Raw genomic sequence first — 56,046 nt, forward strand, 5'->3', positions numbered from 1 at the left:
CTGGGACGTCACGGCCGTCCCCGCCCTGGTGCGGGAGGTGCTGGGCGCGGAGCTGCCCGAGGCGGTCGCGGTCCTGGAGTTCGCCTGCCGGGAGGTCGTGCCGCGGCTGGCCCGGACGACGGACGAGATCGGGCACATCCTGCGGGCCCTGGACGGCGGTTACGTCCCGGCCGGACCGTCCGGTTCGCCGACCCGCGGACTGGTCAACGTGCTGCCGACCGGCCGGAACTTCTACTCCGTCGACCCGAAGGCGATCCCGTCCCGGCTGAGCTGGGAGGTCGGCCAGTCCCTCGCGGACTCCCTGATCCAGCGCTATCTCCAGGACACGGGTGAGTACCCGAAGTCCGTCGGCCTCACGGTGTGGGGCACGTCGGCGATGCGCACCCAGGGCGACGACATCGCCGAGATCCTCGCGCTGCTGGGCTGCCGTCCCGTCTGGGACGACGCCTCGCGCCGGGTGACCGGCTTCGAGATCGTGCCCCCGGCCGAACTGGGCCGGCCGCGCGTCGACGTCACCGTGCGCATCTCCGGTTTCTTCCGGGACGCGTTCCCGCACGTCGTGGGGTTGATCGACGACGCGGTGCGGGCGGTGGCGGAGCTGGACGAGCCCGCCGACCAGAACTACGTCCGCGCCCACGCCGACGCGGACACCGCCGAGCACGGCGACCGGCGCCGGGCCACCGCACGCATCTTCGGCTCCAAGCCGGGTGCGTACGGGGCCGGCCTGCTGCCGCTGATCGACGCCCGCAACTGGCGCTCCGACGCGGACCTCGCCGAGGTGTACGCGGTGTGGGGCGGCTACGCCTACGGGCGCGGGCTCGACGGGCGTGCGGCGCGCGGGGACATGGAGACGGCGTTCCGGCGGATCGCGGTGGCCGCGAAGAACGTGGACACCCGCGAGCACGACCTCGTGGACGCCGACGACTACTTCCAGTACCACGGCGGCATGGTCGCCATGGTGCGGCACCTGACGGGCACGAGCCCGGAGGCGTACGTCGGTGACTCCGCCACCCCCGACCAGGTGAAGACGCGGACGCTGGGCGAGGAGACGCACCGCGTCTTCCGCGCCCGCGTGGTCAACCCGCGCTGGATGGCGGCGATGCGGCGCCACGGCTACAAGGGCGCCTTCGAGATGGCGGCCACCGTGGACTACCTCTTCGGGTACGACGCCACGGCCGGGGTCGTGGACGACTGGATGTACGAGAAGCTCAGCGCCGAGTACGTCTTCGACCCGGAGAACCGGGACTTCATGAAGAAGTCCAACCCCTGGGCGCTGCGGGGCATCACCGAGCGGCTGCTGGAGGCCGCCGAGCGCGGTCTGTGGGCCGAGCCGGACGCGGAGACGCTGGAGCGGCTGCGCGCCACCTATCTGGAACTCGAAGGCGATCTCGAAGGCGACTCGGAGGGCGACGACCAGTGAGTACCCCGTTCCCGTTCACGGCCGTCGTCGGCCAGGACGACCTGCGGCTCGCGCTGCTGCTGAACGCCGTCTCCCCGGCGGTCGGCGGGGTGCTGGTGCGCGGCGAGAAGGGCACCGCCAAGTCCACGGCCGTGCGGGCGCTGTCGGCGCTGATGCCGCAGGTGGACGTCGTCTCCGGGTGCCGCTTCTCCTGCGACCCGGACGCCCCCGACCCCGCCTGCCCGGACGGCCCGCACGAGCCGGGCGCCCGCGTCTCGCGCCCGGCGCGGATGGTGGAGCTCCCCGTCGGCGCCTCCGAGGACCGGCTGGTGGGCGCCCTCGACATCGAGCGGGCGCTCGCGGAGGGCGTGAAGGCCTTCGAGCCGGGCCTGCTGGCCGACGCGCACCGCGGGATCCTCTACGTCGACGAGGTCAACCTGCTCCACGACCACCTGGTGGACCTGCTGCTGGACGCCGCCGCGATGGGCGCCTCCTACGTCGAGCGCGAGGGCGTGTCGGTGCGGCACGCCTCGAAGTTCCTGCTCGTCGGGACCATGAACCCGGAAGAGGGCGAGCTGCGGCCGCAGTTGCTCGACCGGTTCGGACTGACCGTCGAGGTCGCGGCCTCGCGCGAGCCCGACCAGCGGGTGGAGGTCGTCCGGCGCCGGCTGGCGTACGACGACGACCCGGCCGCCTTCGCCGCGCGCTGGGCCGACGAGGAGGCCGCCGTGCGGGCGCGGATCACGGCGGCGCGGGAACTGCTGCCGTCGGTGCGGCTCGGCGACGGGGCGCTCCGGCAGATCGCGGCGACCTGTGCCGCCTTCGAGGTGGACGGCATGCGGGCCGACATCGTGATGGCGCGGACGGCGACCGCGCTGGCGGCCTGGGCCGGGCGGACCGACGTGCTCGCCGAGGACGTACGGCAGGCCGCGCTGCTGGCCCTTCCGCACCGGCGGCGGCGCAACCCGTTCGACGCGCCGGGTCTCGACGAGGACAAGCTCGACGAGACGCTGGAGGAGTTCGGTGGGCCGGGCGAGAGCGACGGGGACGGCGACGACGATCCGGACCCGGGTCCGGACGGTCCCGGCGGCCCCGGAGGGCAGCCGGAGCCCGACGACGCCCCGCAGGGCGACGGCGACACCGCCGCGCGCCCCGAGGCGGGGGAGGACGGGGAACCGCAGCCCCGCGGTGGAGGCGCCGGCGAGCAGTCCCCGGCGCGTGCCGCCGAGCCCTTCCGTACGAAGGTGCTGAGCGTGCCGGGGCTGGGTGAGGGTGCCGCCGGGCGGCGTTCGCGGGCGCGGACCGAGCACGGGCGGACCACCGGGGCGCGGCGGCCCCGGGGAGCGCTGACCAAGCTGCACCTGGCGGCCACCGTGCGGGCGGCCGCCCCGCACCAGCGGGCGCGGGGCCGGAGCGGGCCCGGGCTGGTGGTGCGCCGGGACGACCTGCGGCAGGCGACCCGGGAGGGACGCGAGGGCAATCTCGTGCTGTTCGTCGTGGACGCCTCCGGGTCGATGGCGGCGCGGCAGCGGATGAGCGCCGTGAAGGGTGCCGTGCTGTCGCTGCTGCTCGACGCCTACCAGCGGCGGGACAAGGTGGGGCTGGTGACCTTCCGGGGTTCGGCCGCCGATGTCGCGCTGCCCCCGACCTCGTCGGTGGACGCGGCGGCGGCCCGGCTGGAGTCGCTGCCGACGGGCGGCCGTACGCCGCTGGCGGCCGGGCTGCTCAGGGCCCACGAGGTGCTGCGGGTCGAGCGGCTGCGGGACCCCGCGCGGCGGGCGCTGGTCGTGGTGGTGACGGACGGACGGGCCACCGGCGGTCCGGAGCCGGTCTCGCTCGCCTCGCGTGCGGCGCGGCTGTTCGCGGCCGACGGGGTCGCCTCCGTCGTCGTGGACTGCGAGTCGGGGCCGGTGCGGCTGGGGCTGGCCGGGCGGCTGGCGGGTGAGCTGGGCGGTACGGCGGTGACGCTCGACGAGCTGCGGGCGGACTCGATCGCCGGTCTGGTGAAGGACGTTCAGGGCAGCAGGAGGGCCGCGTAATGCCGCAGGGACAGCCGAGTGTGATCCCCGACGACGGACTGACGACCCGTCAGCGGCGCAATCGCCCGCTGGTCGTCGTGCACACGGGCATCGGCAAGGGCAAGTCCACCGCCGCCTTCGGGCTGGCGCTGCGCGCCTGGAACCAGGGATGGCCGATCGGGGTGTTCCAGTTCGTCAAGTCGGCCAAGTGGAAGGTCGGCGAGGAGAACGCCCTGCGCGTGCTGGGCGCCAGCGGCGAGGGCGGGACCGTCGACTGGCACAAGATGGGCGAGGGCTGGTCCTGGGTCCAGCGCGACGCGCAGATGGACAACGAGGAGAAGGCCCGGGAGGGCTGGGAGCAGGTCAAGCGGGACCTGGCGGCCGAGACGTACAGGCTGTACGTGCTGGACGAGTTCGCCTACCCCATGCACTGGGGGTGGGTCGACACCGACGAGGTGGTGTCGGTGCTGCGCGACCGGCCCGGGACCCAGCACGTCGTGATCACCGGGCGGAACGCGCCGGAGAGGCTGGTGGACCTCGCCGACCTCGTCACCGACATGTCCAAGGTCAAGCATCCGATGGACGCGGGGCAGAAGGGGCAGAGGGGCATCGAGTGGTGACCTCGTCCTCGTCCGCTTCGTCGTCCGTGCCCCGGCTGGTCATCGCCGCGCCCTCCTCGGGCAGCGGCAAGACCACCGTCGCCACCGGGCTGATGGCCGCGCTCACGGCGCGGGGGCTCGCCGTGTCGCCGCACAAGGTCGGGCCCGACTACATCGACCCCGGGTACCACTCCCTGGCCACCGGCCGGGCGGGGCGCAACCTCGACGCCTACCTGTGCGGGCCCGAGCTGGTCGGGCCGCTGTTCCTGCACGGGGCGCGCGGGTGCGACATCGCCGTGGTCGAGGGCGTGATGGGGCTGTACGACGGGGCCGCGGGCGAAGGCGAGCTGGCGTCCACCGCGCAGATCGCGAAGGTGCTGCGGGCGCCGGTCGTGCTGGTCGTGGACGCGTCGTCGCAGTCGCGGTCGGTGGCGGCCCTGGTGCACGGGTTCGCGTCCTGGGACCCGGAGGTGCGGATCGGGGGCGTGATCCTGAACAAGGTGGGGTCGGACCGGCACGAGGCGTTGCTGCGGGAGGCGCTCGACGCCGTCGGGGTGCCGGTGCTGGGGGTGCTGCGGCGGGCGCCGCAGGTCTCCACCCCGTCGCGGCATCTGGGACTGGTGCCGGTCGCCGAGCGGGGGGCGGAGGCGGTCGACGCCGTGGCGGCGATGGCGGCGCAGGTCTCCGACGGTTGTGATCTGGAGGCGTTGGTCGCGTTGGCGCGGGCTGCCGGGCCGTTGCCGGGGGGCGTGGCCCCCTGGACCCCCGAGCCCACCCACGGCCCGGCTCGGTCGGACCGGAAGTCACCACCGCGCGTCGCGATCGCCGGTGGTGCGGCCTTCACGTTCTCCTACGCCGAGCACGCCGAACTGCTCGCCGCCGCCGGGGCCGAGGTCGTCACCTTCGACCCGCTGCGGGACGAGGAACTCCCCGAGGCGACCGCCGGGCTGGTCGTCGGCGGCGGGTTCCCCGAGGTGTACGCCGCCGAGCTGTCGGCCAACGAGCCGCTGCGCAGGGCCGTCGCCGCACTCGCGCTGAGCGGCGCCCCCGTCGCCGCCGAGTGCGCGGGGCTGCTGTACCTGTGCCGGGAGCTGGACGGGGCGCCCATGTGCGGGGTGCTGGACGCCTCCGCGCGGATGTCCGGGCGGCTGACGCTGGGCTACCGGGACGCCGTGGCCGTCAGCGACAGCGCGCTGGCCGTCGCGGGGACGCGGATGCGGGGCCACGAGTTCCACCGGACGGTCGTGGAGCCGGGGGCCGGGGCGGCCGCGGCGTGGGGGATGCGGGCGCCCGAGCGGCGCGTCGAGGGATTCGTGGAACGCGGTGTGCACGCGAGCTATCTGCACACGCACTGGGCGTCCGAGCCCGGTGTCGCCCGTCGGTTCGTGGAGAGGTGCCGGACGTCATGAGCAGCAGGCTGGTCGGAGTGGGGGTCGGGCCCGGGGACCCCGAGCTGGTGACCGTCAAGGGCGTCAACGCGCTGCGCGCCGCAGACGTCGTCGTCGTCCCCGTCATGGACACCGGGGAGCGGGGGCGGGCCGAGGCGACCGTGCTGCACTACGCACCCGCCGAGAAGGTCGTCCGCGTCGTGTTCGCGCTGAACGAGCGCACCGACCGGGCCCGCCGCGAGGCGGCCTGGGACGCGGCCGGGCAGCGGGTGGCCGGGCTCCTGCGGGCGCACGGCACCGTGGCCTTCGCGACCATCGGCGACCCCAACGTGTACTCGACCTTCACGTACCTTGCGCAGACCGTCGGCGAGCTGGTGCCCGGCACCCTCGTGGAGACCGTGCCGGGCATCACCGCCATGCAGGACCTCGCGGCCCGGTCGGGTGCCGTGCTGACCGAGGGCACCGAGCCGCTGACGCTGGTGCCGGTGACCGCGGGGGCCGCCGTGCTCAAGGACGCGCTGAACGGGCCCGGCACGGTCGTCGCCTACAAGTTCGGCCGGCAGGCCGCCGAGGTCGCCGAGGCGCTGCGGGAGACCGGGCGGCTGGACGACGCGGTGTGGGGGTCGGCGCTGGGACTGCCGGAGGAGTCCGTGCGGGCGGCGGCGGAACTGGACGGCGCCCCGCTGCCCTACCTGTCGACGCTCATCGCTCCCGCCCGGCGCGAGGGCGGCCGGGGCGGGAAGCTGTGAGCCATTCCGGCGGGGGCGCCTCATTCGGCGACGCCCACCACCAGCCAGATGAACGCCGCGCCCGCGACCGTGCACAGCAGGGTCGAGCGGGCGGGGTGCTCGTGATGGGCCTCGGGGAGGATCTCGGCCGCGGCGAGGTAGAGCAGTACGCCGCCGAAGAGGCCGAGGTAGGCGCCCAGGGCCTGCTCCGGGATGGTGAACAGCAGGGTCGAGGCCGCGCCGAGCACGGGGGCGCAGGCGTCGGCGAACAGCATGGCCACGGCCCGGCGGCGGGCGTTCCCGTACAGGCTGGTCAGCGTGTAGGTGTTGAAGCCGTCCGCGAAGTCGTGGGCGATCACGGCCATCGCGACCGCCGCACCCATGCCGCCGCCGACCTGGAAGGCCGCGCCGATCGCCACGCCGTCCATCGCGCTGTGCCCGACCATCGCGGCGGCGGCCGTCAGGCCCACCTGGGGCGAACGGTGCCCGTGCTCGTCGGCGCCGTGCGCCGCGCGGCGGGCCGCCAGCAGGCGCTCCACCAGATGTGCGAACAGGAACCCGGCGACGAAGAGCAGCAGCGCCGCCGGCACGCCGAACACCTCGTCGCCCGCCGCCTCCAGGGCTTCGGGCAGCAGGTCGAGGCCGACCACGCCCAGCATCAGGCCACCGGCCAGCCCCAGGACCAGGTGACGCCGGTCGGTCACGCGCTGTGCCGTCCAGCCACCGGCCAGGGTCATCAGGAACGCGCCCAGCGCGACGAAGACCGCCATGGGCCCTTGCTATCCGATCAGGGCGCGCATCCGTGCGCACGACAGCAGCAACCGCAGTAAGTATGCGTAGTAGGAGAGGACCTGTCCCCATGGCTTCCGAGGCCTCCGTGACTCCCGAGGTGTCCCCCGCTTCCCCGGCCGGGGAGCCCACCGGCAAGGTGACCTTCGTCGGTGCCGGCCCCGGCGCCGCCGACCTGCTGACGTTCCGCGCCGCGCGGGCCATCGCCGAGGCCGACGTCGTGATCTGGGCGGCCAGCCTGGTCCAGGAGGAGGTGCTCCGGCACGCGCGTCAGGACGCGGAGATCCTGGACTCGGCGACGATGTCGCTGGAGGACGTCGTCGCCGTCTACCGGCGGGCCCGTGCGGAAGGGCTGCGGGTCGCCCGCATCCACTCCGGCGACCCTGCCCTGTGGGGCGGGACGCAGGAGCAGCTCGACCGGTGCGCGGAGATCGGCATCGCGACCGAGGTCGTGCCCGGCGTCTCCGCGTTCTCCGCGGTGGCCGCGCTCGCGCAGCGGGAGCTGACCATTCCGGAGGTCGCGCAGTCCGTCGTCCTGACGCGGCTCGGCGGCGGCAAGACGCCCATGCCGCCCGGGGAGGAGGTCCGCGAGTTCGCCAAGCACGGCACCACCATGGCGGTCTTCCTGTCGGCGGCCCGCAGCGGCCAGCTGGTGCGCGAGCTGCTGGAGGGCGGCTACCCGACCGAGACGCCGGTCGTCGTCGCCTACCAGGCCACCTGGCCGGAGGAGCTGGTCGTGCGGTGCACGATCGGCACGCTGGAGGAGACGGTCAAGGAGCACAAGCTCTGGAAGCACACCCTGTTCCTGGTCGGCCCGGCCCTGGACGCGCACGGCACCCGCTCGCACCTGTACCACCCGGGGCACTTCCACGGCTATCGCAAGGCCGACCCCGAGGCGCGCAGGGAGCTGCGCAGGCGGGGTGCCGGCACGTGATCACGGTGGTGGGCATGGGGGCCGGCGAGCCACCCGCCGACGCCGTCGGCGCCGACGCCGCGCTGGTGGTCGGCGGGCGGCGCCATCTGGACGCCGTACGGCTGCCGCGGGGGGCCGAGCGGGTCGTCCTCGGGGCGCTGGCGCCGGCCCTCGACACGGTCGCGGAGTACGTCGCGGCGGGGCGGCCGGTGACCGTACTGGCCTCCGGTGACCCGGGGTTCTTCGGCATCGTGCGGGCGCTGGCCGAGCGGTTCGGGCCCGAGCGGCTCGACGTCCGGCCCGGTGTCCCGTCCGTCGCCGCCGCGTTCGCGCGGGCCGGACTGCCGTGGGACGACGCCGTGGTGGCCAGCGCGCACGGGCGGGACCTGCGGACGGCGGTCAACGTGTGCCGGGCGCACCCGAAGGTCGCCGTGCTGACCGGGCCCGGGGCGGGTCCGGCGGAGCTGGGCGCCGCGCTGGGGGGCGACGAGCGGGTCCTGGTCGTCGCCACCGCGCTGGGCTCCGCCCGGGAGCGCGTGGAGCGGGTGACGCCCGCCGAGGCCGCCGGCCGGGACTGGGGGGCGGCGGTGAGCGTGGTGCTGTGCCTGGACGAGGCGCGGGCGCTGGGGCCGGTGCGGACCATCGCCGGGGCGCGGCCGGGGACCACGGGACGGGTACGGACCGTTCCGGTGGGACCGGACGTACCCGCCGGACCGGTCCGCGGGGCCGCGCCGGACGGGTGGGCCGGCTGGGCACTGGACGAGACGGACTTCGCCCACCGCGACTCGATGATCACCAAGTTCGAGGTGCGGGCGCTGGCGCTGGCCCGGCTCGGGCCGCGCCCCGGTGACCTGGTGTGGGACGTCGGGGCCGGCTCGGGGTCCGTGGCCGTGGAGTGCGCGCGGCTGGGCGCCGCCGTCGACGCCGTGGAGAAGACGCCGGACGGTGTCGAGCGGATCCGCGCCAACGCCGCCGCACACGGCGTCGACGTCCGCGTGGTGCACGGCACGGCGCCCGGGGCGCTGTCGGACCTGGAGGACCCCGACGCCGTGTTCGTCGGCGGTGGCGGGCGCGAACTGCCCGCGATCGTCGCGGCGTGCGCCCGGCGCACCCGGCGCGCCGTGGTCGTCGCCCTGGCCGCGCTGGACCGGGTGCCGGCGGCGCGCCGGGCACTGCTCGACGCCGGGCTGGAGTGCGACGGGGTGCTGTTGCAGTCGTCCCGGCTCGCCCCGCTGCCGGGGGACGTGACCCGGCTCGCGGCGGCCAATCCCGTGTTCCTGCTGTGGGGCGTCAGGCCGCACAGCCGTACCGAAGGAGTTGCCCCTTGATCGGCCTCATCTCCGCCACCGCGGCGGGAGCGGCCGCGCGGGACCGGCTGGCCGCGGCCTGGCCGGACCGCACGCGCGTGTACGAGGGTCCCGTCGCGGACGCCGTCCGGACCGCGTTCGCCGAGTGCGAGCGGCTGGTGTGCTTCCTGGCCACGGGGGCCGTCGTCCGGCTCGTGGCGCCGCTGCTGGACGACAAGCGGACCGACCCGGGGGTCGTGTGCGTGGACGAGGGCGGGCGGTTCGCCGTGTCGCTGGTCGGCGGCCACGGGGGCGGCGCCAACGACCTCGCCGTCGCGGTCGCCGGGGTACTGGGCGCCGAACCGGTGGTGACGACGGCTACGGACGCCGTGGGACTGCCGGGGCTGGACACCCTCGGGATGCCCGTCGAGGGCGATGTCGCCGGTGTCTCGCGGGCCCTGCTCGACGGTGAGCCGGTCGCCCTGCGGGCGGAGGTGCGGTGGCCCCTGCCGCCGCTGCCCGTCACCGACCAGGGTGCGTACACGGTCCGGCTGACCGACCGTCTGGTGGAACCCGCCGAGCGGGAGGCCGTCCTGCGTCCGCCGTCCCTGGTCGTCGGCGTCGGCGCCTCCAAGGGGGCCCCGGTCGACGAGGTGCTCGGGCTGGTCGAGGAGGCGCTGCGGGACGCCGGACTCTCCGCCGCGTCGGTCGCCGAACTGGCCACCGTGGACGCCAAGGCGGAGGAGCCCGGGATCGTCGGGGCCGCCGAGCGGCTGGGCGTGCCGCTGGTGACGTACGCCGCCGGCGAACTGGCGGAGGTCGAGGTGCCCAACCCCTCCGACGCCCCGCTCGCGGCGGTCGGCACGCCGTCGGTCGCGGAGGCGGCGGCGTTGGTGCGGGGCGGCGAACTGCTCGTCCCCAAGCGCAAGTCGGCGTCCAGTCCGGCGATGGCCACCTGCGCCGTCGTACGGCGGCCGGGGCGCGGGCGGCTCGCGGTGGTCGGGCTCGGGCCGGGCGCCCGGGACCTGGTCACGCCGCGGGCGCAGGCCGAGCTGCGGCGGGCCTCGGTGCTGGTCGGTCTCGACCAGTACGTCGACCAGATCCGCGACCTGCTGCGGCCCGGCACCCGGGTCCTGGAGTCGGGGCTCGGCGCCGAGGAGGAGCGGGCCCGGACCGCGGTCGAACAGGCCCGGCGCGGACACGCCGTCGCCCTGATCGGCAGCGGGGACGCCGGGGTGTACGCCATGGCGTCACCGGCGCTCGCGGAGGCGTCCGACGACATCGACGTGGTCGGGGTGCCCGGGGTGACGGCGGCGCTGGCGGCCGGGGCGATCCTGGGCGCGCCGCTCGGCCACGACCACGTGTCGATCAGCCTGTCCGACCTGCACACCCCGTGGGAGGTCATCGAACGGCGGGTGCGGGCGGCGGCCGAGGCGGACATCGTCGTGACGTTCTACAACCCGCGCAGCCGGGGCCGGGACTGGCAGCTGCCCAAGGCGCTGGCGATCCTCGCGGAGCACCGGGAGCCGACGACGCCGGTCGGGGTCGTGCGCAACGCGTCGCGCGCCGACGAGTCCAGCCGCCTGACCACACTCGCCGGCCTCGACCCGGCGACGGTCGACATGATGACGGTCGTGACGGTGGGCAACACCGCGACCCGGGAGATCGCCGGGCGCATGGTGACGCCGCGCGGCTACCGCTGGCAGGAGGGATCCGAGTGAGCCGGGTCGTGCACCCCATCGAGCAGGAGTCCTTCCGGCGGTTGCGCGCCCGGCTGGACACCTCGCCCTTCCCGCCCCTGACCCGGGCGGTCGTCGAGCGGGTCATCCACTCCGCGGCCGACCTGGAGTACGCCTCTGACCTCGTCCTCGACGAGAGCACGCTGACGAGGGCCCACGCGGCGCTGCACGCCGGGGCGCCGGTCGTCGTGGACGTGGAGATGGTCGCGGCCGGGATCACCCGGCGGGAGACCGTGTGCCGGCTGAAGGACGCCGTCGCCGGTCCCGGGCTGACCCGTTCGGCGCACGCGATGCGGCTGGCGTACGAGCAGGTCGGGCCCGGCGCGCTCTGGGTGATCGGCTGTGCGCCGACCGCGCTGGAGGAACTGCTCACCCTCGACGCCTCCCCCGCGCTCGTCATCGGGCTGCCCGTCGGTTTCGTCGGGGCGGCCGAGTCCAAGGCGGCACTGCGGGAGAGCGGGCTGCCCGCCGTGAGCAACGTGTCCGAGAAGGGCGGTTCGGCGGTCGCCGCGGCCGCGCTGAACGCCCTGCTGTACCACCCCCTTCCGTCCGAGGAACCCGAGGAGAAACTGTGACGACCCCGCCCGCCCTGCTCATCGCCGGACACGGCACCCGGGACGAGGCCGGAGCCGAGGCGTTCCGCGACTTCGTGCGCGAGCTGGGCCGCCGCCACCCCGAACTGCCCGTCGCGGGCGGCTTCATCGAGCTGTCGCCGCCACCGCTGGGCGAGGCGGTGGCCGAGCTGGTCGAGCGCGGGGTGCGCCGGTTCGCCGCGGTGCCGCTGATGCTGGTGTCCGCGGGGCACGCCAAGGGCGACATCCCGGCGGCGCTGTCCCGCGAGAAGGAACGCCACCCCGGCATCTCGTACACCTACGGGCGTCCGCTGGGCCCGCACCCCGCGCTGCTGCGGGTGCTGGAGCGGCGCCTGGAGGAGGCCGTCGATCCCTCCTGGGACCGCTCGGAGGTGACCGTGCTGCTGGTGGGGCGCGGTTCCACGGACCCGGACGCCAACGCCGAGGTGTTCAAGGCGGCGCGGCTGCTGTGGGAGGGGCGCGGGTGGGGGGCCGTGGAGACGGCGTTCGTGTCGCTGGCGAAGCCGGACGTGCCGGGCGGCCTGGACCGGTGTGTGCGGCTGGGGGCGCGGCGGATCGTGGTCCTGCCGTACTTCCTGTTCACCGGCATCCTCCCGGACCGGGTCCGGCACCAGACCGAGGAGTGGGCCGCGGCGCGCCCGGAGGCCGAGGTACGCTCGGCGGACGTCATCGGGCCGGAGCCGGAGCTGCTGGACCTGGTGTGGGAGCGGTACGAGGAGGCCGTCAAGGGCGACCTGCGGATGAACTGCGACTCCTGTGTGTACCGGATCGCGCTGCCCGGGTTCGAGGACAAGGTGGGGCTGCCGCAGCAGCCGCACTTCCACCCCGACGACGACGGCCATCACCACCACGGGCACCATCACGGGCATGGACACGCACACTCCCCCGCGCACTGAGGGTCCGGCCGTGGATCTCGACCTGCGGCACCACGGGGACGCCGAGGTCCGCGACGACGGCTCGACGCTGGTGGACCTCGCGGTGAACGTCCGCGCGGACACGCCCCCGGCCTGGCTGCGCGAGCACGTCGCCGCCTCGCTCGGCTCCCTCGCGGCCTACCCGGACGGGCGGGCCGCGCGGGCTGCGGTGGCGGCGCGGCACGGGCTGCCGGTGGAACGGGTGCTGCTGACGGCGGGCGCGGCGGAGGCGTTCGTGCTGCTGGCGCGCGCGCTGAAGGTGAGCCGGCCGGTCGTGGTGCATCCCCAGTTCACGGAGCCGGAGGCGGCCCTGCGGGACGCGGGGCACACGGTCGGCCGGGTGCTGCTGCGGGAGGCGGACGGCTTCCGGCTGGAGGCGGCCGTGGTGCCCGAGGAGGCCGACCTGGTGGTGATCGGCAACCCGACGAACCCGACGTCGGTGCTGCATCCGGCGGCCACGATCACGGAACTGGCCCGCCCCGGGCGGACACTGGTCGTGGACGAGGCCTTCATGGACGCGGTGCCGGGTGAGCGGGAGGCGCTGGCCGGGCGCACCGACGTGCCCGGGCTGGTCGTCCTGCGCAGCCTCACCAAGACGTGGGGGTTGGCCGGGCTGCGCATCGGGTACGTCCTGGCGGCCCCGGAGACGATCGCGGAGCTGGAACGCGCCCAGCCGCTGTGGCCCGTGTCCACGCCGGCGCTGGCGGCCGCCGAGGCGTGCGTGGCGCCGCGGGCCCGGGCGGAGGCCGCCCACGCCGCGCACCGCATCGCCGCGGACCGGGCGCATCTCGTCGCCGGGCTCGCGGAGTTCGCCGCCCACGGCCTGCGGGTCGCCGGGCCGGCCGCGGGCCCCTTCGTCCTCGTCCGGCTCCCGCACGCCACCGCCGTACGCCACCGGCTGCGCGGTCTCGGGTACGCGGTGCGGCGGGGTGACACGTTCCCGGGCCTGGGCGCGGAGTGGCTGCGCCTGGCGGTACGGGACCGGGCGACGACGGACGGCTTCCTGCGGGCGCTGGGGCGAGCGGCGGCGGAACCGGCCTGAGCCGTGCGGCAGGCGGGGGCGCGCAGCCCGGCCCCGGCCGTACGGAGAGGGCAGGCAACACAGCCCGGCCTCAGCCGTACGGGAGGGGGCGGGGGCCTACGGCCCGGTCTGAGCCGTACGAGGGCGGGGGGCCACAGCCCGGTCTGAGCCGTGCGGGAGGGGGCGGGGGCCTACGGCCCGGTCTGAGCCGTACGAGGGCGGGGGGCCACAGCCCGGTCTGAGACGTGCGGGAGGGGGGCGCACAGCTCAGCCTCAGCCGTACGGGAGACGGCAGGGCACACAGCCCGGCCGCAGTCACACGGGGGGCGCACAGCCCGGTCTGAGCGTGCGGGAGGTGGGGCGCACAACTCAGGCTCAGCCGTACGGAGATGGCAGGGCACACAGCCCGGCCCCGGCCGTACAGGAGACGGCAGGGCACACAGCCCGGCCTCTGCCCGTACGGGAGGCGGCGCGTACGGACCGGGCGGCGTGCGGGGGCTTACCTCGCCGGCCCCGGAGGGCGGCACCGTCGCGCCCCACGTGCGCGGCGGTGCCGCCCGGCTCGGCACGGGCGGCCCGCGCGGCACAGGAGGACGGCCGCCGCCGTACGGCCCGGCGCGCCCTCCACCGCCCGGCCCGCGCGGTCGCCCTCACCCCCGCCGGCGGTCGACCGCCCGGCAGGTCACCCCCGTCGGCGCCGGGCCAGCAGCAGCGAGCCGCCGCCCGCCAGGACCAGGGCCGCGGCCCCGGCGGCGAGATACGGGGTCGCCGAACTGCCGCCCGTCTCGGCGAGGTCCGCCTCGGCGCGGGCGCCCTGGGGCTGCACGTCGGCGGCCGGTTCGGTTTCCTGCTCGGCGGGGGGCTCGTCGGCCTTCGCCGGGGGCTGCTCCGCTTCGGGGGCCGCCGGGGACTCGCAGGTCGCCTTCGCCAGGGTCAGGGTGCCGTCGACCTCCGCGACGTTCAGGTCGAGGGGGTCGACGGACACCTTGAGTTCGAGCGCGGTGGCCGCCGCCGTACGGGAGGTGGTCTCCGTCCGGGACAGGTCGAGCCGCACCTCGCCGACACCGGGCACCCGCACTTGCGTCGTCCCGCCGGTGGTCAGGGTGACCTTCTTGCCGAGGACCGTCACCGCGCCCAGCAGGTTCGCGTCGGCGACCGGCTTCTTCCCGGCCTCGCACGTCGCGGTGGAGGTGACCTGCTCGACCTCGACCACCGACAGCAGCGGCAGGCCCGGGACGTGGAGCCGCGCGCGGGCGAGGTTCGTGCGGCCCTCGCTCCCGGCGGCGGTCGCCGTCGCGCTGGACTCGGCCACGTCGGCCCGCAGCACGCTGAAGGCCTTGCCGCCGTCGACGCCGTCGAGCTGTGCGGTCAGCGCGGTCTTCCGGGCCGTCTCGGGCGCGTGGACCTCGTTGAGGGTGACCTCGAGCGGGACGTTCACGGTCTTGTTGAGCAGGGACACGTCCAGCGCGGTGCGCAGGACGGTGGCGCTCGCGCTGCCGTGGTCACCGGTCGCCTGTGCGGTGCCCGCGCCGGCCAGGACCGCGGGACCGGCGGCCAGGGCCGTGGCCGCCGCGACGGTGACGAGACGGCGTGCGGGCATGCGGAAGGTGTTGCCGTTCAAGGTGGTGGGACCCCCAGTGAGACATGCGTGCGGGACACGCATGAGCGACGTGCTTGGGACCCGGACAGAATGTCCTCGCGCCCGCCCGACCGTCAGCGATCCGGGGGCACTTCACCCCTTCGTGGGGTTTCCGTCCGCGCTTTCGAATCTCCCGGCACGGGTGTTCCCCGACGTCACCCCGGACGGCTAACCGACCACCCGCCCGTTCAGCACCACCCGGCGCGGAGCGGCGAGCACGCGCACGTCCGCGCGCGGGTCCTCGTCGAACACCACCAGGTCCGCCGGCGCGCCCTCCTCCAGGCCGGGGCGTCCGAGCCAGCGCCGGGCGGCCCAGGTCGTCGCGGCGAGGGCCTCGACGGGCGGGATGCCGGCGGTCACCAGTTCGGCGACCTCCGCCGCGGCCAGGCCGTGGGCCAGGGAGCCTCCCGCGTCGGTGCCGACGAAGACCGGGATGCCGGCGTCGTAGGCGCTCCGCACGGTGTCGTAGCGGCGTTCGTGGAGCCGGCGCATGTGGGCGGACCAGCGGGGGAACCTGGACTCGCCGCCGTCCGCGAGCGCGGGGAAGGTGGCGATGTTGACCAGGGTCGGCACGATGGCAACGCCCCGCTCGGCGAAGAGGGGGATCGTGTCGTCGGTCAGGCCCGTGGCGTGCTCGACGCAGTCGATGCCGGCCTCGACCAGGTCCCGCAGCGAGTCCTCGGCGAAGCAGTGGGCGGTGACGCGGGCGCCCAGGCGGTGGGCCTCCGCGATCGCCGCCTCGACGGCGCCGCGCGGCCAGCAGGCGGACAGGTCGCCGAGGTCGCGGTCGATCCAGTCGCCGACCAGCTTCACCCAGCCGTCGCCCCGCCGGACCTCCTGGGCGACGTACGCGACGAGGTCCTCGGGCTCGACCTCCCAGGCGTAGTTGCGGATGTAGCGCCGGGTGCGGGCGATGTGCCGGCCGGCCCGGATGATCTTCGGGAGGTCCTCGCGGTCGTCGATCCAGCGGGTGTCGGAGGGCGAACCCGCGTCGCGGATGAGGAGGGTGCCCGCCTCCCGGTCGGTCAGCGCCTGCTTCTCGGCGACGTCCTCGGGGACGGCCCCGTGCCGGTCGAGGCCGACATGGCAGTGGGCGTCGACCAGGCCGGGCAGCGCCCAGCCCGTGACGGTGCGGACGTCGGCCGCGCCCGCGGGACGGTCGTAGGAGATCCGGCCGTCGACCACCCACACCTCGTCGCGGACCTCCTCCGGTCCGACCAGCACCCGACCCTTCACGTGCAGCACCGTGCGATCGCTCATGTCCCGCACCCTAGACCGGTGCGGCGGGGTGTTCGAAGGGCCGGTCACCGGACGGCCTTCCGGGCGCTCGCGCGGGCACGCCGCCCGGTCGCCCACCCAGCGGCCACGGCGCCCGCGACGGCGGTCAGGGCGAGCACGGCGGCCCCGGGTCCGGCGTAGCCGGGGACCTCGGCGGAGTCGTAGCCGCCGCCGTCGGTGGTCTCGCAGCGAAAGCGCGGCGGCAGGAGCGAGGCCTCGTAGTCGATCACCCGTCCGGCCTGTTCCGGGGAGACTCCGGAACGGCACGGGGGCATGGGCGAGGAGCCCGTGCCGCCGTCCTCGGCCTGCATCACCGCGAAGCCCACGCACAGCGCGCCCCAGGCGTACAGCAGGACGGCACCCGCGCCGGCGACCGCTGCGACCGCACGGAAGGGCGCCCCCGCCCTGGGCGGCCTGCGAGCCGCCGCGGCCGCGGGACCGGCCGCGAGGTAGGGGCGGCGCCCGTACGTGCCGGCACCCCGGCCGAGGACGACGGCCGTGACCACGGCGACCAGGACGAGCAGCAGGAGAACGGACACGAGGCCGAGTCCATCAGGCCGACGATCGGCGTGGCTGTGGCGGAAGCCACAATTCCGGGCGTGAGGGTGTCGCAACGGAAACCCTCCGCGCGAGTGACGGCAGGGGCCATGGTTACTCTCGACTCCGTACGCGCCGTACACCTGCCCGTTACTGAAGAGAGCACCGCCGTGAGCCACCCCTTCCTGGACCTCGCCCCGCTGAGCGCCGGCCGTTTCGCCGCGATCGAGGACCGGGTGGCGCGCCTGCTCGGCACCGGACAGGACGTCGTGATCATGCAGGGCGAGGCGCTGCTGCCGCTGGAGGGCGCGATCCGCGCCGCCGCCGGGCCGGGCACCGTCGCGCTGAACATCGTCACGGGGCCGTACGGGCAGACGTTCGGGAACTGGCTGCGGGACTGCGGTGCGACCGTGCACGACCTCGCCGTGCCGTTCCACACGGCCGTCTCCGCCGAGCAGGTCCGCCAGGCCTTCGCCGAGCACCCGGAGATCGACTTCGTCTCCCTGGTGCACGCGGAGGCGGCGACCGGGAACACCAACCCGGTCGCGGAGATCGGCGAGGCGGTGCGGGCGCACGGCGCACTGTTCTACCTGGACGCCGTGGCCTCCGTGGGCGCCGAGCCGGTGCTGCCGGACGCGTGGGGCGTGGACCTGTGCGTGATCGGCGCGCAGAAGGCGATGGGCGGTCCGGCCGGTGTGTCGGCGGTGTCGGTGAGCGAGCGGGCCTGGGCGCGGATGGCGGCCAACCCGCACGCTCCGCGCCGGTCGTACCTCTCCCTGCTGGACTGGAAGGAGCGCTGGATCGACGGCGGGCGCAAGGCGCTGCTGCACGCGCCGGCGCAGCTGGAGATGCTCGCCCTGGAGGCATGCGTGGAGCGCATCGAGGCGGAGGGCCCCGAGACGGTGATGGCGCGGCACGCCTCGGCCGCCGCGGCCACCCGTGCCGGTGCGCTCGCGCTGGGCGGCGGTCTGGAGCCGTACGTGTACGAGGCGAAGGACGCGGCGCCGGTGGCGACGACGCTGCGGGTGCCGTCGGGCACCGACGCGTCGGAGCTGGTGGCCCGGGCCCTGGAGTCCGACCCCGCGCTGCCGCTGGCCGCGGGCGGGGGCGCGCTGGCGCGGGAGATGATCCGGGTCAACCACTACGGCCCGGACGCGACGCCCGGAGCCGTGCAGAGCTGCTTGGCGGCACTGGGTGCCGCACTGGCCGAGACCGGGGCCCGGACGGACCTCGGGGCGGCCCGGCACGCCGCCGAGTCCGCCTGGGAGGCGCAGACCGGCACGGGCCTTTCCGGAGCGTGAATTCTTGGAATTTGCCGAAGCCATCAAAAGCGAATTCGGCAATTCTTCGGAGTACAGCCATCCGTGTTCTTCTTCCCGCTTTCCCCGGACCTAAACTCTAAGATTTCGATAAGTTCGAGACCGGCATTTCGGACACGCGTCGCGCAGGTTACATGATTGTGACCCGTTACACATGCTGACCGATTCGCGCCCTTCATCCAGGTCAAATCATCCCAAAGTGACGACGTTTCGCGCGGTGGCACGCGCCCGCGTGATATCACACGACACGTTCACACGTAACCCCTTCCGGCGATGCAATTTTGATTTTCGCTGGGTAATTTCATTTGCATGACTGCCGCGCAAGCAGACCTGCAAATCGATCGTCCGAGAGTGGCCGACGGGGCCGCCCTCTGGCGGATAGCCAAGGACTCGAAGGTCCTCGACGTGAACTCGTCCTACAGCTATCTGCTCTGGTGCCGTGACTTCGCCGCCACCTCGGCCGTCGCCCGCGACGGGCACGGGGTGCCGGTCGGCTTCGTGACCGGCTACGTGCGGCCCGACCAGCCGGACACGCTGCTCGTGTGGCAGGTGGCGGTGGACGAGGCGTACCGTGGTCGAAAGCTCGCGGCTTCGATGCTCGACGGGCTCGCCGCCCGGACCCTCGCGGAGTGCGGGACGACGACCGTGGAGACCACCATCTCCCCCGACAACACCGCTTCCCAGCGGCTGTTCACCTCGTTCGCCGAGCGCCACGGCGCCACGCTGGAGCGCGAAGTCCTCTTCGACACGGACGAGTTCCCCGACGGGCCGCACGAGCCCGAGGTCCTGTACCGCATAGGCCCCCTCGGCGGCTGACCGCCCGGCGCCCCTCGCCGCCCGGCCCCCAGACTTCCCGGCCGGGACCGCACCGGTCCCACCGGATCCGTACGACCTTCCTCTCCCACCCTCACCCCACGAGGAGCGATTCGTCGTGACCATCACCCAGCCCGACCTCAGTGTCTTCGAGACCGTAGAGTCCGAGGTGCGCAGCTACTGCCGCGGCTGGCCCACCATCTTCGACCGTGCGGTCGGCAGCCGCATGTACGACGAGGACGGGCACGAGTACCTGGACTTCTTCGCCGGAGCGGGCTCGCTCAACTACGGGCACAACAACGCCGTACTGAAACGCGCTCTCATCGACTACCTGGAGCGGGACGGCGTCACGCACGGTCTCGACATGTCGACGACCGCCAAGCGCCGCTTCCTGGAGACGTTCCAGAACACGATCCTGCGCCCGCGCGACCTGCCGTACAAGGTCATGTTCCCGGGCCCGACGGGCACCAACGCCGTGGAAGCCGCGCTGAAGCTGGCGCGCAAGGTGAAGGGGCGCGAGTCGATCGTGTCGTTCACCAACGCCTTCCACGGCATGTCCCTGGGCTCGCTCGCCGTGACCGGCAACGCCTTCAAGCGGGCCGGTGCCGGTATCCCGCTGGTGCACGGCACGCCCATGCCGTTCGACAACTACTTCGACGGCACGGTCGAGGACTTCCTGTGGTTCGAGCGGCTCCTGGAGGACCAGGGCTCCGGGCTCAACAAGCCGGCCGCCGTGATCGTGGAGACCGTGCAGGGCGAGGGCGGCATCAACGTCGCCCGGCCCGAGTGGCTGCGCGCCCTGTCCGAGCTGTGCGAACGCCAGGACATGCTGCTCATCGTCGACGACATCCAGATGGGCTGCGGCCGTACCGGCGCCTTCTTCTCCTTCGAGGAGGCGGGCATCACACCGGACATCGTCACCGTCTCCAAGTCGATCAGCGGCTACGGCCTGCCCATGTCGCTCTGCCTGTTCAAGCCGGAGCTGGACGTCTGGGAGCCGGGCGAGCACAACGGCACCTTCCGCGGCAACAACCCGGCCTTCGTGACGGCGACCGCCACGCTGGAGGCGTACTGGGCCGACGGGTCGGCGATGGAGAAGCAGACCCGCACCCGCGGTGAGCAGGTCGAACAGCACATGATCGCCATCACCGAGGAGAACCTCGCCGACGTCAAGGAGTACCGGGGCCGCGGCCTGGTCTGGGGCCTGGAGTTCCACGACAAGGACCGTGCGGGCCGGGTCGCCAAGCGCGCCTTCGAGCTCGGGCTGCTCATCGAGACGTCCGGTCCCGAGAGCGAGGTCGTCAAGCTGCTGCCGGCGCTCACCATCACCCCCGACGAGCTGGACGAGGGCATGAAGACCCTCGCCCGCGCCGTGCGCGAGACCGCCTGACACCCCCACCGCTTCCGGCGCCTTCGACCGCGCGGCCGAAGGCGCCGGGGACCCTCGCACACCCTTCACCTAGGAGGCATCGCAACACCGTGATCGTCCGTTCGTTCAAGGAGATCGAAGGCACCGACCGGCACGTGAAGTCGGCGTCCGGCACCTGGGAGAGCAAGCGCATCGTCCTCGCCAAGGAGAAGGTCGGCTTCTCCGTCCACGAGACGATCCTGTACGCGGGCACGGAGACCTCCATGTGGTACGCGAACCACATCGAGGCCGTCGTCTGCACCCAGGGCGACGCCGAGTTGACCGACCGCGAGACGGGGAAGACGTACCACATCACTCCGGGCACGATGTACCTCCTCAACGGCCACGAGCGGCACACGCTCAAGGTCAAGGAGGACTTCCACTGCATCTGTGTCTTCAACCCGCCCGTGACCGGACGGGAGGATCACGACGAGAACGGCGTCTACCCGCTGCTCACCGAGGAGGTGTGAGTCACCGTGACCATCACGACCACGAACATCACCGATCTCTATCCCACCCGCGGCGCCACCGAGGTGGCCACCCCCCGGCGGGACCCGGTCGTCTGGGGCTCCCCGGACACCCCCGGTCCCGTCTCGGCCGGTGACCTGCAGTCCCTGGACCGCGACGGCTTCCTCGCCATCGACCAGCTCATCGGGCCGGACGAGGTCGACGTCTACCGGCGGGAACTGGAGCGGCTCACCTCCGATCCGGCGATCCGCGCGGACGAGCGCTCGATCGTGGAGCCGCAGTCCAAGGAGATCCGGTCCGTCTTCGAGGTGCACAAGATCAGCGAGGTCTTCGCGAACCTGGTGCGCGACGAGCGGGTGGTCGGGCGGGCCCGGCAGATCCTCGGCTCGGACGTCTACGTCCACCAGTCCCGGATCAACGTGAAGCCCGGCTTCGGGGCCAGCGGTTTCTACTGGCACTCGGACTTCGAGACCTGGCACGCCGAGGACGGCCTGCCGAACATGCGGACGATCTCGGTCTCGATCGCGCTCACCGAGAACTACGACACCAACGGCGGTCTGATGATCATGCCGGGGTCGCACAAGACGTTCCTCGGGTGCGCGGGGGCCACGCCGAAGGACAACTACAAGAAGTCCCTGCAGATGCAGGACGCGGGCACGCCGTCCGACGAGGCGCTGACCAAGATGGCGTCGGAGTACGGCATCAAGCTGTTCACCGGCAAGGCCGGCTCGGCGACCTGGTTCGACTGCAACTGCATGCACGGCTCGGGCGACAACATCACGCCCTTCCCGCGCAGCAACGTGTTCATCGTGTTCAACAGCGTGGAGAACACGGCCGTCGAGCCCTTCGCGGCGCCGATCCGGCGACCGGACTTCATCGGCGCGCGGGACTTCACTCCGGTGAGGTGACCCGCATCTGATCCCGGGCAGGAGCCTCTTCGTGTGGGACGGGAGGCTCCTGCCCGATGCTGTCCGGGGTCCGTGCCCGCGCCGGCCCGGTCGGCTGCCCCGGGCCCCTTGCGGTGCCGGCCCGGTCGCTGCCTCAGTCCGCCAGCACGTTCAGCAGCCGGTCGACGTCCGCCGGGGTGTTGTACGCGTGGAAGGCGGCCCGCAGATTGCCCGCCCGGTCCGAGACCTGCACGTCGGCCCGGCCCAACTCGCCCTGCCGGTGGCCGAGTGCGGGTACGGACACGATCGCGGAACCCGGCGCGGGCACCGGCCCGTGGCCCAGGGAGGCCAGCCCCTCGCGGAACCGGTCGGCGAGGGCCGTGTCGTGGGCGTGCACGGCGTCCACGCCGAGGTCCGCGATCAGGGAGAGGGAGTGCCGGGCGCCCGCGTACGAGAACAGGGCGGGGCTCTCGTCGAAGCGCCGTGCGGAGTGCGCGAGTTCCCCGACGGGGCCGTAGCAGCTGTCCCAGGGGCGCTCCCCGGACGCCCACCCGGCGAACAGCGGCGTCAGTCCGGCGGCCGCTCCCAGGTCCTCCGGTACGACGAGGAAGGCGACACCGCGCGGGCAGAGCAGCCACTTGAAGGCGACCGCGGTCACGAAGTCGAACTCCCCCGCGGCCAGGGGCAGCCACCCGCTGGACTGCGAGGCGTCGATCAGCGTCCGCGCCCCGTGCACCCGGGCGGCGTCCCGCAGCGCCGCGAGGCCGGCGATCCGCCCGTCGGCCGACTGGACGGAACTGACCGCGACGAGCGCGGTGCCCGGCCCCACCGACTCCGCGATGCGCTCCAGCGGCACACTGCGCACCTTCAGGTCCCCGCGCATGTGGAAGGGGTTCACCAGGGAGCTGAAGTCACCCTCCGCGGTGAGGACTTCGGCTCCCGAGGGCAGCGCGGCGGCGACGAGCCCGCTGAACGTGGCGACCGACGCGCCGGCCGCGACCCGGGACGAGGGCACCCCCGTCAGCCGGGCGAAGGCGGAACGGCTCGCCTCGACGTCGGCGAACATGTCGGACGGCTCCCCGGCCGCCGCCGCCTCCGCCGCGTCACGCATCGCGGCGAGGGTCCGGGCGGGGAGCAGACCGGTGCTGGCGGTGTTCAGGTACGTGGTCTTCGGGTCGAACTCGGCACGGACGAGGTTCTCGAAGCTCTCCATGGCACCACTGTGCGGCCACGGGACCTCCCCGTCCATTGCGTCTTTCCACGCCGCTCCCCCAAGCAGCACTTATGGACAGGCTCTCACCTGGGCTCTCAGCTCCGGGGCACCGCGCACCCGTCCGGGCCGCACGCCTCGGCGTCGCCGTCGCCGATCGGCTTCAGGGGCGTGCGCTCGCCCCACGCCTGCGTCAGCGCCCGGGTGAAGACCTCCGCGGGCTGGGCGCCGGAGACGCCGTACGCCCGGTCGAGCACGAAGAACGGCACGCCGCTCGCCCCGAGCTCGGCGGCCTCGCGCTCGTCGGCGCGCACCTCGTCGGCGTAGGCGGTGGGATCGGCGAGCACCGCGCGGGCGGTGTCCGCGTCCAGTCCGGCGGCGACGGCCAGCTCCACCAGCCGCTCGTCGTCGGCGAAGACGGACCGCTCCTCCGCGAAGTTGGCCCGGTAGAACGCGTCCAGGAGCTTCTCCTGCCGTCCGCTCTCGCGGGCGAGGTGCAGCAGCCGGTGCATGTCGAAGGTGCTGCCGTGGTCGCGGCCCCGGGTGCGGTAGTCCAGGCCCTCGGCGGCGGCCTGCGCGCCGAGGTTGTCCTCCCCGGCCCGCGCCTGCGCCTCGCTCATGCCGTACTTGGCGGTGAGCATCGTCAGCACGGGCTGGACGTCGTCCTTGGCCCGCCCGGGGTCCAGCTCGAAGGAGCGGTGCACCACCTCGACCTCGTCGCGGTGCGGGAAGGCCGCGAGCGCCTTCTCGAAGCGGGCCTTGCCCACGTAGCACCACGGGCAGGCGATGTCGCTCCAGATCTCGACGCGCATGTCTCGGCTCTTCTCCAGGTCGTACGGGGTCCGGAGGCCCTCTCCGTCCCGTACGTGAACGTTCAAGCAGGGGAGCTCATTCCCCGTCCACGGCGAAGCGCAGGGACAGGTGGTGGTCGCCGGCGCCCGGGGGCTCCTCCGGGTCGGGGACCCAGCCCTGGCGGCCGTAGAAGGCCTGGGCGCGGCGGTTGTCGGCGTGCACGTCCAGGACGGCCGTCCGCCTGCCGTCGGCGCGCCACTGCTCCACGCAGGCGGTGTGCAGGGCGGTGCCGATGCCCGACCGCCAGTGGCCGGGGTCGATGTGGAACTGGAACAGCCTGACCGTGCCCGCCGGTCCGTCCTCCGGCACCCGGAAGGAGGCGACGCCGACGAGGTCGCCCCCTGCCACGGCGCACAGCACGTGGCCGTCGGGCCGCTCGACGGCCCCGCGCCAGGCGGCGACCCAGTCGGTTCCGTCGTCGGGCGGCCCGTCCGGGTAGTACGTCGCCCGGGCCCGGGCGTGCAGGGCGGCCACGGTCTCGGCCTCGGCGGACAGGACGGTGCGGATCACCGGGCTTCCGGGCAGACGTGTGTCGATCATGTACGGGAGGACGTGGGAGCCACGCCCTCCGGTTGCCTCAGCCGCCGTCGCGCAGGTCGGCCGGAAAGCCCGGCCGCAGCTCCAGACGGTCGTACGTCACCACGCACCCCTCCCCCGTCGGCGCCTGCGCGAGGAAGCCGACCAGGGCCGCGCCCGTCTCCTTCTCGTCCCCCAGCGTGAACAGCCGGACGAAGGTCCAGCGCTCGCCGTCGAGGGAGGCGTGGAAGGCGAAGGCCCGGCCGGACCGGCTGACCCTCAGCCACACCGAATCCCCGTCCACGGTGAAGGAGTTGCAGTCGTCGGAGTGCCCCCGGGTGACCACCGTGCAGACGGTGGGCACGTCCGGGGAGTACTCCAGGCACAGCTTGGCCCAGGCCCGCTCACCGACGTGGACGTAGAGCACCCCGGCGTCGAAGGCCCCCTGGAAACCGACGGTGACGCGGGCGATCAACTGGAAGTCGCCGTCGGGAGCGCCGAGCAGCCGGGGTGCGTCGGAGGCGGGCTCCAGTGCCTCGCCGGTCGGCGGCACGAACCGGTCCTGCCTCGCTCCGGCCCGGCCGGTGAGGACACCGCCGTCGTAGGACCAGGCTCCGTCGGGCCCGTACGGGCGGAGGGGGAAGGGCAGTTCGGGGAGTTCGAGAAGCATGGTGCGATCCTCTCAGGCCCGGGGGACGTGCCCCGGGCGGGCTGCGACGGCGTGCGGCCGCGCCCCGTGGGCGCGTGCGGCCGCGACGCCGCCACGGCCGCCGGAGGGCCGCGCCCCCTTGCGGGCGCGGCCGTGTGGCGCTAGCGCTCCAGCACCCCGTTGAACCGGCGGGGGAGCCCCAGCGGGTTGTCGTCCCGCAGTTCGGGCGGCAGCAGCGCCTCGGGCGTCCCCTGATAGGCGACCGGCCGCAGCCAGCGCTCGATCGCCGTCCCGCCCACCGACGTGGACGTCGACGTCGTGGCCGGGTACGGGCCCCCGTGGTGCTGGGCCGCCGCCACGGCGACACCGGTCGGCCAGCCGTTCACCAGCACCCGCCCCGCGAGCGGCGTCACCTCGGCGAGGAGCTCGGCTCCCCGGCCCTCGCCCGCCGCCTCCTCGGCGGAGAGCTGCACGGTCGCCGTGAGGTTGCCCGGCAGCCGGGACAGCACGCCCCGCACCTCGGCCTCGTCCTCGTAGCGGGCCACCACGGTGACCGGCCCGAAGCACTCCTCCAGCAGCAGGTCGTGCTCGCCCTCCGCGGTCAGCCGCCCGGCCGGCACGGTCAGGAACCCGGCGCTGACGGTGTGCTCGCCGCCGGCGCCCGGAGTCACCGGGGCGTCCACGCCGGGCAGCGCGGCGCGCTCGGCGACGCCGGCGACGAAGTTGTCCCGCATGCGGTGGTCGAGCAGCACACCGGCGTCGGTGTCGCTGACCGCGTCCGTGAGCGACTTGACCAGGCCGTCACCGGCGGCGCCCGCCGGCACCAGGACCAGGCCGGGCTTCACGCAGAACTGGCCGACGCCCAGCGTCATCGAGCCGGCCAGCCCCGCGCCGATCGCCTCCGCCCGCTCGGCGGCCGCCGCCTCCGTGACCACGACCGGGTTCAGCGAACCCAGCTCTCCGTGGAAGGGGATCGGGACCGGGCGCGCCGCCGCCGCGTCGAACAGCGCGCGGCCACCCCGGATGGACCCCGTGAAGCCCGCACCGGCGACCAGCGGGTGCTTGATCAGTTCGATGCCCGCCTCGAAGCCGTGCACCAGGCCGACGACGCCCGCGGGGATGTCGTGCCGGGCCGCGGCCCTGCGCAGCACCTTGGCGACCAGCTCCGACAGGGCCGGATGGTCCGGGTGGGCCTTGACGACGACCGGGCAGCCCGCCGCGAGCGCGCTCGCGGTGTCGCCGCCGGGGACGGAGAAGGCGAAGGGGAAGTTGGAGGCCGAGTAGACGGCGACGACGCCGAGGGGCACCTTGTAGCGGCGCAGGTCCGGGATCGGCGGGGTGGCCGTGTCGTCGGGGTGGTTGACGACGACGCCGAGGAACTCGCCCTCGTCGACGATGTCGGCGAAGGCCCGCAGCTGGTAGCAGGTGCGGGCGAGTTCGCCGGTGAGCCGGACCGGGCCGAGCGCGGTCTCGGCGTCGGCCACCTCGACGAGGGTGCTCTCGGCCGCCTTCAGCTCCTCGGCGGCGGTGCGCAGGAAGGCCGCGCGGACGGTGCGGTCGGCGAGGGCCTCGCGCGTCGCGTGGGCGGCGCGGACGGTGGTGTCCACCTCCTGGGCCGTGGCCTCCACCGCGACCTGTTCACGCTGCTTCCCGGTACGGGGGTCGACACTCCAGACTGGTGCTGCTGCCACCGAGGGTCCCTCCACGTGCTCTGCAACGGACTCGTTCGATATGCTGAACGCTGTCTCTGATGATGAATATGCTGTTGGAGACTATTTCCCGCCGAACGAAGGGGTCAAGGGCGATGTCGGCTGGCGAGACGGGGGGCGGAGCGCAGGTCAAGTCCGCCGTGCGGACGGTTGAACTGCTCGAGTACTTCGCCGGACGCCCCGGTATGCACTCCCTCGCGTCGGTCCAGGAGGCCGTCGGGTATCCCAAGTCCAGTCTCTACATGCTGCTGCGCACGCTCGTGGAGCTGGGCTGGGTGGAGACGGACGCGACGGGCACGCGGTACGGCATCGGTGTGCGGGCGCTGCTGGTCGGCACGTCGTACATCGACGGCGACGAGGTGGTGGCGGCGGCGCGGCCGACGCTGGACCGGCTCTCCGACGACACGACGGAGACCATCCACCTCGCGCGCCTCGACGGCACGAACGTCGTCTACCTGGCCACCCGCCAGTCGCAGCACTACCTGCGTCCGTTCACCCGGGTCGGCCGCCGGCTGCCCGCGCACTCGACCTCCCTCGGCAAGGCCCTGCTGAGCACGTACGGCGACGAGCAGGTCCGCAAGATGCTGCCCGAGACGCTGCCCGCGCTGACCGAGCACACGATCACCGACCGGGAGAAGCTCATCGAGGAGCTCCACCAGGTGCGGGAGCAGGGCTTCGCCGTGGACCGCGAGGAGAACACGCTGGGCCTGCGCTGCTTCGGCGTCGCGGTCCCCTACCGCACCCCCGCGCGGGACGCGATCAGCTGCTCGGTGCCGGTGGCGAGGCTGACGCCCGCGCACGAGCAGATGGTCAAGGACGCGCTGTTCGACGCACGGGACCGGCTGACCCTGGCCACGCGTAGGCTCTGATCCATGCACATCGCACTGCGCGCGGTCCACGACAGTGATCTGCCCGTGTTCTTCCGGCAGATGAACGATCCGGAGGCCCTGCGCATGGCCGCCTTCACCCCCGCGGACCCGGCCGACCGGGACGCCTTCGACGAGCACTGGCAGAAGATCAGGACCTCGTCCGACATCGTGCGGACCATCCTCGGCGACGGTGACGTCGTCGGCAGCGCAGCGGTGTACGGGGAGCCGGGCGAGCGCGAGGTCACGTACTGGATCGACCGGGCGTACTGGGGGCGGGGGGTGGCCACGGCGGCGCTGCGGGCCCTGCTCGCGGAGGTACGGGACCGCCCGCTGTACGCGCGGGCGGCGGCCGACAACACCGGGTCGCGGCGCGTGCTGGAGAAGTGCGGCTTCGTGACGAGCGCCCGCGCCCGTGGGTTCGCCCCGGCGCGCGGCGAGGTGATCGACGAGGTCGTGCTGCACCTCGCGGAGTGACCGGCGGCGGGCCGGCGAGGGTGCGCACCGAGACGTCCGTGGGCGAGGCCGGCTTCATGAACGAACGATGAGAAAACGGGGCGCACGGGAACGATCCGCTCCCGCCCGCTCGTCCTGTCGGCGGGATGAACAAGACGATAAGGCGCGCATCGGTCTTCACGCTGCTCCTCGTGTTCGCTCTGCTGGTCAGGGCCACCTGGGTGCAGTTCTACGAGGGCCGGGCGCTCGCGGACGGCAAGGACAACCGGCGCAACGCGATCGAGACGTACGCGGAGCCGCTGGGGAACATCATCGTGGCCGGCCGGTCGATCACCGGCTCGGCGCCGACGGAGGGGAGCGACCTCGCGTACAAACGCACGTACGAGAACGGAAGGCTCTACGCGGCGGTGACGGGCTACGCCTCGCAGGCGTACGCGCCGACCCAGCTGGAGGGCATCTACCAGGACGTGCTCAACGGCACCGACCCGCGGCTGAAGACCGTGATGGACACGGTCACGGACCGGCGCGCCGAGCCGGGCAACGTGGTCACGACGATCGACCCGGACGTGCAGAAGGCCGGGTTCGAGGCGCTGGGCGAGACGAAGGGCGCCGCCGTGGCGATCGACCCGAGAACGGGCAGGATCCTCTCGGTCGTGTCGACCCCGTCGTACGACCCGGCGTCGCTCACCGACGCCAACACCGCCGGACAGGCCTGGGAGAAGCTCACCGGCGACCCGGACAAGCCGCTGACCAACCGCGCACTGCGCCAGCCGCTGCCGCCCGGGTCGACGTTCAAGCTGGTCGTGGCGGCCGCCGCGCTGGAGAACGGGCTGTACGGGTCGGTGGACGTCAGGACCGACAGCCCGGACCCGTACCGGCTGCCCGGCACCACGACCGACCTGACGAACGAGAACCCGGACGCTCCCTGCGAGAACGCCACCATCCGCACCGCGCTGCAGTACTCGTGCAACAACGTCTTCGCCAAGATGGCCGTCGACCTCGGCCAGGACGAGGTGCGGGAGACGGCCGAGAAGTTCGGCTTCAACGACGAGTCGCAGGACGTGCCGGTGCGGGCCCAAACCAGCGTGTACCCGAAGGACATGGACGGGTCGTCGACGGCCCTGACGGGCATCGGGCAGTTCGACGTGACGGCGACCCCGCTCCAGATGGCGATGGTCTCGGCGGCCCTCGCCAACGGCGGCGAACTGGTCTTCCCGCACATGGTCTCGCAGGTCACCGACAGCGGCGGTGACGTCCTGGAGGACCACACCGACGCGGAGGCGAAGCGGATCGTGAGCGCCTCCACCGCGGAGCAGCTCCAGTCGGCCATGCGCACCGTCGTCGAGGAGGGCACGGGGTCGAACGCGCGGATCTCCGGCGCCACCGTGGGCGGCAAGACGGGCACCGCCCAGCACGGCGAGAAGAACAGCAAGACGCCGTACGCCTGGTTCACCTCGTACGCCAAGTCCGACTCCTCGGACGAGGAGGTCGCCGTGGCGGTCGTCGTCGAGCAGTCCGACGCGGCCCGCTCCGAGGTCAGCGGCAACGGCCTGGCGGCCCCGGTGGCCAAGGCGATGATGGAGGCGGCGCTCAAGGGCTAGCACCGGCCGGCACCGCCCGGCGGGTTCGGTCCGCCATACGGCGTTCGACGCACCGACCGTACGGTGCGTCGGGCGCTGCTACAGTTCCGGACTCCGGCCCGGCGCACGGCTGTTCGACGCCGGGGAAGCCGCTGCGAGGAGAGTCCGCCCGTGGGCACAGTCGTCGACGACGCCGCCTCCGTGGAGTTCCACGCCTTCTTCGAGCGCCACTACGCCGAGCTCTCCCGGCTCGCCCACCTGCTGACGGGCGAGCCGGACGCCGCCGACGACCTCGCGGCGGACGCCCTGCTGGCCCTGTGGCACCGCTGGGACCGGGTCCGCGCGGCCGACCACCCGGTGGCGTACGCGCGCGGCGTCGTCGCCAACCTCGCCCGTACGCGCATCCGCACCGCCGTGCGCGAGCGCAGACGCGTCGCCCTCTTCTGGTCGCAGCGCGAGGAGCGGACCGAGAACCCGGACGTCGCGGGCGTGGTGGACGTGCAGGAGGCGCTGCGCCGGCTGCCGTTCCGCAAGCGGGCGTGCGTGGTGCTGCGGCACGCCTTCGACCTCTCCGAGAAGGACACGGCACTCGCCCTGGGCGTCTCGGTGGGTACGGTGAAGAGCCAGACGTCGAAGGGCGTGGCCGAGTTGCAGCGGTTGCTCGGCATGCAGGCGGCGCCGGGGCAGGTGCACGCGGCGTTCGCACGCAGCGGTGGGGCCGTGGGGAGGGACCGATGACCGGGCGGCGGGACGTGGACGAGGAGGTGCGCTCCCTGCTGCGCGAGGCCGCCGGGGCGCACCGCCCCGACCGGGCGCGCGTCCTGGCCCGGGTCGAGCGCGGCATGGCGGGCCGGGAGCGTTCCGGCCCCCACCGGGCGACGCGTCCGCCGCTGCCGGGCTGGGCGCGGGTGGCCGGCGCGACGGCCGCGGTGGCCGGGGTCCTGGCGGTCGGCGGGTACGCGGTCGCGTCGGCGGTGAAGGACGACGCTCCCCCGCAGCGTTCGGTCGCCACCTCGCCGACGCCGGCGCCCACCCCGTCACCCGGCGGCACCGCGAGCGACGCGCCCCTCCCGCCGACCGGTCCGACGCCGAGCGGTCCGCCGGAGTCGACGGCCCCGGACACCCCCGCGTCCTCGCGGCCACCGACCGCCACGGCGACGGCGACGGCCCCGCCGCCCTCGTCCGCCGCCGAGGACGGCCCGCTGTGGTCGGACGGCTCGGTGAACCCGCACAGCAACGACTTCTGGGCCCAGAGCGACATCACCCTGCGGACCGACGTGCCCCTCACCGCGCTCACCGTCGAGCTGCGGGTCGCGCAGACCGGCGGGGTCGCCTCCACCGGCGCCTGGCGGTCGCTGCCGGAGGAGAACTTCACGTTCACGGTCGCCGAGCGGGACGGTTTCCTCGTCCACCGGTGGACGCTGAAGCGGGGCCGTACGGTCCCGGCGGGCGAGTGGATCTTCGCCGGGCAGTACCACCACGAGCGGGGCGGCCGGGACGCGCGCGGCGACCGCTACACCGCGACGGCCACCGCCGGCTCCGGGAGGCTCTCGGTGGACGGCGGCTTCGCGACCGGCGACGGCGGTTCCTGACAGCGGCCGGTGCCGGCGGTCGGCGGTCGTCGGTCGGCAGTCGTCGGTGGTCGGCGACTCGTGAAGAAATCTCTCACGACACGGCAACCTTCTCCCTCCCCAGTGGCGACAGGGAAGCGCGACGACCTCTCCACGCGCGGACCGACCGTCCGCGCGCCCTGGTCCGCCGGCCCGCCCCCCGGGCCGGTGCGTGCCGTCCGAGCCCTGCTCGGCCGGCCGCCGAACGCCTCCGCCGGTGACGACCGGCGGAGGCGTTCCTCTGTCCCGGGTGGGCCGGTCCCCTGCGGCCGGCCAGGCCGCAGCGGCCGCTCAGGCCGGCGCGGCGGTGGCCGACTCCAGCCAGCGGAAGGCCTCGTCCTGCATCCGCCGGGGGAAGGCGTGCCCGACGTCCCGCCAGATCTCGGTGCGCAGCCGGTCGGCGGCGCCACGGGAGTGCCACACGGCACGCAGCCTCGCGTGGGCGTGCCGGACGCCCTCCGCGGTGAACAGCGGGTCCCGGCCACCGCTGAGGAACAGCATCGGCCTGGGCGCGGCGATGCTCGCCACGTCGGGGAGGTCGAGGTGCCGGGCGAGCCCGGGGTGCAGCATGTGGAAGGCCGACTGCCCGCGCAGGGTGTTGTTGCCCGGCACCAGCATCCCCTTCAGGCCGGTCATCCAGCACACGCTCACCGCGGCGGCGACGTCGTCGCTGAGGGCGGCCGTCTGCCAGGCCCGGTAGCCGCCCATGGAGAAGCCGACGGCCGCGATCCGCCGGGGGTCCACGCGGGCGAGCCCCGCCAGGAAGCCGGCGGCGCGCACGTCCTCGCGGGCGTGGAGCCCGGCGAGGGAGCTGCCGAGCTGGAAGAGGTTGGCGGCCAGCGCCTGTTGCCGCGGGTAGGTGAGCGGTTCGCGGTCGCCCCAGCCGAGGGCGTCCGCGCAGAACACCACATGGCCCCGCCGGGCGAGCTCGTCGCCGAGGAAGCGCCCCTCGAAGTGCCGGTCGGCCCAGTCCCGGGCGGCGGCGAGCCGGGAGTCGTCGTACCAGGGCAGGACGAGTTTCTCCTTGCCGATGTCGAACCGGGAGCCGTGGTCGTGCAGCAGCAGCACGGCGGGGAAGGGGCCGGCGCCGTGCGGGGTGAGCAGGGCGCCGCGGACCCTTCCGTAGCGGGTGAGGGAGAGGGTGACCAGCTCCCGCGTGTACCCGTCGCCGTCCGAGCGGGCGGCGGACTCCGGGGCGTAGGGCGTGTCGTCCTGCCGGTCGACGAGGAGGTGCTCCTCGACCGTGGCGCGGGCCGCCCGCCGCCAGGCCGCGAAGTCCCGGACCGGTGAGGTGCCCCAGGCGAGCGGGAAGGTCAGCTCGTCCCTGAGCGCCGGGTGGAAGCCGGGCAGGACGCCGGGAAGGTCGTCGGGAAGGTCGTCGGACGGGTCAGCGGTGCCGGGCATACGGCCGCCAGTCGCCCAGGTACGCCTCCCGGGTGTGCGACGCGGCCTCCGCCCGGGTGAGCTGGGGCCGGTTCTCCGGGACGGTCACCGCGGCGCCGGGTCCGGTGTTGCGGTACTCGCGGAACCGCTGCTCCTGCCAGGGGTACGTGTCCCGCATGTCGGCGTAGGGCGCGACCGCGTCGATGCCAGCGCCGAGGCGGGTCTCGCGCACGGTGAGCATCGGCCGGGCGGTGACGTCGGAGCTGGGCACCCAGGGGCGGGCCAGTTTGTAGTGGCCGTCGGGTGCCTCGCTGCTGACGCGGCCGTTCGTCACCAGGTAGCCGCGCGGGTTGGCGCCCGCCGTGGACGGCGCGAAGACGAAGCCGTGCGGGGCGGCGGACAGGTCGGTGCGGAGCAGGGTGCGGAAGTGGCAGCCCTCGAACACGGCCGTCGCCCGGCCGAAGACGAAGTCCACGTCCCCCTCGACGTGGCAGTGGGCGTAGTACTGCCGGGCGAAGTGGCCGAGGTCGCGGGAGTCGGCGTAGAGGGTGTCCTGGTGGCCGAGGAAGCGGCAGTGGTGGAAGGCGGTCCGGTCGCCCATGGCCTTGAGGGCGACGGCCTGGGTGCCGGTCCAGCCGGGGTGGCCGGCGCGCAGCCAGTCGTTGGCGAAGGTGATCCAGCGGGCGGTGAAGCCGTCGGCCCGCACGGTGGTGGTGGCCGAGCCGCTGGTGCCGTAGGTGCCGGAGCCGTCCGGCTTGGGGGTGCCGGCCGCGTTGTCGAAGACGATGACGACGTCCCGCGGGTCCTGTGAGGCGCCGATCCAGGTCGCCCCGGTGCGGTCGGTGTCCACGGAGACCGTCTCGCGGTAGGTGCCGGGGGCCAGGACCAGCGTCCAGCCGTCGCCCGGGGCCGCGTTCACGGCGGCCTGTACGGAGGTGAAGTCGCCGCGGCCGTGGGGGTCGACGTACAGGGTCCGCGGGGTGCGGCGGGCGGCCGGGGAGCCGTACCGGCCGAAGGGACGCGGGCGGGGGCGGGTGCCGGCGACGGCGGGGGCGGCCGTGAGGGCGAGGGCGGCGCCCGCGCCGGCGGTCGTCAGGAGGAAGCCTCTGCGGGAGGGGGCGGGGCGGTGCATGCGGGTGCTCCTTCAAGGTGCGGGGCCGGGAGGGGCGGTACGGGCCACCAGGGGGTGCGGGAGTGCCTGGGCAGGGAGGCCGCTGGGCGGCCGGGGCGGTGCGAGCCGGGAGAGCCGACTGGCCGGCCGGGCGGTGCGGGCCGGGAGGGCCGGGGCGGTGCGGGCGCCCCGGCCCGGTTCGGGGGCGGCGTCAGCGGAGGCGGCCGGCGCCCGCTCCGTGGTCGACGACGAAGGGGACCGCCCAGGCCGGGAGGACCTTGGTGCGCAGGGTGGGCGTCCAGCCCGCGCCGGACCGGAGGGTCTCGGCCGGGATCTCCGCGTTGTGCACGGCGATCAGGTCGACGCTTCTGCCGTTGACGCGGTTGTGCGCCGCGGTGACCGGCGCCTCGCTCCACTTCTTCAGCACCTTCGCCGGGCTGACGCCGTCCGGCAGGGTGAAGGCGTTGTGTTCGGCCACGAGCTGGGACTCCTTGCCGACACCGAAGCTGTAGGCGTAGTCCTCGTCGGCCACGAAGTGGTTGTTGTAGACGTCGACCTGGCCGAAGCGGACCCGCGGCGCGCGCTCCACCAGGCCCTTGAACAGGTTGTGGTGGAACGTCGTCTTCAGGTGCCCGCGGTCACCGACGGCGGTGGACTCGCTGTCGCTGTTGCCGATCAGGATCGTCTTGTCGTGCTCGGTGAAGACGTTCCACGAGGCGGTGACGTGGTCGGCGCCGCGCACGATGTCCAGCTGGCCGTCGTGCTGCTGGTACAGCATCCCGAAGTGGGTGGGCGCCGCGCTGTCGGGGTGCTCGCCGTCGGTGAACGTGTTGTGGTCCAGCCAGACGTGGGTGGAGCCGTACACGACGGCGCTGTCGTACTCGGAGTTCCAGTTGCCCTTGTCGCCGTCGGTGGGGTCCCACTGCGGGAAGCAGTCGACGGGGCTCTCGAAGGTCAGGTTGCGGACGATGACGTTGTCCACGCCCTTGATCTGGAGGCTGGCGCCCTTGATGCCGGCGTCGCGCCCGACGCCGATGATCGTGGTGTTGGCCGGGACGTTCGCCTTGATCGCCTGGTTCTGCCGGGCGGCGGAGGCACGGCGCAGGCCCTCCGGGCTGTCGTCGGGCTCGGCGCTCAGGTCGGTGTCCAGGCCCCAGCGCTCCGGGGCGTACTGCTCCAGGTAGGCGTCGAAGTCGTAGCCGGGCGCGGCGAAGGCGTCGCAGCCCTCGGAGACCGCGTCGACCGTGCCCTTCACCTTGATGATCCTCGGCGCGGTGCCCTCGACGGCGAGGGCAGCCTTGAAGGCGGCCCAGGTGGTGACGGTGTAGACGTGCTCCGGGGCGGCGTCGGCTCCGCCGGTGGTACCGGTGCCGTGGGAGGCCCAGCCGTCGTTGGCCGGCAGGGTCTGGCGGGCGGTGTCGCGGGGGTGGTGGTGGCCGGGACGCGCCTGCGCGGTGGCGGCGGTCAGGGTCAGCACCAGAGCGGTGCAGCCGGCCAGCGCGACGGCTCTTCGTGTGGCATGCCCATGCCATCCAGATGTGCTCATGGTGCGGCTCTCCTTCTGTGCGGGCTGTGCGGGCTGTTCGGGCTGTGCGGGTCGAGTGAGGGGCGGCGTTCGGGGGAGGTGCGTCAGGCGGTGGCCGGTGCCGGCCAGTCGATCCAGGACCCGGGGATCTCCTGGTCCAGCCGGCGCACGTCCCGGTGCGCCAGCACCCGCGTGCGCAGCAGCTCCCGTACGACGAGCCGGGCGACCGCGATGGCGCCGGGCGGGTTGAAGTGGGTGTTGTCCTGCTCGGTGGCGGTCCAGTTGAAGTACGTCTTGGTCTCCTCGGCACCGAGCCGCTGCCACAGCGCGAGGGACAGCGCCTGCACGTCGAGGAGCGCCACGCCCTCCTCCCGCGCGAGCGCCCGCATCGCCGCCGGGTACTCCCCGTGGCTCGGCTGCGCGGTACCGGCCGCGTCGAACCGCCGCCGCTCGACGGGCGTGGCCAGCACCGGCCGCGCGCCGCGGGCCCGCGCGCCGTCGACGTACAGCCGCAGGTGGTCCTGGTACGTCGTCCAGGGCTCGGTGTAGCGGCTGGGGTCCTCGGCCTTCTCGTCGTTGTGGGCGAACTGGACGAGCAGGAGGTCACCGGGCCGGAGCAGAGCGAGGACGGCGTCGAGCCGGCCCTCGTCCACGAAGCTCTTGGAGCTCCGCCCGTTCACGGCGTGGTTGGCGACGGGCCGGTCCTCGCGGAGGAGGAACGGCAACGCCATGCCCCACCCGGTCTCGGGCGCTGCGTCGGCGTACTTCTGCGCGGCGGTGGAGTCGCCGGCGATGTGGAGGGTGCGGTGGCGGTGCCCGCCGGCCCGAGCGGTCCCGACGGCGGCGAACGCCAGGGGCAGGGAGGCCGCGGCGGCCGTGGCGACTTGTCTTCGGGTGAGTGACACGCCGGAGTGCCTTTCTGGAGGCGGGAGAGGAGAGGGACGGTTCCCCCGGGGGCGGCGCGGGGAACCGCACGACCGGCCGGGGGCGGTCCGCGTGTCACGGACCGCCCCACGGCGGGACCCGGGAACGACTAGCCCATCTGCTCGGTCCACTCGGCCTGCGCCTCGTTCAGCTCCTCCGCCATCGTGTCGAGGAACGACTTCGCGCTCATCTTGCCGAGCAGGACCTTCTGGAGGTTGGGCTCGTTGTCCGCCTTGGAGATGGTGTTCCAGTCCGGCAGGTAGTACGGCAGCTGGACGATGGTCGTGGACCCGTCGTTCAGCGCGTCCGCCGCGAGCTTCGTCGGCTCGGCCTTCTGGATCCAGGCGTCCTTCGCGGCCTCGGTGTTCGACGGCACCTGCCCGGCCGACTCGTTGAACTTCGAGTTCTGCTCCGGGGAGGTGGCGAACTCGATGAACTTCCAGGCGGCGTCCTTGTTCTTGGAGCTCTTGAAGACGCCGAGGCCGTCGACCGGGTTGGAGACCTGGACCCGCTTCCCGGTGGAGCCCACCGGCTGCGGGATGCCACGGAACTTCTCGACGCCGAGCGCCTTCACGTGGTCCTGGTAGGAGCCCAGGTTGTGGTTGAGCATGCCGATCGTGCCGGAGTCCCACTGGGCGACCATCTTGGCGAAGTCGTTGTTGACGTCGGCCGCCGGCGTGGCCTTCTTGTAGAGGGCCGCGTACTTCTCCAGCGCCTCGACGTTCTTCGGGTCGTTGACGGTCGTCTTCTTCTTGCCGGCGTCCCAGAAGGAGGTGATGCCGGACTGCCCGTACATCGCGTCGAGGGCCTGGGCGATGGAGCCGGAGCCGCCGCGGATGGTGTAGCCGAACTCGTTCTTGCCCGCGTCGGTGAGCTTCTCGGCGGCCGTGTAGAAGGCGTCCCAGGTCGTCGGCGCCTCCAGGCCCGCCTTGTCGAAGAGGTCGGTGCGGTAGTAGAGGACGCCGTTGTTCGCGGAGGTCGGCACCGAGTACAGCGTGCCGTCGCCACCGCCGGCCGCCTTCAGGGACTCGACCATGTCCTTGTTGAGCTTGCCGTTCAGCGAGGACCCGGTCAGGCGGTCGTCCAGCGGCTCCAGCGCCCCCTGGGCCGAGAACCCGGCGAGCATCGCCGCGCCGACACCGCCGACGTCCGGCAGCCCGCCGCCCTGGATGGCGGTGTCGACCTTGGACTGGTACTCGGTGGCGGCGATCCCGACGTACTCCACGTCGATGTCCGGGTTCGCCTTCTCGAAGTCGGCGATGATCTCCTTCCAGACCGCCGTGCGGATACCGCCGTTGTTGTCCCAGAAGACGACCTTCCCCTTGCCGCTGCCCTCGGCGCCCTTGTCGCCGCCGGCCCCGCTGCCGTCGTCACCGCAGGCGGTGGCGGTCAGCGCGAGCACGGCCCCGAGGGCGACGGCGGCGGACGTCCGGCGTCCGGCTGTGCTTCTGCTGCTGCGCATGCTGATCTTCATTGGTCGGCTCTCTTCTTCTGGATCCGAACGGAGGGATGAACGAAGCGGTGCACGAGGTGGTGCACGGAGCGATGGACGGGCTGAACACGTGGGGGGAGATCGGGGGCGGTACGGCGGGCGCTCAGCGGGGCCGGAGCTGTTCCGGCGGCCCGGAGAAGCGCTTGTCCGGTACGGGGACGGCGGCCGCCCGGTCGGTGACGGTGACCGACTCGCCGCCCGCGCCGCCGGTTGGGGCCGACGCCTCCCCCGCCGTTCCGAGGGCGAGCGCGGCGACCAGTGCGAGGACGGCGGCCAGGGTCCTGCCGGACCCCGGCAGGCGCTTGCGGAGGAGGTGCGTCATTGCGGCTCCCGAGAGGCGTGCGGGCGGGGTGGGTCAGAGGGGTCCGATCCGGAACCGGGTGAAGGTGGCCGTGCCGGCCTGTCCCTCTCCGGCGGGCGCGAGCGCGAACAGGCCGAGCAGGGCGCCGACCCAGCGCCAGGGGGTGGCGGCGAAGACCTGGCCGGTGGGGTGCGGGCCGTCGCCCAGGTCGTAGGAGAAGCGGCAGCGCGCGTCCGGGCCGGCCTCGATCCTGAGCCGTACCCGCCCCTCGGGTGCGGGCCGCGGGTGGTCGGCGTCGCGCTCGGCCTCCGCCACCGACTCGGCGAACCGGTGCACCAGGTGCACGGTCCCGTCCGCCGCCCGCTGGAGCCCGATCCAGCGGTAGGCGTCGCCGAGCACCGCGAGCCCGGCCCGGGCGCCCGGCACGTCGCCGTCCAGGCGCAGCTCCACCTCGACGGCCGAGGGGTCGCCGGGCAGCCGCTGCGTGAGCACGTTCGCCAGTTTGCGCAGGTCGTGCGCGTCGGCCGAGCGGACGCAGGCGAGCCGCAGGCCGTCGCCGGAGTGCCGGGTGGCCCAGCCGTCGCGGGGGTTGGCCGTCCAGGACCACTGGCGGCCGAAGCGTCCGCCGGGGAAGTCGTCGTCGGTCGCGGGCGCGGCGGGCGGCTGCGGCGGCAGGGCCGGACGGATGTGCCCGGCGACCGGGGCGCCGTCGTCGCCCAGCACGGGCCAGCCGTCGGGGCCCCACGTCATGGGCTGGAGGTGGACCACCCGCCCGTACGCCCCGCGCTGCTGGAAGTGCAGGAACCAGTCCTCGCCGGACCCGGTGCGCACCCAGCCGCCCTGGTGGGGGCCGTTGACGTCGGTGTCCTTCTGTTCCAGGACGATCCGCTCCTCGTACGGCCCGAAGAAGTCCCGGGAGCGGAAGGCGCCCTGCCAGCCGGTCTCCACTCCCCCGGCGGGGGCCAGGATCCAGAACCAGCCGTCGTGCCGGTAGAGCTTGGGGCCCTCCAGGGTGAACCAGCCGGGGAGGCGGTCGGCGTCGACGATCACCTTGCCCTCGTCGAGGAGTCCGGTGCCGTCGGGGCGCATGCGGTGGCCGGTGAGGCGGTTCTTGATGCCGGAGCGGGACCTGGCCCAGGCGTGCACGAGGTAGGCCTCGCCGGTCCCCTCGTCCCACAGGGGGCAGGGGTCGATCAGGCCCTTGCCTGCCTTCACCAGGTACGGCGCGGTCCACGGTCCGCGGATCTCGGGGGCGTTGACCTGGAAGACGCCCTGGTCGGGGTCGCCCCAGAAGATCCAGAAGCGGCCGGCGTGGTGGCGCAGGGAAGGGGCCCACACGCCGCAGTCGTGCCGCGGCGCCGCGAAGGCCCTCGGCGGCTCCAGCCGGGGCAGGGCATGCCCGACCAGCGTCCAGTTGACCAGGTCCCGGGAGTGCAGGAGCGGCAGGCCGGGGGCGCGGCCGAAGCTGGAGGCGGTCAGGTAGAAGTCGTCGCCGACGCGGACGACGTCCGGGTCGGACCAGTCGGCGTTCAGGACGGGGTTGGTGTACGACCGAGCGGTCTCGGGGGTCACGGGCCCACCGCCTTCCGTACGAGGGTCGCGGCGCCGTCGGCGTCGAGCGGGCCGTCGGCGACGACGGTGACGATCCGGCGGACGAGCGTGTCGCCGGGGGCGATGGCCGGCCGCTCGTCGGAGGCGAGGGAGGAACCGACGCCCGGGTACTCCTCGGTGCGCACGAACCACGGGTCGCGCCGGGTCCGCTCGGTGGCCCCGGCGAACACCAGCGACCAGGTGTCGCCGGTCAGGGCGAGCCAGTCGGCGCGGCTCCCGTGCACCTCCCGTTCGCCCTCGTGCTCGGCGGTGAAGACCCGGGGGGCGGCGCTCTCCTTGCGGGCGCGCCAGAAGAAGCCTCCGTAGGCGGCGCCGGGGCGCCCGTTGGTGGCGGGGCTGCCGAGGGTCAGCGCGCCCTGGGTGACGTTGGTGAGGGAGAAGGTGAAGTCCAGCGCCCAGGCGGCGGGGGTGAGTCCGGTGGCCGCGACCGTGCGGCGCTCGCGCAGCAACTCGACGCCGGCGGCGACCCACCGCAGCTCCTCGACGAACCCGTCGGGGTCGCGGAGCTGGAAGGCGGTGTGCCGCTGGGCACCGTGGTTGTCCAGCTCGGTCGGCCCCCGGCCCCGGACGTAGGTGCGCCCGCCCCAGAAGTTGTGCCCCTCGACGTCGGGAACGGCGACACCGACGCCGAGGTGATGGAGGTGGTCGGCGGGGCGGGACTCGGTCACGGCCGTGCCGGCCAGGGTGGTGACGGGGTGCAGGTGGGGACGCGGGGAGAGCCGGGCGGGCAGTTCCGGCCGGACGACGTACCGGCCGACGGGACGGCCCGCCACCCGCAGCACCGGGGAGTCGTTGCCGGTCATCGGGTGCTCACCTCGCTCAGCGGGCGCTCGGTGCGCGGCGCCCAGGGCGCGCCCAGCTCGGAGTAGAGGGACAGGGTGTCCGCGGCGGCGGCCACGAGCGCGTCGACGCCCGGGACCACGCGGCGGTCCTCACCGGGGACGCGCCGCCAGGCGGAATCGGGCAGCGCCTCGGGGTCGGGTGCCCGGCGGATCGCCTCGACGACCTTCATGAAGGCGCCGGTCCCGTCCGGCGGGACCAGCAGGCCCGCGCCGTCGGTGAGGTGGGCGACCAGGTTCTCCAGCAGGTCGGTGCGGCCGTACTCGAACTCCTCGGGGCCGTGGCCGCCCCGCTGGAGCAGGACGCGGTCCTGCTTGTACCAGAAGGTGATGCGCCCGCGGCTGCCGTGGACCAGGACGTACGGCTCGTCGGCCCGCTCGGCGCACAGCGTGGCGGCGACGGTGACGCGGTGCCCCTGCGCGGTGGTGACCCGTACGCAGGAGGTGTCGTCCGCCTCGATGTCGTTGGCGTGGCTCAGCTCGGTCTCGATGCCGGTGACGTCCTCGGCGCGGGTGCTGCCGCCGAGCGCGAGGGCGGTGGCGACGGCGTGCGCGAGGGGGTTGGTCAGCGCCCCGTCGATCACGTCGGCGCCGTCCAGCCGCCGCCGGCCCGACCAGGGCGCCCGGCGGAAGTAGGCCTCGTCGCGCACCCACGCCCCGGCCCCGCCGATGCCCGTCACCTCGCCGATCGCGCCCTCGGCGATCAGCGCGCGGACGGCCGGCACGGCGTGCGAGCCCAGCGACTGGAAGCCGACCTGGCAGGCGACGCCGGCCTCGGCGACCCCGTCGGCCATGCGGCGGAACTCGGCGTACGAGGGCGCCGGGGGCTTCTCCAGCAGCAGGTGCACGCCTTTGCGGGCGGCGGTCAGGGCGAGGTCGGTGTGGGTGGGGATCGGCGTGCAGACGACGGCGATCCCGGCGCCCGTGGAGTCGAGCAGGGCGCCGAAGTCGGCGGACTGCTCGGGCAGTTCCCCGCCGGCCTCCCGCTCGGTCAGCGGGGTGAGCTCGCAGACGCCGGCCAGCCGGACCAGGCCCGCGCGCTCCAGGCGGCGGATGTTGGCGAGGTGCCAGCGGCCGTGGCCGCGGGCGCCCGCGAGGACGACGGGAATCCGGCTCATCCCTTCACCGCCCCCGCGCTGAAGCCGGTGATCAGCCACTTCTGGATGAAGGCGAACACGAGCACCACGGGCACGGCCGCGATGATGCCGCCGGCGGCGAGCGCGCCGAGGTCGACGCTGTCCGCGCTCATCAGGGTGTTGAGGCCGACCGGGATGGTCTGCTTCTCCTGGTTGTTGAGGAACATCAGGGCGAACAGGAAGTGGTTCCAGGAGTGCACGAAGGCGAAGGAACCGACGGCGATCAGCCCCGGCCGCAGCAGCGGCAGCACCACGACCCGGAAGGCCCGGAAGCGTCCGCAGCCGTCGACCCAGGCGGCCTCCTCCAGCGAGTACGGCACGTTCTTGATGAAGTTGCTGATCAGGATCATCGACAGCGGCAGCTGGAATACCGTCTCGGCGATGATGACGCTGCCGAGCGAGTTGATCATCTGCAGCTCGGCGAAGATCTCGAAGAGCGGGACCAGCAGCAGCGCGCCGGGCACGAACTGCGAGCAGAGCAGGGCGAGCATGAAGGCCCGCTTGACCTTGAAGTCGAACCGGGCGAGGGCGTAGCCGCCGGCCAGCGCGACCAGCGTGGTCATCACGAGGGTGGCGAGACCGACGTACACGCTGTTCTGGAAGAAGGTGCCGAAGCTCCGGTCGGTCCACACCTTCTCGAAGTGCTCGAAGGTGATCGGCCAGGGCACCAGCGAGGTCGAACCGGCCGGGCGCAGCGCGAAGAGCAGGATCCAGTAGAACGGGATCAGGGTGAAGACGAGGTAGACGCCGAGCGGCAGGTAGATCTGCCAGCGGGGGACCTCGTCCCAGGCGGGGCGGCGCTTCTTCGCCGGCCGCGGCGGTTCGTGGTCGGCCCGTGCGGGCGCGGGGGCGGGCGCGGTGGCCTCTTTGGTGATCACTTGTTGTCGCCTCCGAACTTGCTCAGCCGCAGGTAGACGATCGAGCAGAAGAGCAGGATCACGAACGCGACCGTGGTGAGGGCCGACGCGTAGCCGAAGTCGTGGGCGTCGACGCTGGTGTTGGCGATGTACAGCGGCAGTGTCGTGGTGACACCCGCGGGCCCGCCGCCGGTCAGGGTGTAGAGCAGGTCCACGTTGTTGAACTCCCACACCGCGCGCAGCAGCGTGGACAGGATGATGGCGTCCTTCAGGTGCGGCAGGGTGATGTGCCAGAACTGCTTGAAGCGGCTCGCCCCGTCGACCTCGGCGGCCTCGTACAGGTCCTTCGAGACGGACTGGAGGTCGGCGAGGATGAGGATCGCGAAGAAGGGGACACCGCGCCAGAGGTCGGCGACGACCGCCGCGGAGAACACGGTCGAGGTGTCCGAGAGCCAGCTCGTGCCGTATTCACCGATGCCCATGTCGGCGAGGTAGCGGGTGATGCCGGTCTGGGAGTTGTAGAGCAGCACCCAGATCGCCGAGGTCAGCACGCCGGAGACGGCCCACGGCGAGAAGACCAGGGCGCGGCCGATGCCCCGGCCCACGAAGGTCTGGTTGACGATGAGCGCCAGGGCCAGGCCGAAGAGCAGTTGCAGGCCGACCTCGACGAAGACCCACTTGGCACTGAAGACGAGGGTGTCCCAGAACACCGGGTCGTCGGTGAAGATCTTGGTGAAGTTGTCGAGGCCCGCGAAGCCGTTCCGCCACGGCTTGGTGGGGTTGTACTCCTGCAGGCTGTAGTAGAAGACGCTGATGACCGGGTAGGCGATGAAGCCCAGCATCAGCAGGGCGGCCGGTGCGATCAGCAGGTACGGGAGCCTGCGCGGGGTGGCGGAGGCACGGCGCCGCCGGGGTGGCGCGGGCGGTTTCGCCACGGCTGCGGCTTGGGCCATGACAGATCTCCGTTCTGGTACGTCGTGCGTGGGTCGTACAGGAAGCGCTTTCTGCGGGTGCAGGGGTGTGCGGGGGTTTTTCCTCCACCCCCCGGGGGGGTCAGCCGGCGTACGGGTCCCGCACCTTGCCCGGGCGGGCCAGGAACTCGAAGTCGCAGCCGGTGTCGGCCTGGGTGATCTGTTCGTCGTAGAGCGCCCCGTAGCCCCGTTCGTAGCGGGCGGGCGGCGGTGTCCAGGCGGCCCGGCGGCGCTCCAGCTCGGCCTCGTCCACATGGAGGCGCAGGAGGCGGGCCTCGACGTCGAGGGTGATCGAGTCGCCGGTGTGCACCAGGGCCAGCGGTCCGCCGACGTGCGACTCCGGGGCCACGTGCAGCACGCACGCGCCGTAACTCGTCCCGCTCATCCGGGCGTCGGAGATCCGGACCATGTCCCGTACGCCCTGCTTGAGCAGGTGGTCGGGGATGGGCAGCATCCCGTACTCGGGCATGCCGGGGCCGCCCCTGGGTCCCGAGCCCCGCAGCACCAGCACGCTGTCCGCGGTGATGCCCAGGTCCGGGTCGTTGATGGTGCGCTGCATCGTCCGGTAGTCGTCGAAGACGACCGCGGGACCGGTGTGCTTGAGCAGGTGCGGTTCGGCGGCGATGTGCTTGATGACGGCGCCGTCGGGGCAGAGGTTGCCGCGCAGGACGGCGACCCCGCCCTCGGCCGCGACGGGGTTGTCGCGGGGACGGATCACGTCGTCGTCGTGGACGCGGGCGCCTTCGAGCTGTTCGCGCATCGTGTCGTGCGCGACGGTGGGCCGGTCCAGGTGGAGCAGGTCCGGGATGCGGGAGAGGAAGCCGGGCAGGCCGCCGGCGAAGTGGAAGTCCTCCATCAGGTACGTCTGTCCGCCGGGGCGGACGTTGGCCAGCACCGGGACGGTGCGGGCGATGCGGTCGAAGTCGTCCAGGGTGAGGGTGACGCCCGCCCGGCCCGCCATGGCGATCAGGTGGATCACGGCGTTGGTGGAGCCGCCGAGACCGAGGACGGTGGTGACGGCGTCCTCGAAGGCGTCGGCCGTGAGGATGTCGCTGAGCCTGCGGTCCTTGTGGACGAGGTCGACGATGCGCAGCCCCGCCGCGGCGGCCATCCGGTCGTGCCCGGAGTCGACGGCCGGGATGCTGGAGGCGCCCGGCACCGTGACGCCGAGGGCTTCGGCGGCGGCGGTCAGCGTGGACGCCGTGCCCATGGTCATGCAGTGGCCGGGCGAGCGCGCCAGGCCGCTCTCCAGCTCCTGCATCTCGCAGTCGCCGATGAGGCCGGCCCGCTTGTCGTCCCAGTACTTCCACATGTCGGTGCCGGAGCCGAGGGTCTCGCCGCGCCAGTGCCCGGGGAGCATGGGCCCGGCGGGCACGAAGACCGCGGGCAGGTCCACCGAGGCGGCGCCCATGAGCAGGGCGGGGGTGGACTTGTCGCAGCCGCCCATCAGGACGGCGCCGTCGACCGGGTAGGAGCGCAGCAGCTCCTCGGTCTCCATGGCGAGCAGGTTGCGGTAGAGCATGGGGGTCGGCTTCTGGAAGGTCTCGCTGAGCGTGGAGACCGGGAACTCCAGCGGGAAGCCGCCCGCCTGCCAGACTCCCCGCTTGACCGCCTGGGCGCGGTCGCGCAGGTGGACGTGGCAGGGGTTGATGTCGGACCAGGTGTTGAGGATGGCGATGACCGGCTTGCCGAGGTGCTCCTCGGGCAGGTAGCCGAGCTGGCGGGTGCGGGCGCGGTGGCTGAAGGAGCGCAGGCCGTCCGTGCCGTACCACTGGTGGCTGCGGAGCTGCTCCGGGGGCCTCATGCCGACCACCCCGCGACTATGAGGGCGACCTCGGCGCGCTCGTCCTCGGGCAGCGGCCTGCTCGGCGGGCGGACCTCCCGGCGGCACAGGCCCAGCGAGGCGAGGGCCTCCTTGACCACGGTGACGTTGTTGGCGGAGCCGTTGGCGGCGCGCAGCTCCTCGAAGCGGCGGATCTGCTCCCAGACCTTCATGGCGGCCGCGTAGTCACCGGCCCGAAGCGCTTCGATCATGTTGAGCGAGACGGCCGGGGCGACGTTCACCAGCCCCGAGGTGAAACCGGTGGCGCCGGCGGAGAAGTACGAGGGCGCGTACGGCTCGGCCAGCCCCGCGACCCACACGAAGCGGTCGAGGCCGGCGTCGCGGGCGAAGGCGGCGAACCTGGCGGCGTCGGGCACGGCGTACTTCACGCCGATGACGTTGGGGCAGGCGTCGGCGAGTTCGGCGAGCCGGGCGCCGGGGAGCCGGTCGTTGCGGATGTAGGGCACGACGCCCAGGGCGGGCACGGCCTCGGCGATGGCGCGGTGGTAGTCGACCCAGCCGCGCTCGGAGACGTAGGGGTGGACGGGCTGGTGGACCATCACCATGGAGGCACCCAGGTCGCGGGCGTGCCGTGCGGAGGCGACCGCGGTCGGCACGTCGTGACCGACGCCGACCAGGATCGCCGCGCGGTCGCCGGCCTCCTCGACGGTCAGCTCGGTCACGAGGCTCCGCTCGGCCGGGGTGAGGGCGTAGAACTCCCCGGTGTTGCCGTTGGGGGTGAGGGTCGTGATGCCCCCGTCGAGGAGCCGGCGCAGCAGGGCCCGGTAGGTGGCGGGGTCGACGGTGCCGTCCTCGGCGAACGGGGTCACCGGGATCGCCACCACGTCGGCCAGGGCCGCCCGCTGGGACTCGAACGTCGCTGTCATGCCTGACCGTCCTCTTCCTGGGCCTGGGGTCCCGCTCCGGGGAAGGCCCGCTCGACGAAGGACGCGATGTGCGCGTGGAGGGCGCGGGCCGCGCCGTCCGCGTCACCGGCGAGGGCCAGGCGCAGGATCTCCTCGTGCTCGCAGGCCTCCCGCTCCCACGAGGGGTCGGCGGCCCAGGCGACGGCGGAGACGAGGGCCGCCTGGTCGCGGACCTCGTCGAGCATCCGGCCGAGCAGCGGGTTGCCGCACGGCACGTACAGGGCGCGGTGGAACTCCCGGTTGGCGAGGGAGCGTTCGGCCGTGTCCGTGGCCCGGCCGGCGCGGGTCAGCGCGTCGGTCGCGGCCGCCAGGGAGGCTCCGCGGCGCACGGCGCGGCGCAAGGCCTCGGGCTCCAGGAGCAGCCGTACGTCGTAGACCTCGCGCGCCATGTCCGCGTCCACCATGCGCACCGTGGCGCCCTTGTACTGGCTCATCACGACCAGCCCGGTACCGGCCAGCGTCTTCAGCGCCTCGCGCACCGGCGTCTTGGACACCCCGAACTGCGCGGCGAGGTCGGTCTCGACCAGGGCCTGGCCGGGGGTGAGCCGGCCGGTGAGGATGCGGCGTTTGATCTCCTCCAGCACGTACTGCGTGCGGGAGGGGATCGGCGTGGGCACAGAGGTCATGCGCGCCTCTCGGAGTCTTCGCGTCGGATGCGCGGGCCGGATGCCGCGTGCCGGGTCCCGTGGGAGCCCTCGCGTATCTGATCTCGCGTATCGCGTCTCATATATGACGTACGGAGTACGACGCGTTGAAGGTAAGAGGGGCGCGGAGCCACGTCAATGCTTCTGACAAAGGAAGTTGAGCCGGTGCCCCCGTCACCGGGCCGGCCGCGTCCAGCCCGGGTCGCGTCCGCTCAGTCCCACCGCCCGGTCCAGGAGCGGGGCGTCGGCGGGGACGGGGACGACGGCGCCGAACATGCCGGTGTCCCGGTCGGCCTCCTCGGCCGCAGCGGCGAGCAGGCCGTACGACGCCTGGAGGGCGGCCGGGTCGGGCCGGTACTCCTGGCCGGTCGCCCGGGCCAGGTCCCAGCCGTGGATCACCAGCTCGTCGGCGGCCACCGCACCGGCGACCTCGCCGGGCAGGTCGATGCCGCCGGCCCGGGTCATGCCGGTCCAGGCGTCCGGTGCGCGCCATGCCTCGGCCAGCTCGTCGAGCGCCTTCACGAGCTCCTCGCGCCAGCCGGGGCCGATGTCCGGCACGGTCGCTCCGGGGCTGGTGTCGGTGGTGCCGCCCAGGTCCTTGCGCGCGGCGTCCCGGAAGGCGGTGGCCAGGCCGGTCAGGTGGCCGAGCAGGTTGCGGACCGCCATGTCCGGGCACGGGGTCGGATCGGCGAGCCGCCCGTCCGGCACACCCTCGGCGAGGCGGGCGAGGAGGCGGGTCTGGGGCGTGAGGTCGAGGGTGGTCGGGTCGTGGGTCATCAGCTGCTCCTCGGGGGCGCGTGGTCGGCTCTCTGCGGAAAATGACCGATTCCGGCCGCGAAACTCATCGGCCGCCGGGCCCGGGGCCAGGGCACATGCCCGATGCCCGTCCCCGCGCCTTGGAACCACCATGACCAGGCATGACGGCAAGGACGAGACGTACGAGGAAGACGACGCCCGGGGTCTGGCCCGCGATCCGCGTACTGCGCGACCGCAACGCGGGCCTGTGTCTCGCGGGAGTGGTGGTGTCCGGCTTCGGCACCTCGGCGCTGTGGCTGGCGTCCGGCGTCTGGGTCAAGGACCTCACCGGCTCGGACGGGCTCGCGGCGCTGTGCATGCTCGCCCTGTGGGCCCCGGCCCTGCTGGGACCGGCGCTGGGCACCCTGGCCGACCGCGTGCGGCACAAACCGCTGCTGATCGCGGTGAACCTGCTGCCGGCCGTCCTCCTGCTCGCCCTGTTCACCGTGGACTCGCCGGACGCGCTGTGGCTGCTGTTCGCGGTGCTCTTCGTCTACGGCGCGGCGGGCGTCGTCCACGACGCGGCCGAGTCGGCGCTCGTCGCCGAGGCCGTCGACCCGCGGCTGCTCGGCGACTTCAACGGACTGCGGACGACCGCGGGCGAGGGGATGAAGCTCGTGGCGCCGCCTGCGGGAGCGGCCGTGTACGCGGGGTACGGCGGCGCGAGCGTGGCGGCGCTGGACGCGGTGACGTTCGTGCTGGCCACGGGGGTGTACGCGGCTCTGCGGGTACGGGAGGAACCGCCGCGGCGCCCCACGGCGAACTGGCGGCGGCGGACCGCCGAGGGCGCCCGGTACCTGTGGGCTCGCCCGCGGTTGCGCCCGCTCGTCCTGGCGGGCGGCGTCATGATGCTGTGCGCGGGCGTCAGCGGGGCGACGCTGTACGCCGTGGTCGACTCCCTGGGGCGCTCCCCCGCGTACGCCGGTGTGCTGTATGCCGTGCAGGGGGCCGACTCGGTGCTGATCGGGCTGCTGGCCGGGCCCGGCCTGCGGCGCCTGGGTGAGCGGCGGTTCGCGGCGGCCGGGCTCACGCTGCTGGCCATGGCGGTGGCGGCGCGGGCGGTTCCGAACGAGGCGGTGGCCATGGCGTCCGGCGCGGCGGCCGGGGTGGGGATGCCGGCCGTGCTGATCGCCGCGCTGACCGCCGTGCAGCACGAGACGCCGGGGCCGCTCCTGGGCCGGGTGACCGCGACGGCCCACTCCCTGATCTTCACGCCCAACGTCCTCGGACTGGCGTGGGGCGCGGCCCTGGTGGAACTGGCCGACCTCCGCGTCCTGCTGCCCGCCCTGGGGACGGTGCTGCTGGTGGCGGCGGTAGCGCTCGCCCGACGGCCGGCATCCGCCGCCGTCGCGCCCGGGTCACCGCCGGCCACCGGCCCCACCTGAGCCACCCGTCGCCCGGCCCCTTCACCGCCGCGCCGCAGCGCCGCAGCGCCGCCGGGCGCCCGCACCCGTGCTCGCGCCCGCGCCTGCACCCGCACCCGCACCCGCACCCGCACCCGCACAAGGGCACGACCGAATCGCCCGCACATGCACGCCCGCACACCGCGCACCCGCGACAGCACAGCCACACGGCGGCACGGCGGCACGGCGGCACCCGCGCAACGCCACGCCCGCACCGCCGCCCCCACGCACCGCCGAGCCCGCCCCCGCACGCCTCACCGCGCCGGGGCGCCGCGCACCGGGCTCACCGCCCCGCCAGTCCCGCCCGCACCGCCTCCAGGTCCGCGTCCGACGCCAGCCCGGCGTGGTAGAGCCGCAGCTCCGTCGCGCCCAGCTCGCGCGCGCGTGCCGCGTCCGCGGCGAGGGTGTCCGGCCGGCCGCCCATGCCGGAGACCACGGTGAGGTTGGCGGCGAGGACGGCCCCGGCGCGGCCCTGCTCGGCGAACGGCGTCAGCAGGCCCGCGCCGCCCGTGCAGGGCACGACGACGCCGTCCGCGACGGACAGGATGTGCCCGGGGTCGACGCCGGCGTTGGCCCCGCAGTGGTACGACACCGGATCGGCGTGCAGCAGGACCTGGAAGCCGTCGGGGGCGGCGGCGCGTACGGCCGCGACCGCCGCCTCCTGGAGGGTGCGGGCGGTCTCGTCCCGCCACGCGCGCGTGGCGTTCGCCGGTGCCGCGCCGAGGAGCTTCTCCACGCCCGCCCAGCCGCCGTCCGACGGCACCGCCCCCCGCCACACCGGCTCCAGCGCGGCCCGCACCGCGGCGGCCAGCGCGTCGGCGTCGACGCCGTGACCGCCGTACCCCTCCCGGCAGTTCGGGCAGAAGCACAGCGACATCAGGTACTGCCCGTCGTCCCCGAGGCCGACGCCGCCGGTCTTGTCGTGGGCGTGCAGGTGGGCGAGCCCGTACCAGCCGAGGGACTCCAGCTCGGTCCCCCGCGCTCCCGGCCGTACCGCGGCCTCGGCGGCCAGGTCGGTGAGGTAGGCACGCGTGGCGGGCTGTGCGATGCAGGGCGCCCACGGGTAGCGGTCGCCGTACGCGTTGACGACCGAGGTGTGCGGCCGCTCGGCGCCGAGGCGGGAGTTGTGGGCGAGGACGACCCAGGTGTGCACCTCCAGTCCCGCGTCCGCGAGCGCGTCCGCCGCCTCGCCCCAGGCGTCGCCGGCCGCCCAGTCCCCGGCCTCGTACGGGCGCAGCGCACGGCCCTCCCAGCGGGCGGCGTCCGGCGGGTAGAGGACGGCGGCGTACTCGGCGGTGACGACGCGGTGGCGCGGGTGGCGGGGGGTGAGGGCGCGGGTGGAGTGGTAGGCGGCGGCGAGCGTCGCCTGGGCGACGCCGGTCCCCGCGACGCGCGCGGCGGCTCCCGGGTCGCCGTTGACGTCCCAGGGGTAGACGAACGCCGACGCCTTCACCGGGCCTCCTCGCCGTCGAGCAGCGCGTAGCCCCGCTCGATCACCTGGGCGAGCTGTTTCACGTGGTCCTCGGTCGGTTCCTGGAGGGGCGGGCGCACTTCGCCGACGTCCAGTCCGCGCAGCCGTACGCCGGCCTTGACCAGCGCGACGGCGTACCCGCGGCCCTGTGCGCGGAGTTCGACGAACGGCCGGTAGAAGCCGTCCAGCAGGCGGTGCGCGAGGGACTCGTCGCCCGAGCCGAGCGCCCGGTGGAAGGCGAGGGCGATCTCGGGGGCGAAGCAGAACACGGCGGACGAGTAGAGGGTGACGCCGAGCGCGCGGTAGGCGAGCTGGGTCTGCTCGGCGGTCGGCAGCCCGTTGAAGTAGAGGAAGTCACCGGGCGCCTCGGTGCGCACGGCACTGACGACCCGCTGCATGAGGTCGAGGTCGCCGAGGCCGTCCTTGAGGCCGACGATCCCCTCCGTGCGGGCCAGTTCGACCACGCTGCCGGGGGTGAACACGGCGTTGTCGCGCTGGTAGACGATCACCGGCAGGGAGGTCGCCGCGGCCACCTCGCGGTAGTGCCGCAGCAGCCCCTCCTGTCCGGCGAGCACCAGGTACGGCGGCATGGCGAGCAGCCCGTCGGCCCCGGCCTCCTCGGCGAGGCGGGCGTAGCGCACCGCGAGGGCGGTGCCGTAGCCCGCGCCCGCGAGGACGGGCACCCGTCCCGCGGTCTCCTCGACGGCCGCCCGGACGCAGTCCTGGAACTCCTCGGGCGTCAGCGCGTGGAACTCGCCGGTGCCGCAGCAGGCGAAGACGGCCGCCGCCCCGGCCTCGACCCCGCGGCGCACGTGCGCGCGGAAGACGTCGAGGTCGACCCCGCCGCCGGGGCCGTACGCCGTGACGGGAAAGAACAGCGGTCCGCCCGGGGCGGTGAGCCGGGCGGTGAGAGGGGCTGAGGTCACGGGCGCGCTCCCCATTCATGATCTGCGTCATATTCATGATCTGCGTCCATATTTCTGAACGCGCCCACGCTAGGCCGCCTCACGAACACCGTCAAGAAGGCCAGCCCTTGACGGCTGACCACGGGTTCCTTAGCGTGTCCACGCATATGAACGCCAGCCGCTCATGCGTACGGCTGCCGGTCCAGGAGATCCACAGGAGACCTAGGAGCCCCGAGGATGCCCGCTCCCCGCACCGTTCTGCTCACCGGCGCCGCCGGCGGCCTCGGCACCCTGATGCGGAACCTGCTCCCCGCCTTCGGCTACGAGCTGCGCCTGCTCGACCTGCGCCCCATCGAGGGCGAGCCGGACGCGATCGTCGCCGACCTCGCCGACCGGGCGGCCCTGAGGGAGGCGGTCCGGGGCGTCGACGCGATCATCCACCTGGCGGGCATCTCCCTGGAAGCCCCCTTCGAGAAGATCCTGAAGGCGAACATCGAGGGGACCTACCACCTCTACGAGGCCGCCCGCGAGGAGGGCGTCGGCCGCATCGTCTTCGCCTCCTCCAACCACGCCGTCGGCTACACCCCGCGCCCCAGGGGGAGCGACCCGCTCATCCCCGTCGAGACCCCGCGCCGCCCGGACACCTTCTACGGCCTGTCCAAGTGCTTCGGCGAGGACCTCGCCCAGCTCTACTGGGACAAGCACGGGATCGAGACCGTCTCCGTGCGCATCGGCTCCTGCTTCCCCGAGCCGACCAGCGTGCGCATGCTCTCGGTGTGGATGAGCCCCGCCGACGGCGCCCGCCTCTTCCACGCCGCCCTCACCGCCGAGGACGTCGGGCACACCGTCGTCCACGGCTCGTCCGCCAACACCCGCCTGTGGTGGGACCTCACCTCCGCGCGGGCGCTCGGCTACCGGCCGCAGGACGACTCCGAGCCGTACGCCGCCAGGCTCATCGCCGAACAGGGCGATCTCGACCCGGACGACCCGGCGCACGCCCGCCTGGGCGGCCACTTCGTGACCGACCCCCCGATCTGGCCGTACTGACCGGAACCGGTCGATCACCAGGCGGGCGGGCACCGAACGGGCCCGCCCGCCGCCGCATTCGGGCACCCGCGCCGCCCGTTCCCACTTCCCGGCCCGCTGCGTTCCAGGTCCGCGACGGGCGCCCGGCGACCGGAACGGGCACGATCGGGCAGTATCGGGTCCGCAACAGGCCTGGTCAGTGCCGCACGGCCGCTGTAGAACTTCCCCCATGGGTCCGACGGGCCCGAACGGGCAGGGACACGGCGACGAGGCGGTGAGGCAGGTGTTCGGCATGAGCACGAGGACGGCGGAGGAACGCCAGCGCGAGATCGTGCGGATCGCCCGCGCCACCGGCTCGGTCGACGTCACCGCGCTCGCGGCCGACCTGGGCGTCGCGAAGGAGACCGTACGACGGGACCTGCGCGCCCTGGAGGACCACGGTCTGGTCCGCCGCACCCACGGCGGCGCCTACCCCGTGGAGAGCGCCGGCTTCGAGACCACGCTCGCCTTCCGCGCCACCAGCCACGTGCCCGAGAAGCGCCGGATCGCCGCCGCGGCGGCCGAGCTGCTCGGCGACGCGGAGACGGTCTTCGTCGACGAGGGCTTCACCCCCCGGCTCATCGCCGAGGCCCTGCCCCGCGACCGGCCGCTGACCGTGGTCACCGCGTCCCTTCCGGTCGCGGGCGCCCTCGCCGAGACCGGCGACACCTCCGTCCTGCTGCTCGGCGGGCGGGTCCGCTCGGGCACCCTCGCCACCGTCGACCACTGGACGACGAAGATGCTGGCCGGCTTCGTCATCGACCTGGCGTACATCGGCGCCAACGGCATCTCCCGCGAACACGGCCTCACCACCCCCGACCCGGCGGTCAGCGAGGTCAAGGCCCAGGCGATCCGCGCCGCCCGCCGCACCGTGTTCGCGGGCACGCACACCAAGTTCGGGGCGGTCAGCTTCTGCCGGTTCGCGGACGTCGGCGCCCTGGACACGATCGTCACCAGCACCCTGCTGCCCACGGCCGAGGCCCACCGCTACTCGCTGCTCGGGCCGCAGGTCGTCCGCGTCTGAGGCCCCGGTCCACCGGCCCTCGTCCCCACCGGGCACCCGCACGCCCTCCACTGCCCCATACCTCCCCATATGTTCAGGAGCGATCCATGCGAACCCAGAGCCGACGGAGGCCGCGAGCCACACTCGCCACGGCCGCCGCAGGGACGCTGCTCGCCCCGCTGCTCTCCGGCTGCTGGGTCGGGGCGGGCGGGGCGGGGTCAGGCGGTGACGCCATCAACGTCCTGATGGTCAACAACCCGCAGATGGTCGCGTTGCAGAAGCTCACCGCGGACCACTTCACCGCGGAGACCGGCATCAAGGTGAACTTCACCGTCCTGCCGGAGAACGACGTCCGCGACAAGATCAGCCAGGACTTCGCCAACCAGGCCGGCCAGTACGACGCCGCCACCCTGTCGAACTACGAGATACCGATCTACGCCCGCAACGACTGGCTGCACGAGATGGACTCCTACGTCGCCAAGGACCCGGCGTACGACGAGAAGGACATCCTCGGGCCGATGCGCGAGTCCCTCACCGGCGACGACGGCAAGCTCTACGGCCAGCCCTTCTACGGCGAGTCGTCCTTCCTGATGTACCGCAAGGACCTGTTCGCCAAGGCGGGCCTGACCATGCCCGAGCACCCCACCTGGACCCAGGTGGCCTCCTTCGCCGAGGAACTCGACGGCTCCGAGCCCGGCATGAAGGGCATCTGCCTGCGCGGCCTGCCCGGCTGGGGCGAGCTGATGGCGCCCCTGACGACGGTCGTGAACACCTTCGGCGGCACCTGGTTCGACCAGGGCTGGCAGGCGCGGCTCGACTCGCCCGAGTGGGAGAAGGCGACGAAGTTCTACGTCGACCTGGTCCGCGAGCACGGCCAGTCCGGCGCCGCCCAGTCCGGCTTCGCCGAGTGCCTGAACAACATGACCCAGGGCAAGGTCGCCATGTGGTACGACGCCACCTCCGCCGCCGGGTCCCTGGACGCCGCCCAGTCCCCGGTCAAGGGCAAGGTCGGCTACGCCCCGGCCCCCGTGGAGAAGACGGACACCTCCGGCTGGCTCTACACCTGGGCGTGGGGCATCCAGAAGGCCTCCCGCAACACCGACAAGGCCTGGAAGTTCGTCTCCTGGGCGTCGAGCAAGGAGTACGAGCAGCTCGTCGGCGACGAGATCGGCTGGTCCGACGTGCCGGCCGGCAAACGCGCCTCGACGTACGAGAACCCGGCCTACCGCAAGGAGGCCGCCGCCTTCCAGGAGATGACCCGGGAGGCCATCGAGGGCGCGAAACCCAAGGACCCCGGGGTGCAGCCGCGGCCCGCACCCGGCATCCAGTTCGTCGGCATCCCCGAGTTCACCGACCTCGGCACCAAGGTCTCCCAGGAGATCAGCGCGGCCATCGCCGGACGGCAGTCCGTCGAGGAGGCCCTCGAGAAGTCCCAGCAGCTCGCCGAGAAGATCTCCGAGGAGTACGAGGGACGATGACCGCCACGACCACGGCCCCCTCGGCCGCACCCGACCACGCCCCCGCCCCCGTCCGCCCGCCGTCCCCCCGGCTGAAGGCCTGGGCCACCCGCGCGCCGCTCCTCCCCGCGCTGATCTTCATGATCGCGGTCACCCAGCTGCCCTTCGTGGCGACCCTGGTGATCTCCTTCTTCGACTGGAACTCCCTCTATCCGGACGCCCGCCGCTTCACCGGCTTCGCCAACTACGGCGACGTCCTCGGCGACGCCGACCTGCGCGGGTCGGTGTGGACGACGATCCTGCTGACGGTCGCGGTGGTCCTGGCCAGCCTGGTCCTTGGCCTCGCCCTCGCCCTGCTGCTGGACCGCAGATTCAAGGGCCGGGGCGTGGTCCGCACCCTGCTGATCGCCCCGTTCCTGGTCGTCCCGGTGGCCGCGGCCCTGTTGTGGAAGCACGTCCTCTACAACCCCGAGTACGGCCTGCTGAACGGCCTGCTGCACTACGTCGGCGGCCCGCAGCCGGACTGGATCTCGAACACCCCGCTGCTCGCGGTCGAGGCCGCGCTGGTGTGGCAGTGGACGCCCTTCATGATGCTCATCCTGCTGGCCGGGCTGCAGAGCCGGGACCAGCAGCAGATCGAGGCCGCCCGGGTGGACGGCGCGAGCGACTGGCAGATCTTCGTCCACCTCACCCTCCCCCACCTGCGCCGCTACCTGGAACTGGGCGCCCTGCTCGGCTCGATCTACATCGTCCAGAACTTCGACGCGGTCTTCACCCTCACGTCCGGCGGCCTGGGCACGGCCAACCTGCCCTACACCGTCTACCAGAGCTTCTACCAGGCCCACGAGAACGGCCTCGCCTCGGCCGCGGGCGTCCTGGTCGTCATCGGCTCGATCATCATCGCCACCTTCGCGCTGCGCGTGGTGTCGTCCCTGTTCCGAGAGGAGGCCGGCCGCGCATGAGCGCCACCGCCGCACGACCCGCCGCCGTACGCACCGAGACCGGGCGGGCCCGCCGCAAGGCGGGCGCCGGGCTGGGCCTGGTGGCCTGGCTGGCCGGGATCGTCTTCTTCCTGCCCATCGCGTGGATGGCGCTCACCTCCTTCCACTCGGAGGAGGACGCCGCCACCAACCCGCCCTCCTTCGCCGCCTCCCTGACCCTGGACGGCTACCGCGAGTTCTTCGGCGCGGACGGCGGCGCCAGCCCCTGGCCGGCGCTGGC

At 73.7% G+C, this 56,046-nt stretch carries 53 protein-coding genes (2 of these 53 running past the window's edge); 27 read left to right on the plus strand and 26 right to left on the minus strand.

Features of this window, described 5'->3' with window-relative positions; all coding sequences use genetic code 11:
• The 5 genes in view from cobN to cobI are tightly spaced (each overlapping or abutting the next) and all read left to right on the plus strand, a layout consistent with a single transcriptional unit that may run on beyond the window.
• Nucleotides 1–1,420, plus strand: the final stretch of a protein-coding gene (gene cobN, locus SAM23877_RS08960; protein WP_053128699.1) for a cobaltochelatase subunit CobN. It extends 2,246 nt beyond the left edge of the window; 1,420 of the gene's 3,666 nt are visible here — the last part of the coding sequence; the start codon falls outside the window, past its left edge; the stop codon is at nt 1,418–1,420.
• A complete protein-coding gene (locus SAM23877_RS08965) occupies nt 1,417–3,438 on the plus strand; it encodes a putative cobaltochelatase (protein ID WP_053128701.1) in 2,022 nt (673 codons plus the stop codon). The genes cobN and SAM23877_RS08965 overlap by 4 nt, the downstream gene beginning before the upstream one ends.
• Nucleotides 3,438–4,037 (plus strand): cob(I)yrinic acid a,c-diamide adenosyltransferase, encoded by a 600-nt coding sequence (gene cobO, locus SAM23877_RS08970; protein ID WP_053128703.1) that lies wholly within the window; start codon nt 3,438–3,440, stop codon nt 4,035–4,037. The genes SAM23877_RS08965 and cobO overlap by 1 nt, the downstream gene beginning before the upstream one ends.
• Nucleotides 4,034–5,425 carry a cobyrinic acid a,c-diamide synthase CobB gene (locus SAM23877_RS08975; protein WP_053142304.1) on the plus strand — a complete coding sequence of 464 codons (1,392 nt, stop codon included), beginning with the start codon at nt 4,034–4,036 and terminating at the stop codon, nt 5,423–5,425. The genes cobO and SAM23877_RS08975 overlap by 4 nt, the downstream gene beginning before the upstream one ends.
• Nucleotides 5,422–6,153, plus strand: coding sequence for a precorrin-2 C(20)-methyltransferase (cobI, locus tag SAM23877_RS08980; protein ID WP_079030662.1), 732 nt, complete (start codon nt 5,422–5,424; stop codon nt 6,151–6,153). Before SAM23877_RS08975 ends, cobI begins: the two co-directional genes overlap by 4 nt.
• 20 nt (nt 6,154–6,173) lie before the next feature.
• Here cobI and SAM23877_RS08985 read toward each other — a convergent pair whose 3' ends face one another.
• Nucleotides 6,174–6,902 carry a ZIP family metal transporter gene (locus SAM23877_RS08985; RefSeq protein WP_053128707.1) on the minus strand — a complete coding sequence of 243 codons (729 nt, stop codon included), beginning with the start codon at nt 6,900–6,902 and terminating at the stop codon, nt 6,174–6,176.
• Nucleotides 6,903–6,991: 89 nt separating this feature from the next.
• Between SAM23877_RS08985 and cobM the strand changes: the two genes are divergently transcribed.
• From cobM to cobC, 6 genes are read left to right on the plus strand one after another with little or no spacing between them, the layout of a single operon-like run.
• A complete protein-coding gene (gene cobM / locus SAM23877_RS08990) occupies nt 6,992–7,855 on the plus strand; it encodes a precorrin-4 C(11)-methyltransferase (protein WP_235614538.1) in 864 nt (287 codons plus the stop codon).
• Complete coding sequence (locus tag SAM23877_RS08995; RefSeq protein WP_053128709.1) at nt 7,852–9,162, plus strand: bifunctional cobalt-precorrin-7 (C(5))-methyltransferase/cobalt-precorrin-6B (C(15))-methyltransferase; 1,311 nt, start codon at nt 7,852–7,854, stop codon at nt 9,160–9,162. Before cobM ends, SAM23877_RS08995 begins: the two co-directional genes overlap by 4 nt.
• Complete coding sequence (gene cobJ / locus SAM23877_RS09000) at nt 9,159–10,841, plus strand: precorrin-3B C(17)-methyltransferase (RefSeq protein WP_053128711.1); 1,683 nt, start codon at nt 9,159–9,161, stop codon at nt 10,839–10,841. The genes SAM23877_RS08995 and cobJ overlap by 4 nt, the downstream gene beginning before the upstream one ends.
• Nucleotides 10,838–11,434, plus strand: coding sequence for a precorrin-8X methylmutase (locus tag SAM23877_RS09005; protein WP_053128713.1), 597 nt, complete (start codon nt 10,838–10,840; stop codon nt 11,432–11,434). The genes cobJ and SAM23877_RS09005 overlap by 4 nt, the downstream gene beginning before the upstream one ends.
• Nucleotides 11,431–12,348, plus strand: a complete 918-nt coding sequence (locus SAM23877_RS09010) for a sirohydrochlorin chelatase (RefSeq protein ID WP_053128715.1) — start codon at nt 11,431–11,433, stop codon at nt 12,346–12,348. The genes SAM23877_RS09005 and SAM23877_RS09010 overlap by 4 nt, the downstream gene beginning before the upstream one ends.
• On the plus strand, nt 12,320–13,408 hold the full coding sequence (gene cobC / locus SAM23877_RS09015; protein ID WP_053128717.1) for an Rv2231c family histidinol phosphate aminotransferase CobC: 1,089 nt from the start codon (nt 12,320–12,322) through the stop codon (nt 13,406–13,408). The genes SAM23877_RS09010 and cobC overlap by 29 nt, the downstream gene beginning before the upstream one ends.
• A 661-nt stretch (nt 13,409–14,069) precedes the next feature.
• On the opposite strand, the gene SAM23877_RS09020 is transcribed toward cobC, so the two are convergent.
• From SAM23877_RS09020 to SAM23877_RS09030, 3 genes are all read right to left on the minus strand, one after another.
• Nucleotides 14,070–15,008: an SCO1860 family LAETG-anchored protein gene (locus SAM23877_RS09020; protein ID WP_053128724.1), complete on the minus strand. Its 939-nt coding sequence runs from the start codon at nt 15,006–15,008 to the stop codon at nt 14,070–14,072.
• 186 nt (nt 15,009–15,194) lie between these two features.
• On the minus strand, nt 15,195–16,286 hold the full coding sequence (locus SAM23877_RS09025; protein ID WP_053128726.1) for an amidohydrolase family protein: 1,092 nt from the start codon (nt 16,284–16,286) through the stop codon (nt 15,195–15,197).
• A 44-nt stretch (nt 16,287–16,330) separates the two neighbouring features.
• Entirely contained in the window at nt 16,331–16,843 is a 513-nt protein-coding gene (locus SAM23877_RS09030; protein WP_053128728.1) for a hypothetical protein, read from the minus strand.
• 168 nt (nt 16,844–17,011) lie between these two features.
• Between SAM23877_RS09030 and SAM23877_RS09035 the strand changes: the two genes are divergently transcribed.
• The 5 genes from SAM23877_RS09035 to thpD all read left to right on the plus strand — a co-directional run bounded on the left by SAM23877_RS09035 (nt 17,012) and on the right by thpD (nt 21,757).
• On the plus strand, nt 17,012–18,142 hold the full coding sequence (locus tag SAM23877_RS09035; RefSeq protein ID WP_053128730.1) for a pyridoxal-phosphate-dependent aminotransferase family protein: 1,131 nt from the start codon (nt 17,012–17,014) through the stop codon (nt 18,140–18,142).
• A 327-nt stretch (nt 18,143–18,469) separates the two neighbouring features.
• Nucleotides 18,470–18,976, plus strand: coding sequence for a diaminobutyrate acetyltransferase (gene ectA / locus SAM23877_RS09040; RefSeq protein WP_053128734.1), 507 nt, complete (start codon nt 18,470–18,472; stop codon nt 18,974–18,976).
• A gap of 115 nt (nt 18,977–19,091) precedes the next feature.
• Nucleotides 19,092–20,363, plus strand: coding sequence for a diaminobutyrate--2-oxoglutarate transaminase (gene ectB / locus SAM23877_RS09045; protein ID WP_053128736.1), 1,272 nt, complete (start codon nt 19,092–19,094; stop codon nt 20,361–20,363).
• An 89-nt stretch (nt 20,364–20,452) separates the two neighbouring features.
• Nucleotides 20,453–20,851: an ectoine synthase gene (locus tag SAM23877_RS09050; protein WP_053128738.1), complete on the plus strand. Its 399-nt coding sequence runs from the start codon at nt 20,453–20,455 to the stop codon at nt 20,849–20,851.
• Between the two features lie 6 nt (nt 20,852–20,857).
• Entirely contained in the window at nt 20,858–21,757 is a 900-nt protein-coding gene (gene thpD, locus SAM23877_RS09055; RefSeq protein WP_174532204.1) for an ectoine hydroxylase, read from the plus strand.
• 133 nt (nt 21,758–21,890) lie between these two features.
• Here thpD and SAM23877_RS09060 read toward each other — a convergent pair whose 3' ends face one another.
• From SAM23877_RS09060 to SAM23877_RS09080, 5 genes are all read right to left on the minus strand, one after another.
• Entirely contained in the window at nt 21,891–22,985 is a 1,095-nt protein-coding gene (locus SAM23877_RS09060) for an aminotransferase class V-fold PLP-dependent enzyme (RefSeq protein ID WP_079030101.1), read from the minus strand.
• 59 nt (nt 22,986–23,044) lie between these two features.
• Nucleotides 23,045–23,758: a DsbA family oxidoreductase gene (locus SAM23877_RS09065; protein ID WP_053142312.1), complete on the minus strand. Its 714-nt coding sequence runs from the start codon at nt 23,756–23,758 to the stop codon at nt 23,045–23,047.
• 76 nt (nt 23,759–23,834) lie between these two features.
• Nucleotides 23,835–24,338, minus strand: coding sequence for a GNAT family N-acetyltransferase (locus SAM23877_RS09070; RefSeq protein ID WP_174532205.1), 504 nt, complete (start codon nt 24,336–24,338; stop codon nt 23,835–23,837).
• A 37-nt stretch (nt 24,339–24,375) separates the two neighbouring features.
• The gene (locus tag SAM23877_RS09075) at nt 24,376–24,984 is read right to left on the minus strand and encodes a DUF1349 domain-containing protein (protein WP_053128740.1); all 609 of its coding nucleotides are present in this window, start codon (nt 24,982–24,984) and stop codon (nt 24,376–24,378) included.
• A gap of 140 nt (nt 24,985–25,124) precedes the next feature.
• Nucleotides 25,125–26,654: an aldehyde dehydrogenase (NADP(+)) gene (locus SAM23877_RS09080; RefSeq protein ID WP_079030667.1), complete on the minus strand. Its 1,530-nt coding sequence runs from the start codon at nt 26,652–26,654 to the stop codon at nt 25,125–25,127.
• A gap of 113 nt (nt 26,655–26,767) precedes the next feature.
• On the opposite strand from SAM23877_RS09080, the gene SAM23877_RS09085 reads away from it, so the two are divergent.
• The 5 genes from SAM23877_RS09085 to SAM23877_RS09105 all read left to right on the plus strand — a co-directional run bounded on the left by SAM23877_RS09085 (nt 26,768) and on the right by SAM23877_RS09105 (nt 31,166).
• A complete protein-coding gene (locus SAM23877_RS09085) occupies nt 26,768–27,541 on the plus strand; it encodes an IclR family transcriptional regulator (protein WP_053128744.1) in 774 nt (257 codons plus the stop codon).
• A 3-nt stretch (nt 27,542–27,544) separates the two neighbouring features.
• Nucleotides 27,545–28,015, plus strand: coding sequence for a GNAT family N-acetyltransferase (locus SAM23877_RS09090; protein ID WP_053128746.1), 471 nt, complete (start codon nt 27,545–27,547; stop codon nt 28,013–28,015).
• A gap of 125 nt (nt 28,016–28,140) precedes the next feature.
• On the plus strand, nt 28,141–29,595 hold the full coding sequence (locus tag SAM23877_RS09095) for a peptidoglycan D,D-transpeptidase FtsI family protein (RefSeq protein WP_053128748.1): 1,455 nt from the start codon (nt 28,141–28,143) through the stop codon (nt 29,593–29,595).
• A 150-nt stretch (nt 29,596–29,745) separates the two neighbouring features.
• Nucleotides 29,746–30,312, plus strand: a complete 567-nt coding sequence (locus tag SAM23877_RS09100; protein WP_053128751.1) for a SigE family RNA polymerase sigma factor — start codon at nt 29,746–29,748, stop codon at nt 30,310–30,312.
• Complete coding sequence (locus SAM23877_RS09105) at nt 30,309–31,166, plus strand: hypothetical protein (RefSeq protein ID WP_053128753.1); 858 nt, start codon at nt 30,309–30,311, stop codon at nt 31,164–31,166. The genes SAM23877_RS09100 and SAM23877_RS09105 overlap by 4 nt, the downstream gene beginning before the upstream one ends.
• Before the next feature lie 309 nt (nt 31,167–31,475).
• Here the strand turns inward: SAM23877_RS09105 and SAM23877_RS09110 are convergent, their stop codons facing one another.
• From SAM23877_RS09110 to SAM23877_RS09180, 15 genes are all read right to left on the minus strand, one after another.
• The gene (locus SAM23877_RS09110; RefSeq protein ID WP_053128759.1) at nt 31,476–32,588 is read right to left on the minus strand and encodes a dienelactone hydrolase family protein; all 1,113 of its coding nucleotides are present in this window, start codon (nt 32,586–32,588) and stop codon (nt 31,476–31,478) included.
• Entirely contained in the window at nt 32,572–33,699 is a 1,128-nt protein-coding gene (locus SAM23877_RS09115) for a pectinesterase family protein (protein WP_053128761.1), read from the minus strand. The genes SAM23877_RS09110 and SAM23877_RS09115 overlap by 17 nt, the downstream gene beginning before the upstream one ends.
• 190 nt (nt 33,700–33,889) lie before the next feature.
• A complete protein-coding gene (locus SAM23877_RS09120) occupies nt 33,890–35,224 on the minus strand; it encodes a pectate lyase family protein (protein WP_053128763.1) in 1,335 nt (444 codons plus the stop codon).
• Nucleotides 35,225–35,307: 83 nt separating this feature from the next.
• Complete coding sequence (locus SAM23877_RS09125; RefSeq protein ID WP_053128765.1) at nt 35,308–36,108, minus strand: rhamnogalacturonan acetylesterase; 801 nt, start codon at nt 36,106–36,108, stop codon at nt 35,308–35,310.
• A gap of 128 nt (nt 36,109–36,236) precedes the next feature.
• Nucleotides 36,237–37,601: an ABC transporter substrate-binding protein gene (locus tag SAM23877_RS09130; RefSeq protein ID WP_053128767.1), complete on the minus strand. Its 1,365-nt coding sequence runs from the start codon at nt 37,599–37,601 to the stop codon at nt 36,237–36,239.
• A 121-nt stretch (nt 37,602–37,722) separates the two neighbouring features.
• A complete protein-coding gene (locus SAM23877_RS40540) occupies nt 37,723–37,941 on the minus strand; it encodes a hypothetical protein (RefSeq protein ID WP_053128769.1) in 219 nt (72 codons plus the stop codon).
• A gap of 33 nt (nt 37,942–37,974) precedes the next feature.
• Nucleotides 37,975–39,492 carry a glycoside hydrolase family 43 protein gene (locus SAM23877_RS09140; RefSeq protein ID WP_053128771.1) on the minus strand — a complete coding sequence of 506 codons (1,518 nt, stop codon included), beginning with the start codon at nt 39,490–39,492 and terminating at the stop codon, nt 37,975–37,977.
• Nucleotides 39,489–40,334, minus strand: coding sequence for a DUF6807 domain-containing protein (locus SAM23877_RS09145; protein ID WP_053128772.1), 846 nt, complete (start codon nt 40,332–40,334; stop codon nt 39,489–39,491). The genes SAM23877_RS09140 and SAM23877_RS09145 overlap by 4 nt, the downstream gene beginning before the upstream one ends.
• On the minus strand, nt 40,331–41,488 hold the full coding sequence (locus SAM23877_RS09150; protein WP_053128774.1) for a Gfo/Idh/MocA family protein: 1,158 nt from the start codon (nt 41,486–41,488) through the stop codon (nt 40,331–40,333). The genes SAM23877_RS09145 and SAM23877_RS09150 overlap by 4 nt, the downstream gene beginning before the upstream one ends.
• Nucleotides 41,485–42,384, minus strand: coding sequence for a carbohydrate ABC transporter permease (locus SAM23877_RS09155; protein ID WP_053128777.1), 900 nt, complete (start codon nt 42,382–42,384; stop codon nt 41,485–41,487). Before SAM23877_RS09155 ends, SAM23877_RS09150 begins: the two co-directional genes overlap by 4 nt.
• On the minus strand, nt 42,381–43,316 hold the full coding sequence (locus SAM23877_RS09160; RefSeq protein WP_053128784.1) for a carbohydrate ABC transporter permease: 936 nt from the start codon (nt 43,314–43,316) through the stop codon (nt 42,381–42,383). Before SAM23877_RS09160 ends, SAM23877_RS09155 begins: the two co-directional genes overlap by 4 nt.
• Nucleotides 43,317–43,416: 100 nt before the next feature.
• Nucleotides 43,417–45,138 carry an L-arabinonate dehydratase gene (gene araD, locus SAM23877_RS09165; protein WP_053142315.1) on the minus strand — a complete coding sequence of 574 codons (1,722 nt, stop codon included), beginning with the start codon at nt 45,136–45,138 and terminating at the stop codon, nt 43,417–43,419.
• The gene (locus tag SAM23877_RS09170) at nt 45,135–46,043 is read right to left on the minus strand and encodes a dihydrodipicolinate synthase family protein (RefSeq protein WP_053128786.1); all 909 of its coding nucleotides are present in this window, start codon (nt 46,041–46,043) and stop codon (nt 45,135–45,137) included. Before SAM23877_RS09170 ends, araD begins: the two co-directional genes overlap by 4 nt.
• A complete protein-coding gene (locus SAM23877_RS09175) occupies nt 46,040–46,708 on the minus strand; it encodes a GntR family transcriptional regulator (protein ID WP_053128788.1) in 669 nt (222 codons plus the stop codon). Before SAM23877_RS09175 ends, SAM23877_RS09170 begins: the two co-directional genes overlap by 4 nt.
• A gap of 192 nt (nt 46,709–46,900) precedes the next feature.
• Nucleotides 46,901–47,503 (minus strand): TIGR03086 family metal-binding protein, encoded by a 603-nt coding sequence (locus tag SAM23877_RS09180; RefSeq protein ID WP_053128790.1) that lies wholly within the window; start codon nt 47,501–47,503, stop codon nt 46,901–46,903.
• 140 nt (nt 47,504–47,643) lie between these two features.
• Here SAM23877_RS09180 and SAM23877_RS09185 point away from each other — a divergent pair, with 140 nt between their 5' ends.
• Complete coding sequence (locus SAM23877_RS09185) at nt 47,644–48,906, plus strand: MFS transporter (protein WP_053128792.1); 1,263 nt, start codon at nt 47,644–47,646, stop codon at nt 48,904–48,906.
• Between the two features lie 301 nt (nt 48,907–49,207).
• Here SAM23877_RS09185 and SAM23877_RS09190 read toward each other — a convergent pair whose 3' ends face one another.
• Both SAM23877_RS09190 and SAM23877_RS09195 read right to left on the minus strand, forming a co-directional pair.
• The gene (locus SAM23877_RS09190; protein ID WP_053128794.1) at nt 49,208–50,377 is read right to left on the minus strand and encodes a hypothetical protein; all 1,170 of its coding nucleotides are present in this window, start codon (nt 50,375–50,377) and stop codon (nt 49,208–49,210) included.
• Nucleotides 50,374–51,321, minus strand: a complete 948-nt coding sequence (locus tag SAM23877_RS09195) for a 5-dehydro-4-deoxyglucarate dehydratase (RefSeq protein ID WP_053128796.1) — start codon at nt 51,319–51,321, stop codon at nt 50,374–50,376. The genes SAM23877_RS09190 and SAM23877_RS09195 overlap by 4 nt, the downstream gene beginning before the upstream one ends.
• Before the next feature lie 216 nt (nt 51,322–51,537).
• Between SAM23877_RS09195 and SAM23877_RS09200 the strand changes: the two genes are divergently transcribed.
• The 5 genes from SAM23877_RS09200 to SAM23877_RS09220 form a co-directional block, all read left to right on the plus strand.
• Entirely contained in the window at nt 51,538–52,347 is an 810-nt protein-coding gene (locus SAM23877_RS09200) for an NAD-dependent epimerase/dehydratase family protein (protein ID WP_053128798.1), read from the plus strand.
• 271 nt (nt 52,348–52,618) lie between these two features.
• On the plus strand, nt 52,619–53,389 hold the full coding sequence (locus tag SAM23877_RS09205; protein ID WP_053142316.1) for a DeoR/GlpR family DNA-binding transcription regulator: 771 nt from the start codon (nt 52,619–52,621) through the stop codon (nt 53,387–53,389).
• 86 nt (nt 53,390–53,475) lie between these two features.
• Nucleotides 53,476–54,846 (plus strand): ABC transporter substrate-binding protein, encoded by a 1,371-nt coding sequence (locus tag SAM23877_RS09210; RefSeq protein WP_053128801.1) that lies wholly within the window; start codon nt 53,476–53,478, stop codon nt 54,844–54,846.
• Entirely contained in the window at nt 54,843–55,787 is a 945-nt protein-coding gene (locus tag SAM23877_RS09215) for a carbohydrate ABC transporter permease (RefSeq protein WP_053128805.1), read from the plus strand. Before SAM23877_RS09210 ends, SAM23877_RS09215 begins: the two co-directional genes overlap by 4 nt.
• Nucleotides 55,784–56,046, plus strand: partial view of a carbohydrate ABC transporter permease gene (locus SAM23877_RS09220; protein WP_079030103.1) — the 5' portion only. It continues 613 nt past the right edge of the window; only the first 263 of its 876 coding nucleotides appear in the window; the start codon lies at nt 55,784–55,786; its stop codon lies beyond the right edge, outside the window. The genes SAM23877_RS09215 and SAM23877_RS09220 overlap by 4 nt, the downstream gene beginning before the upstream one ends.

Origin of the sequence: Streptomyces ambofaciens ATCC 23877 (genome assembly GCF_001267885.1) — a bacterium.
Taxonomy (GTDB): Bacteria; Actinomycetota; Actinomycetes; order Streptomycetales; family Streptomycetaceae; genus Streptomyces; species Streptomyces ambofaciens.

What these genes read in the sequence shown, in the direction of transcription:
- cobO (WP_053128703.1), top strand. Translation starts at nt 3,438, where the DNA reads ATGCCGCAGGGACAGCCGAGTGTGATCCCCGACGACGGACTGACGACC.
- cobI (WP_079030662.1), top strand. Translation starts at nt 5,422, where the DNA reads ATGAGCAGCAGGCTGGTCGGAGTGGGGGTCGGGCCCGGGGACCCCGAG.
- SAM23877_RS08985 (WP_053128707.1), bottom strand. Translation starts at nt 6,902, where the DNA reads ATGGCGGTCTTCGTCGCGCTGGGCGCGTTCCTGATGACCCTGGCCGGT.
- cobM (WP_235614538.1), top strand. Translation starts at nt 6,992, where the DNA reads ATGGCTTCCGAGGCCTCCGTGACTCCCGAGGTGTCCCCCGCTTCCCCG.
- cobC (WP_053128717.1), top strand. Translation starts at nt 12,320, where the DNA reads ATGGACACGCACACTCCCCCGCGCACTGAGGGTCCGGCCGTGGATCTC.
- SAM23877_RS09025 (WP_053128726.1), bottom strand. Translation starts at nt 16,286, where the DNA reads ATGAGCGATCGCACGGTGCTGCACGTGAAGGGTCGGGTGCTGGTCGGA.
- ectA (WP_053128734.1), top strand. Translation starts at nt 18,470, where the DNA reads ATGACTGCCGCGCAAGCAGACCTGCAAATCGATCGTCCGAGAGTGGCC.
- SAM23877_RS09060 (WP_079030101.1), bottom strand. Translation starts at nt 22,985, where the DNA reads ATGGACGGGGAGGTCCCGTGGCCGCACAGTGGTGCCATGGAGAGCTTC.
- SAM23877_RS09065 (WP_053142312.1), bottom strand. Translation starts at nt 23,758, where the DNA reads ATGCGCGTCGAGATCTGGAGCGACATCGCCTGCCCGTGGTGCTACGTG.
- SAM23877_RS09070 (WP_174532205.1), bottom strand. Translation starts at nt 24,338, where the DNA reads ATGATCGACACACGTCTGCCCGGAAGCCCGGTGATCCGCACCGTCCTG.
- SAM23877_RS09075 (WP_053128740.1), bottom strand. Translation starts at nt 24,984, where the DNA reads ATGCTTCTCGAACTCCCCGAACTGCCCTTCCCCCTCCGCCCGTACGGG.
- SAM23877_RS09085 (WP_053128744.1), top strand. Translation starts at nt 26,768, where the DNA reads ATGTCGGCTGGCGAGACGGGGGGCGGAGCGCAGGTCAAGTCCGCCGTG.
- SAM23877_RS09090 (WP_053128746.1), top strand. Translation starts at nt 27,545, where the DNA reads ATGCACATCGCACTGCGCGCGGTCCACGACAGTGATCTGCCCGTGTTC.
- SAM23877_RS09095 (WP_053128748.1), top strand. Translation starts at nt 28,141, where the DNA reads ATGAACAAGACGATAAGGCGCGCATCGGTCTTCACGCTGCTCCTCGTG.
- SAM23877_RS09105 (WP_053128753.1), top strand. Translation starts at nt 30,309, where the DNA reads ATGACCGGGCGGCGGGACGTGGACGAGGAGGTGCGCTCCCTGCTGCGC.
- SAM23877_RS09110 (WP_053128759.1), bottom strand. Translation starts at nt 32,588, where the DNA reads ATGCCCGGCACCGCTGACCCGTCCGACGACCTTCCCGACGACCTTCCC.
- SAM23877_RS09115 (WP_053128761.1), bottom strand. Translation starts at nt 33,699, where the DNA reads ATGCACCGCCCCGCCCCCTCCCGCAGAGGCTTCCTCCTGACGACCGCC.
- SAM23877_RS09120 (WP_053128763.1), bottom strand. Translation starts at nt 35,224, where the DNA reads ATGAGCACATCTGGATGGCATGGGCATGCCACACGAAGAGCCGTCGCG.
- SAM23877_RS09130 (WP_053128767.1), bottom strand. Translation starts at nt 37,601, where the DNA reads ATGAAGATCAGCATGCGCAGCAGCAGAAGCACAGCCGGACGCCGGACG.
- SAM23877_RS40540 (WP_053128769.1), bottom strand. Translation starts at nt 37,941, where the DNA reads ATGACGCACCTCCTCCGCAAGCGCCTGCCGGGGTCCGGCAGGACCCTG.
- SAM23877_RS09145 (WP_053128772.1), bottom strand. Translation starts at nt 40,334, where the DNA reads ATGACCGGCAACGACTCCCCGGTGCTGCGGGTGGCGGGCCGTCCCGTC.
- SAM23877_RS09150 (WP_053128774.1), bottom strand. Translation starts at nt 41,488, where the DNA reads ATGAGCCGGATTCCCGTCGTCCTCGCGGGCGCCCGCGGCCACGGCCGC.
- SAM23877_RS09160 (WP_053128784.1), bottom strand. Translation starts at nt 43,316, where the DNA reads ATGGCCCAAGCCGCAGCCGTGGCGAAACCGCCCGCGCCACCCCGGCGG.
- araD (WP_053142315.1), bottom strand. Translation starts at nt 45,138, where the DNA reads ATGAGGCCCCCGGAGCAGCTCCGCAGCCACCAGTGGTACGGCACGGAC.
- SAM23877_RS09170 (WP_053128786.1), bottom strand. Translation starts at nt 46,043, where the DNA reads ATGACAGCGACGTTCGAGTCCCAGCGGGCGGCCCTGGCCGACGTGGTG.
- SAM23877_RS09175 (WP_053128788.1), bottom strand. Translation starts at nt 46,708, where the DNA reads ATGACCTCTGTGCCCACGCCGATCCCCTCCCGCACGCAGTACGTGCTG.
- SAM23877_RS09180 (WP_053128790.1), bottom strand. Translation starts at nt 47,503, where the DNA reads ATGACCCACGACCCGACCACCCTCGACCTCACGCCCCAGACCCGCCTC.
- SAM23877_RS09185 (WP_053128792.1), top strand. Translation starts at nt 47,644, where the DNA reads ATGACGGCAAGGACGAGACGTACGAGGAAGACGACGCCCGGGGTCTGG.
- SAM23877_RS09200 (WP_053128798.1), top strand. Translation starts at nt 51,538, where the DNA reads ATGCCCGCTCCCCGCACCGTTCTGCTCACCGGCGCCGCCGGCGGCCTC.
- SAM23877_RS09205 (WP_053142316.1), top strand. Translation starts at nt 52,619, where the DNA reads ATGAGCACGAGGACGGCGGAGGAACGCCAGCGCGAGATCGTGCGGATC.
- SAM23877_RS09210 (WP_053128801.1), top strand. Translation starts at nt 53,476, where the DNA reads ATGCGAACCCAGAGCCGACGGAGGCCGCGAGCCACACTCGCCACGGCC.
- SAM23877_RS09215 (WP_053128805.1), top strand. Translation starts at nt 54,843, where the DNA reads ATGACCGCCACGACCACGGCCCCCTCGGCCGCACCCGACCACGCCCCC.